At 47.8% G+C, this 55,249-nt stretch carries 50 protein-coding genes (2 of these 50 running past the window's edge); 22 read left to right on the top strand and 28 right to left on the bottom strand.

Going from position 1 to position 55,249, the window contains the following annotated elements:
* The 3 genes from msrP to ilvY form a co-directional block, all read right to left on the bottom strand.
* Positions 1 to 865 carry the 5' portion of a protein-methionine-sulfoxide reductase catalytic subunit MsrP gene (gene msrP / locus KFF03_RS02030; RefSeq protein WP_255858613.1) on the bottom strand. Its footprint begins 140 nt before the window's first position, so only the first 865 of its 1,005 coding nucleotides appear in the window; its start codon is at positions 863 to 865; its stop codon lies beyond the left edge, outside the window.
* 90 nt (positions 866 to 955) lie between these two features.
* On the bottom strand, positions 956 to 1,747 hold the full coding sequence (gene pssA / locus KFF03_RS02025; protein ID WP_255858612.1) for a CDP-diacylglycerol--serine O-phosphatidyltransferase: 792 nt from the start codon (positions 1,745 to 1,747) through the stop codon (positions 956 to 958).
* 46 nt (positions 1,748 to 1,793) lie between these two features.
* Entirely contained in the window at positions 1,794 to 2,669 is an 876-nt protein-coding gene (gene ilvY, locus KFF03_RS02020; protein ID WP_255858611.1) for an HTH-type transcriptional activator IlvY, read from the bottom strand.
* Positions 2,670 to 2,789: 120 nt separating this feature from the next.
* Between ilvY and KFF03_RS02015 the strand changes: the two genes are divergently transcribed.
* Positions 2,790 to 3,779, top strand: coding sequence for a hypothetical protein (locus KFF03_RS02015; protein WP_255858610.1), 990 nt, complete (start codon positions 2,790 to 2,792; stop codon positions 3,777 to 3,779).
* Positions 3,780 to 3,850: 71 nt separating this feature from the next.
* Here KFF03_RS02015 and KFF03_RS02010 read toward each other — a convergent pair whose 3' ends face one another.
* Positions 3,851 to 5,158: a hypothetical protein gene (locus KFF03_RS02010; RefSeq protein WP_255858609.1), complete on the bottom strand. Its 1,308-nt coding sequence runs from the start codon at positions 5,156 to 5,158 to the stop codon at positions 3,851 to 3,853.
* Positions 5,159 to 5,375: 217 nt separating this feature from the next.
* On the opposite strand from KFF03_RS02010, the gene ilvC reads away from it, so the two are divergent.
* Positions 5,376 to 6,866, top strand: a complete 1,491-nt coding sequence (gene ilvC, locus KFF03_RS02005; protein WP_255858608.1) for a ketol-acid reductoisomerase — start codon at positions 5,376 to 5,378, stop codon at positions 6,864 to 6,866.
* A 236-nt stretch (positions 6,867 to 7,102) separates the two neighbouring features.
* Here the strand turns inward: ilvC and zigA are convergent, their stop codons facing one another.
* Positions 7,103 to 8,308, bottom strand: a complete 1,206-nt coding sequence (gene zigA / locus KFF03_RS02000) for a zinc metallochaperone GTPase ZigA (protein WP_255858607.1) — start codon at positions 8,306 to 8,308, stop codon at positions 7,103 to 7,105.
* 174 nt (positions 8,309 to 8,482) lie between these two features.
* Between zigA and KFF03_RS01995 the strand changes: the two genes are divergently transcribed.
* Complete coding sequence (locus KFF03_RS01995; protein ID WP_255858606.1) at positions 8,483 to 10,486, top strand: TonB-dependent copper receptor; 2,004 nt, start codon at positions 8,483 to 8,485, stop codon at positions 10,484 to 10,486.
* A 106-nt stretch (positions 10,487 to 10,592) separates the two neighbouring features.
* Here KFF03_RS01995 and KFF03_RS01990 read toward each other — a convergent pair whose 3' ends face one another.
* Entirely contained in the window at positions 10,593 to 11,969 is a 1,377-nt protein-coding gene (locus KFF03_RS01990) for a hypothetical protein (RefSeq protein WP_255858605.1), read from the bottom strand.
* Between the two features lie 15 nt (positions 11,970 to 11,984).
* On the bottom strand, positions 11,985 to 14,069 hold the full coding sequence (locus KFF03_RS01985; protein ID WP_255858604.1) for a TonB-dependent receptor: 2,085 nt from the start codon (positions 14,067 to 14,069) through the stop codon (positions 11,985 to 11,987).
* Positions 14,070 to 14,647: 578 nt separating this feature from the next.
* Here KFF03_RS01985 and KFF03_RS01980 point away from each other — a divergent pair.
* Positions 14,648 to 15,577: a peptidoglycan DD-metalloendopeptidase family protein gene (locus KFF03_RS01980; protein WP_255858603.1), complete on the top strand. Its 930-nt coding sequence runs from the start codon at positions 14,648 to 14,650 to the stop codon at positions 15,575 to 15,577.
* On the opposite strand, the gene KFF03_RS01975 is transcribed toward KFF03_RS01980, so the two are convergent.
* Both KFF03_RS01975 and KFF03_RS01970 read right to left on the bottom strand, forming a co-directional pair.
* A complete protein-coding gene (locus KFF03_RS01975; RefSeq protein ID WP_255858602.1) occupies positions 15,558 to 17,270 on the bottom strand; it encodes an alkaline phosphatase in 1,713 nt (570 codons plus the stop codon). The genes KFF03_RS01980 and KFF03_RS01975 overlap by 20 nt on opposite strands.
* A 30-nt stretch (positions 17,271 to 17,300) precedes the next feature.
* Positions 17,301 to 17,555, bottom strand: a complete 255-nt coding sequence (locus KFF03_RS01970; RefSeq protein ID WP_255858601.1) for a hypothetical protein — start codon at positions 17,553 to 17,555, stop codon at positions 17,301 to 17,303.
* Between KFF03_RS01970 and KFF03_RS01965 the strand changes: the two genes are divergently transcribed.
* The 6 genes from KFF03_RS01965 (at position 17,554) to KFF03_RS01940 (ending at position 23,776) form a co-directional block, all read left to right on the top strand.
* On the top strand, positions 17,554 to 18,435 hold the full coding sequence (locus KFF03_RS01965; protein WP_255858600.1) for an MbnP family copper-binding protein: 882 nt from the start codon (positions 17,554 to 17,556) through the stop codon (positions 18,433 to 18,435). The genes KFF03_RS01970 and KFF03_RS01965 overlap by 2 nt on opposite strands.
* Positions 18,436 to 18,519: 84 nt before the next feature.
* A complete protein-coding gene (locus KFF03_RS01960; RefSeq protein WP_255858599.1) occupies positions 18,520 to 19,764 on the top strand; it encodes an MbnH family di-heme enzyme in 1,245 nt (414 codons plus the stop codon).
* A gap of 15 nt (positions 19,765 to 19,779) precedes the next feature.
* Positions 19,780 to 21,042, top strand: coding sequence for a hypothetical protein (locus KFF03_RS01955; protein WP_255858598.1), 1,263 nt, complete (start codon positions 19,780 to 19,782; stop codon positions 21,040 to 21,042).
* A gap of 68 nt (positions 21,043 to 21,110) precedes the next feature.
* Entirely contained in the window at positions 21,111 to 22,496 is a 1,386-nt protein-coding gene (locus tag KFF03_RS01950) for a M17 family metallopeptidase (protein ID WP_255858597.1), read from the top strand.
* 6 nt (positions 22,497 to 22,502) lie between these two features.
* The gene (locus KFF03_RS01945) at positions 22,503 to 23,159 is read left to right on the top strand and encodes a trimeric intracellular cation channel family protein (RefSeq protein WP_255858596.1); all 657 of its coding nucleotides are present in this window, start codon (positions 22,503 to 22,505) and stop codon (positions 23,157 to 23,159) included.
* Positions 23,160 to 23,251: 92 nt separating this feature from the next.
* Positions 23,252 to 23,776: a hypothetical protein gene (locus tag KFF03_RS01940; RefSeq protein WP_255858595.1), complete on the top strand. Its 525-nt coding sequence runs from the start codon at positions 23,252 to 23,254 to the stop codon at positions 23,774 to 23,776.
* Between the two features lie 54 nt (positions 23,777 to 23,830).
* Here KFF03_RS01940 and KFF03_RS01935 read toward each other — a convergent pair whose 3' ends face one another.
* Positions 23,831 to 24,508: a carbonic anhydrase gene (locus KFF03_RS01935; protein ID WP_255858594.1), complete on the bottom strand. Its 678-nt coding sequence runs from the start codon at positions 24,506 to 24,508 to the stop codon at positions 23,831 to 23,833.
* Positions 24,509 to 24,762: 254 nt separating this feature from the next.
* Positions 24,763 to 25,698 carry a sodium-dependent bicarbonate transport family permease gene (locus tag KFF03_RS01930; RefSeq protein ID WP_255858593.1) on the bottom strand — a complete coding sequence of 312 codons (936 nt, stop codon included), beginning with the start codon at positions 25,696 to 25,698 and terminating at the stop codon, positions 24,763 to 24,765.
* Positions 25,699 to 25,867: 169 nt separating this feature from the next.
* Here KFF03_RS01930 and KFF03_RS01925 point away from each other — a divergent pair, with 169 nt between their 5' ends.
* Both KFF03_RS01925 and KFF03_RS01920 read left to right on the top strand, forming a co-directional pair.
* A complete protein-coding gene (locus tag KFF03_RS01925) occupies positions 25,868 to 26,839 on the top strand; it encodes a LysR family transcriptional regulator (RefSeq protein ID WP_255858592.1) in 972 nt (323 codons plus the stop codon).
* A gap of 5 nt (positions 26,840 to 26,844) precedes the next feature.
* Entirely contained in the window at positions 26,845 to 27,099 is a 255-nt protein-coding gene (locus tag KFF03_RS01920; RefSeq protein ID WP_255858591.1) for a TIGR03643 family protein, read from the top strand.
* A gap of 47 nt (positions 27,100 to 27,146) precedes the next feature.
* Here KFF03_RS01920 and KFF03_RS01915 read toward each other — a convergent pair whose 3' ends face one another.
* The 3 genes from KFF03_RS01915 to KFF03_RS01905 are packed head-to-tail and all read right to left on the bottom strand — an operon-like array spanning position 27,147 to position 29,271.
* Positions 27,147 to 27,434, bottom strand: coding sequence for a DUF3325 family protein (locus KFF03_RS01915; RefSeq protein ID WP_255858590.1), 288 nt, complete (start codon positions 27,432 to 27,434; stop codon positions 27,147 to 27,149).
* Positions 27,431 to 28,972, bottom strand: coding sequence for a PepSY domain-containing protein (locus tag KFF03_RS01910; RefSeq protein ID WP_255858589.1), 1,542 nt, complete (start codon positions 28,970 to 28,972; stop codon positions 27,431 to 27,433). The genes KFF03_RS01915 and KFF03_RS01910 overlap by 4 nt, the downstream gene beginning before the upstream one ends.
* Entirely contained in the window at positions 28,969 to 29,271 is a 303-nt protein-coding gene (locus tag KFF03_RS01905; RefSeq protein WP_255858588.1) for a hypothetical protein, read from the bottom strand. The genes KFF03_RS01910 and KFF03_RS01905 overlap by 4 nt, the downstream gene beginning before the upstream one ends.
* A gap of 285 nt (positions 29,272 to 29,556) precedes the next feature.
* On the opposite strand from KFF03_RS01905, the gene KFF03_RS01900 reads away from it, so the two are divergent.
* From KFF03_RS01900 to KFF03_RS01885, 4 genes are all read left to right on the top strand, one after another.
* Positions 29,557 to 30,165, top strand: coding sequence for a glutathione S-transferase family protein (locus KFF03_RS01900; protein WP_255858587.1), 609 nt, complete (start codon positions 29,557 to 29,559; stop codon positions 30,163 to 30,165).
* A 394-nt stretch (positions 30,166 to 30,559) separates the two neighbouring features.
* Positions 30,560 to 30,880 carry a hypothetical protein gene (locus KFF03_RS01895; RefSeq protein ID WP_255858586.1) on the top strand — a complete coding sequence of 107 codons (321 nt, stop codon included), beginning with the start codon at positions 30,560 to 30,562 and terminating at the stop codon, positions 30,878 to 30,880.
* A 94-nt stretch (positions 30,881 to 30,974) separates the two neighbouring features.
* Entirely contained in the window at positions 30,975 to 31,439 is a 465-nt protein-coding gene (locus tag KFF03_RS01890; RefSeq protein ID WP_255858585.1) for a hypothetical protein, read from the top strand.
* Positions 31,440 to 31,533: 94 nt separating this feature from the next.
* A complete protein-coding gene (locus tag KFF03_RS01885; RefSeq protein WP_255858584.1) occupies positions 31,534 to 31,812 on the top strand; it encodes a hypothetical protein in 279 nt (92 codons plus the stop codon).
* Between the two features lie 306 nt (positions 31,813 to 32,118).
* Here KFF03_RS01885 and ahpF read toward each other — a convergent pair whose 3' ends face one another.
* The 4 genes from ahpF to KFF03_RS01865 all read right to left on the bottom strand — a co-directional run bounded on the left by ahpF (position 32,119) and on the right by KFF03_RS01865 (position 36,203).
* Entirely contained in the window at positions 32,119 to 33,672 is a 1,554-nt protein-coding gene (ahpF, locus tag KFF03_RS01880) for an alkyl hydroperoxide reductase subunit F (protein ID WP_255858583.1), read from the bottom strand.
* Between the two features lie 313 nt (positions 33,673 to 33,985).
* Positions 33,986 to 34,543, bottom strand: coding sequence for an alkyl hydroperoxide reductase subunit C (gene ahpC / locus KFF03_RS01875; protein ID WP_255858582.1), 558 nt, complete (start codon positions 34,541 to 34,543; stop codon positions 33,986 to 33,988).
* Between the two features lie 169 nt (positions 34,544 to 34,712).
* Positions 34,713 to 35,720, bottom strand: coding sequence for an MBL fold metallo-hydrolase (locus KFF03_RS01870; RefSeq protein WP_255858581.1), 1,008 nt, complete (start codon positions 35,718 to 35,720; stop codon positions 34,713 to 34,715).
* A 27-nt stretch (positions 35,721 to 35,747) separates the two neighbouring features.
* On the bottom strand, positions 35,748 to 36,203 hold the full coding sequence (locus tag KFF03_RS01865; RefSeq protein WP_255858580.1) for a nuclear transport factor 2 family protein: 456 nt from the start codon (positions 36,201 to 36,203) through the stop codon (positions 35,748 to 35,750).
* A gap of 180 nt (positions 36,204 to 36,383) precedes the next feature.
* On the opposite strand from KFF03_RS01865, the gene KFF03_RS01860 reads away from it, so the two are divergent.
* Complete coding sequence (locus KFF03_RS01860; protein ID WP_255858579.1) at positions 36,384 to 37,223, top strand: SDR family NAD(P)-dependent oxidoreductase; 840 nt, start codon at positions 36,384 to 36,386, stop codon at positions 37,221 to 37,223.
* A 36-nt stretch (positions 37,224 to 37,259) separates the two neighbouring features.
* Here the strand turns inward: KFF03_RS01860 and KFF03_RS01855 are convergent, their stop codons facing one another.
* The 4 genes from KFF03_RS01855 to KFF03_RS01840 form a co-directional block, all read right to left on the bottom strand.
* Positions 37,260 to 38,747 carry a carboxypeptidase M32 gene (locus KFF03_RS01855; RefSeq protein ID WP_255858578.1) on the bottom strand — a complete coding sequence of 496 codons (1,488 nt, stop codon included), beginning with the start codon at positions 38,745 to 38,747 and terminating at the stop codon, positions 37,260 to 37,262.
* Between the two features lie 12 nt (positions 38,748 to 38,759).
* On the bottom strand, positions 38,760 to 39,833 hold the full coding sequence (locus KFF03_RS01850) for a mechanosensitive ion channel family protein (protein ID WP_255858577.1): 1,074 nt from the start codon (positions 39,831 to 39,833) through the stop codon (positions 38,760 to 38,762).
* Between the two features lie 151 nt (positions 39,834 to 39,984).
* Positions 39,985 to 41,331: a DUF1329 domain-containing protein gene (locus tag KFF03_RS01845; RefSeq protein ID WP_255858576.1), complete on the bottom strand. Its 1,347-nt coding sequence runs from the start codon at positions 41,329 to 41,331 to the stop codon at positions 39,985 to 39,987.
* A 10-nt stretch (positions 41,332 to 41,341) separates the two neighbouring features.
* Positions 41,342 to 43,243, bottom strand: a complete 1,902-nt coding sequence (locus tag KFF03_RS01840; RefSeq protein ID WP_255858575.1) for a DUF1302 domain-containing protein — start codon at positions 43,241 to 43,243, stop codon at positions 41,342 to 41,344.
* 240 nt (positions 43,244 to 43,483) lie between these two features.
* Between KFF03_RS01840 and KFF03_RS01835 the strand changes: the two genes are divergently transcribed.
* A complete protein-coding gene (locus tag KFF03_RS01835) occupies positions 43,484 to 44,224 on the top strand; it encodes a Crp/Fnr family transcriptional regulator (protein WP_255858574.1) in 741 nt (246 codons plus the stop codon).
* On the opposite strand, the gene KFF03_RS01830 is transcribed toward KFF03_RS01835, so the two are convergent.
* Complete coding sequence (locus tag KFF03_RS01830; RefSeq protein WP_255858573.1) at positions 44,210 to 45,115, bottom strand: LysR family transcriptional regulator ArgP; 906 nt, start codon at positions 45,113 to 45,115, stop codon at positions 44,210 to 44,212. The genes KFF03_RS01835 and KFF03_RS01830 overlap by 15 nt on opposite strands.
* A 110-nt stretch (positions 45,116 to 45,225) precedes the next feature.
* Between KFF03_RS01830 and KFF03_RS01825 the strand changes: the two genes are divergently transcribed.
* From KFF03_RS01825 to KFF03_RS01815, 3 genes are all read left to right on the top strand, one after another.
* Complete coding sequence (locus KFF03_RS01825; protein ID WP_255858572.1) at positions 45,226 to 45,852, top strand: LysE/ArgO family amino acid transporter; 627 nt, start codon at positions 45,226 to 45,228, stop codon at positions 45,850 to 45,852.
* A 193-nt stretch (positions 45,853 to 46,045) separates the two neighbouring features.
* A complete protein-coding gene (locus KFF03_RS01820; RefSeq protein ID WP_255858571.1) occupies positions 46,046 to 47,359 on the top strand; it encodes an acetyl-CoA hydrolase/transferase family protein in 1,314 nt (437 codons plus the stop codon).
* A 114-nt stretch (positions 47,360 to 47,473) separates the two neighbouring features.
* A complete protein-coding gene (locus tag KFF03_RS01815) occupies positions 47,474 to 48,445 on the top strand; it encodes a DUF6268 family outer membrane beta-barrel protein (RefSeq protein WP_255858570.1) in 972 nt (323 codons plus the stop codon).
* A 19-nt stretch (positions 48,446 to 48,464) separates the two neighbouring features.
* Here the strand turns inward: KFF03_RS01815 and KFF03_RS01810 are convergent, their stop codons facing one another.
* The 5 genes from KFF03_RS01810 to KFF03_RS01790 all read right to left on the bottom strand — a co-directional run bounded on the left by KFF03_RS01810 (position 48,465) and on the right by KFF03_RS01790 (position 54,520).
* Positions 48,465 to 49,502 (bottom strand): hypothetical protein, encoded by a 1,038-nt coding sequence (locus tag KFF03_RS01810; protein ID WP_255858569.1) that lies wholly within the window; start codon positions 49,500 to 49,502, stop codon positions 48,465 to 48,467.
* A gap of 80 nt (positions 49,503 to 49,582) precedes the next feature.
* Entirely contained in the window at positions 49,583 to 50,299 is a 717-nt protein-coding gene (locus KFF03_RS01805; protein WP_255858568.1) for a hypothetical protein, read from the bottom strand.
* Between the two features lie 123 nt (positions 50,300 to 50,422).
* Positions 50,423 to 51,163: a 23S rRNA (guanosine(2251)-2'-O)-methyltransferase RlmB gene (gene rlmB, locus KFF03_RS01800; RefSeq protein ID WP_255858567.1), complete on the bottom strand. Its 741-nt coding sequence runs from the start codon at positions 51,161 to 51,163 to the stop codon at positions 50,423 to 50,425.
* A 201-nt stretch (positions 51,164 to 51,364) separates the two neighbouring features.
* Positions 51,365 to 54,028 carry a ribonuclease R gene (gene rnr / locus KFF03_RS01795; protein WP_255858566.1) on the bottom strand — a complete coding sequence of 888 codons (2,664 nt, stop codon included), beginning with the start codon at positions 54,026 to 54,028 and terminating at the stop codon, positions 51,365 to 51,367.
* Positions 54,029 to 54,130: 102 nt separating this feature from the next.
* The gene (locus tag KFF03_RS01790; RefSeq protein WP_255858565.1) at positions 54,131 to 54,520 is read right to left on the bottom strand and encodes a gamma-butyrobetaine hydroxylase-like domain-containing protein; all 390 of its coding nucleotides are present in this window, start codon (positions 54,518 to 54,520) and stop codon (positions 54,131 to 54,133) included.
* Between the two features lie 139 nt (positions 54,521 to 54,659).
* Here KFF03_RS01790 and KFF03_RS01785 point away from each other — a divergent pair, with 139 nt between their 5' ends.
* Positions 54,660 to 55,249 carry the start of a methyl-accepting chemotaxis protein gene (locus tag KFF03_RS01785; protein ID WP_255858564.1) on the top strand. It continues 1,045 nt past the right edge of the window, so the window shows 590 of its 1,635 coding nt (coding positions 1-590); the start codon lies at positions 54,660 to 54,662; its stop codon lies off the right edge, out of view.

Below are 55,249 nucleotides of genomic sequence, written 5' to 3'. Positions count from 1 at the left end.
GGTGATCCACTTGAGGATTCACATTGGCATAAAAGCCATATTCATTCGGAGCCAGTTCTGCCCAAGTGGTTTTTGGCATCTCTTCAACGAAGCGGATTTTCACGATCGATTTGATGCTTTTGAAACCGTATTTCCAGGGCACAACCAAACGGAAAGGCGCACCGTTCTGATTCGGCAACACTTCACCATACAAGCCGACGGCCATCAGAGTCAGCGGATTCATCGCCTCATCCATGCGCAGACCTTCTACATACGGCCAGTCTATGGTTGAGAACACAGAACGCTGACCCGGCATTTGTTTCGGGTCGTGCAAAGTGGTGAATTCGACGTATTTAGCAGAAGACAGGGGTTTAAAGCGCTTCAGTAAAGATGACAGTTCAAAGCCAATCCATGGAATGACCATAGACCACGCTTCCACACAGCGCAGGCGATAAATACGTTCTTCCAGATCTACCTGACTGAGAATATCTTCCAGTGTGAATGTGCCTTTAACCTCACACTCACCATCAATTTCAACACTCCAGGGGTCCGCTTTAAACTTGGATGCGTAACGATATGGGTCTTCTTTGCCGGTGCCAAACTCGTAGAAGTTGTTGTACTGCGTTACGTTGGAATACGGCGTCAGGGTTTCGTCCCGCCCCCAGGCCGTCTCCTTCGCAGCAGCGACCTGCCCTGTCAGCCACTCAGGGCCACGATTTTTATTGCGGGAAGCGTCGTGTGTTTGAATTGCCTGAGTTGGCAATGACACAGCGGCCAGACCAACAGCGGCACTCTGACCAAGAAACTGTCGGCGATTCAGATAACTACTATGAGAAGTGATTTCCGAAGATAAAGCGTCGGATTTTTTTGTGCGCTTGATGATCATGCAATAACCCTGTCTAACAGCAATGCGGCCAGATCAGCCACTAACATACCAAGGTTAGACAGGTTATCGCTAAAAGATTCAGTGCGCCTGTTATTTATTTTTCAGGCGGGTCCAGCCTTCATAAACAGGACCTGAAAGAGCATAAGCCATAAAAGCACCCAGCAGAATCTTAGCCGGGTCAATTGAGACCACAACAAACACCATCACCACGGCCAACATGGCCACAAACGGTACCTTGCCTTTCAGATCCAGCCCTTTGAAGCTGTGGTAACGGAAGTTGCTGACCATCAATAAACCCGCCCCCGGCACAATCAGGGCCATCAGCCAAGCCATATCCGATCCGGCAACTCCGGTTTCACTGAATGCCCAAACTGTGCCTGCAACAATCGCCGCGGCAGCTGGGCTGGCCAAGCCAGTAAAGAAGTTCTTATCGGCAACCGCCAGCTGGGTATTAAAACGCGCCAAACGTAATGCAGCGCCAGCTACATATATAAAAGCGGCCACCCAGCCAATTTTGCCCAGACTTTGCATTGACCAACTGAAGGCGACCAACGCAGGGGCAACACCAAAGGAGACCATATCTGCCAAACTATCGTATTCAGCACCAAAGTCGCTCTGGGTATTGGTTAAACGCGCTACGCGACCATCCAGACCATCGAGAATCATGGCAATAAAAATGGCGATTGCCGCATTCTCAAAGTGACCGTTCATACTGGCAACAACCGCATAAAAGCCAGAGAACAATGCGCCTGTGGTAAACAGGTTCGGCAACAAATAAATGCCTTTTCGGCCTGGCCACTTAGCAGGCTTATCAACACCTTCCGGCTGATTGTCTTGGGAAGTCTCAGTCAAAGGAACAACCTTATTATCTTCTTGGTTCATTCTTAACTCATTACAAAATATCGCATTAACACTTCATTATGAGGTATTACAGTGCGGCTGTCTTCCACAATGCTTGCAACAGAGGTTCCTGCATGCGCTGAGTTTTAGCACATAGCCCCACAGCAAATGGCTCGAGTTCTGGCTGTATCGCTAAAACCCTCACCCGCGCCGCCATCGGGCTGTTCTTTAATACCAGCTCGGGCACCACGCCAACTCCGGCACCTAACGCCACCATACTAACAATCGCTTCATGGCCGGAAACCTGAGCATAGATGTTGGGCGTAATATCGCGCGCAGCAAACCAGTGGTTCACACGGGTTCGGGCCAAACCGGTTTCGGATAGCACCATAGGAACCGCCGACCAATCGACTTCGGCCTGGTTTAATTGAGATATCGTGGTAGCGTTTTTCGGCGCAATAAACAGAAGCGGTGAAGGCATAATGGTTTTAAACGTCAATTCCTCACTGAGTTGCTCGGGCCGTGCAGCGACCACGATATCAGCCTCTCCGTTTTCAACCTTCAGAATCGACTCCGCCGCGTCACCCGTGTGAATATGCAGGTCAACCAGCGGGTAACGCTCACGGAAACGCGCCAGCAAATCAGCCAGGAAGCTATAGCTGGCGGTTACCGAACAGAATAATGTCAGTGATCCTTGCAGGTCGCTCACCTCTCCCGATACCGAGTTCCGCAACTGCTGCCAATCAGAGAGCGTGCTTTCAGCATGACGCTTAAACAACTCACCAGCATTGGTTAACGACAGCGGTGAAGTTTCACGCACTAATAAAGTGGCGCCCACTTCTTCTTCCATACGTGCCAAGCGACGACTCAGCGTTGACGGGCTCATATGTAGTTCTTCGCTGGCTTTGCCTAAATGAAGGTGGGAGCACAGGCTAAGAAAGGATTGAAGGTCTTTGTAGTTCATCTGAAGAATGAAGTGGAAGTGATAACAGTTTCTCCTATGTTGGCATATAAAAGCTTACTTTTATATGATCTATAAGAGAGAAAATATTCATACTCTATTTGGTTAGGGAGAACCATCGACATGTTAAAAATTTTTACACACCACCCTTCACGTGATGACAGTAAACTTCAAGGCATCGTCCAATTTAGTCGGCTATCAGGGCTTAAGTCAGGCCTGGAAAAACTTGGAGTACCATTTCTATATCAACCACCGTTAGATTTTATGCCTGAAGGAAATGTCTTGGTAATTTCAGATCACATGGTACTTAGAGAGATATATAAAAGGAAAAAGCAAAATAACACTTTTAACCTTCTCGCTGGCCCCATTCTTGAAATTGAAGACACTCATAGCATGGGAGCTAAAGACTTGATCACAGGACCAGATATAGAAAATCCGTTATCAACCTTAGACAAACTGGACACTCTATTCAGCAGAAAAGAAGTTGATGGCGTGCTTACGGCAGGATCATGGGCCAGAGAAGGATGGCGCTTTGCAGCACCAGAGATTGGAATGAAAACATTTGAATGGTTTGCTGGCGTTGATACAGACTTCTGGGACGGCAAAACAGCCCCAAAGCCTAAACGCGCTTTGCTATACGCCAAAACCAATCCAGGCATTGTTAAAAATGCACATCAGGCTTTGCGCTCCTTAGGAATTGACGTCACCCTGGTAGAATATGGACACTACAATAAGGAAACGTACAAAAAAGTACTTGCTTCCGTTGATTTTGCAGTATTCGTTTCAGAAAAAGAAACCCAAGGTATTGCCCTGGCTGAAGCATGGGCAATGAACGTACCAACATTTTGCTGGGACCCATTCCACTCATTTATGAATGGTGCCGCGTTACTTCCAACCTCATCATGTCCTTATATCACGAAGCAAACCGGCAACAGATGGAGGAATATTGAAGACCTTAAAAATCTACTCTACATCTATAAGCGAGATTATTATTCACCAAGGAGTTGGGTTCTAGAAAACATGAGCGACACTGTCAGTGCACAAAGACTATTGGATATATTCAATATCGTTAATGCTAAGAAAAGTGGATTAATAAAAAACTATGTAAGATAGTCTAAAATGCCCATATTAAAAATAACGTATGGGCATTCAATTAGCCAAACTCTAATCTTAGAAGATCAAACTTAGCCTATCAAACGCATCCTCATTTCATCATATTTCTTCTTGATATAGGGGCCTTCTGGCCTTCTTTCATGAGCACACTTCATTAACTGATAAGCACTCTTCAAATCTTCGCTTTCAATTTCAACAGAAACATCTCTCATATAATTGGTAAGTTCTTCAGACTTCAGCCTCACAGATATTTGAATTGCCTGATCATACTCTCCGATTTCGATAAGTGACCTGATGGAGTCGAGCGTAACAGGAGAATAAAAGCTGTTAGTAAAATTTTCACAAATAAAATTAAATATATTTTCACCTGAAAAATCAGCTATTTCATTCTTACAGCTGACATCAATTTTACGAAGAAGCACACCAGCTAAGTTTGTATCCGATAAGGACGCAAACTCTCGCGGAACATTTAATGAAGACTCTGTCACCCCCTCTAAATCATTACAGCAGTCAATATAAGTATTACCATCAATAAAAAAGCTTTCCCTTAATTCATTGAATGAATTAAATTCATTAAAACCTTTGATAATCCTTTTAGACTGATTTGACATGGACATTTTTGATAAAGAATCAGACCAAGTAGCAACCCCTAACAGCTCCCAACCAATAAATTCATCACTGATTTTAGTCTTGGAAGATACCTTCAAAAGACTTTCCTTAAATTTAGAGTTATTTTTAACGAATAGCCCCTCACCTCCAATCAGTAAATGTTCTACTGGAACATATTGATATCTCCAATCAGAAGGTTGTTTTTTTAATATACTGGGGAAGTCAATTCGGTTAAGTTGAATGATATTTCCCCAAAGGTTTAACATGAGCTGTCTATTCGGATGAAGATCATCATGCTGAACAGGAAAGTCATCTCGATATTTGGTCACCAGGCTCTGCATGTCAAAATGCTTAAAACCATACTTTTGACAATTATCAATATGACGCTGGTTGATTTGCTCCACATTTCTAAACGTAGGAGCGGGCTCGGTTGCTAATATTAAAACCAAGACCCTTGATGCATACTGGGACAACACTTCATAATAAGCATCGATCTGCAATAATGTATGCTCCAATGACAGACCACCGTGATTGTGTGCATGAATATCATTGGCATTCGACTCCGAAACAACGAAGTCATAGTCTTCAAATACCTCTCCATACTTCACAACCTGACATAAATTTTGTAATGACGTAGTGGCACCGAGTGCCAATTCCAATACATTATTTGATTTCTGTAAGGACTCAAATCCTTCTTTAAGAGCCTGAGTTTGTAAGTCTTCATCTTTTAAAACAGAATTACTTCCGCCGAGAAGTACGATATCAGCCATAAATGATTCCCTTTAGCAGCACCTGACATAACTATACATAACCCGCCTAGAAGTAACGAGCAAACATCCTTTCCAGCAGTCAATGCAAAATATGCAACACCTTCTAGCAAATATAGCATTTTACGCAACACCCTTCTTCTTCTATTATTCGCACCGATTTGATTTTGTTCATCGGAAAGCATCCGGTGGATTCACTCTACTAATTGGAGAACCTGTCATGGGTGAGAACTATTTCAACACGCTGAACCTGCGTGAACAGCTGGACCAACTGGGTCGTTGTCGTTTCATGGACCGTGAAGAATTCGCAAACGGTTGTGAAGCTTTAAAAGGTAAAAAAGTAGTTATCGTTGGTTGTGGTGCTCAGGGCCTGAACCAGGGTATGAACATGCGCGATTCTGGTCTGGACGTTTCTTACGCTCTGCGCCAGGCAGCGATCGATGAAAAGCGTCAGTCTTTCCTGAACGCTTCTGAAAACGGTTTCACCGTTGGTACTTACGAAGAGCTGATCCCAACTGCAGATCTGGTTTGTAACCTGACGCCAGACAAGCAGCACACCAGCGTTGTAGAAGCAGTAATGCCTCTGATGAAGCAAGGTGCCACTCTGGGTTACTCCCACGGTTTCAACATTGTTGAAGAAGGCATGCAGATCCGTGAAGACTTAACCGTAATCATGGTTGCTCCTAAGTGCCCAGGTTCTGAAGTACGTGAAGAATACAAGCGTGGCTTCGGTGTACCAACGTTGATGGCTGTTCACCCAGAGAACGATCCTGAAGGTAAAGGTCACGACCAAGCGAAAGCATGGGCTTCTGCCACTGGCGGCGACCGCGCTGGCGTTCTGGAATCTTCTTTCGTTGCTGAAGTTAAGTCTGACCTGATGGGTGAGCAAACGATCCTGTGTGGCATGCTGCAAACCGGCGCCATCCTGGGCTTCGAAAAAATGGTTGAAGACGGTATCGACGAAGGCTACGCAGCCAAGCTGATCCAATACGGTTGGGAAACTGTTACTGAAGCACTGAAGTACGGCGGCATCACCAACATGATGGATCGTCTGTCTAACCCAGCTAAGCTGGTTGCTTTCGACATGGCTGAAGAGCTGAAAGAGCTGATGCGTCCATTGTTCCGTAAGCACCAGGACGACATCATGACGGGTCACTTCTCCAAGACCATGATGGAAGACTGGGCAGCTGGCGATGCTAACCTGCTGAAATGGCGTGAAGAAACTGCAGAAACCGGCTTCGAAAAAGCACCGGCTTCTGACGTTGAAATCGATGAGCAAGAATACTTCGATCACGGCGTAATGCTGGTAGCTATGGTGAAAGCGGGCGTAGAGCTGGCATTCGAAACCATGGTTGAGTCTGGCATCGTTGAAGAGTCTGCTTACTACGAGTCTCTGCACGAAACTCCACTGATTGCTAACACCATCGCTCGTAAGAAACTGTACGAGATGAACGTTGTTATCTCTGACACTGCAGAATACGGCTGCTACCTGTTCGCTCACGCGGCAGTGCCTCTGCTGCGCGAGAAGTTCATGCCACACATCTCGACTGATGTCATCGGTAAAGGCCTGGACCTGAAGTCTAACTCTGTCGACAACGCTCGCCTGATCGAAGTTAACGATCTGGTTCGTAACCACCCGGTTGAGTGGGTTGGTCAGGAGCTGCGTGGCTACATGACTGATATGAAGCGTATCGTAGAAGCTTCTAAGTAAGCTGTCTACATCGCCTTGTCTCAGCTTTTTCAATAACGCTGATTGAGCGTTTTCAGTAAGAAGTTGAGACAAATAAAAATCCCCGCCAGATCTTATCTGGCGGGGATTTTTTGTCCGAGATAATGAATTATCCCGACCAACACTTCCTCTCTGTTACGGTCGTGGTCGTAAGTCAGAAGAAGTGATTCCCACTCAGTCACGCAGTGATATAAGTGTGAATACGATACCAATGGTCATCAGCCTTCCGCCCAAACCGGGAATGGATCTTCCAGTGTTTGCCAAAATTCCGCGCCTTTTAATAACTCGTCTTCAGTCAGCAAGCAGGCATCCAATTGCGCGCACGTGGTTTCAGCGTTAAGGTTTTGGCCAATAAACACCAGCTCCTGGCGCATATCACCAAATGGCTCGACCCATTTTTCCCGAATAAATTGCAGATACTCTTCGTCATCTGGCCAGCGTTCTTCTGGTACCGCTTTCCAGAACATGCCACCAAAGCCATGATGAGCAATGCCGCCGGCCTGATTCCATTGGCCAGCAAACTGTGGCCGGGTTGCTAACCAGAAAAAACCCTTGGAACGAATGAGCTTGCCATCTGGCCAATCCTGATGGAGGAATTCAAAAAACTTTTTAGGATGAAACGGTCGGCGTGCTTCATAGGTAAAACTGCCAATACCATACTCCTCAGTTTCGGGAACGTGTTCGCCACGCATTTCTTTTAACCAGCCCGGCGCTTGTTGCGCTTTTTCAAAACTGAAGGAATGGGTTGCCAGAATTTTTTTAGTATCGATACGGCTGAATTCTGCGGTAATCTGCTCGGCCTCAGGATTCAGCGATGCCAGGATGCTCTGCAACTCTTCCAGATCTTGTGCCGAAATCCGATCGGTTTTATTGATGATCAGCTTGTCGCAAAACTCGACCTGATCCACCAGCAAATCGGCCACACTGCGTTCATCCTCTTCACCCAGCGACTCACCCGTGTCTTGCAGCATCTTCGCTTCACGAAAGTCTCGTAAAAAATTAAACGCATCCACCACAGTCACTAAGGTATCTAAACGGGCAATATCCGCCAGGCTGGTGCCGTGTTCATCGGCAAAGGTAAAGGTTTCGGCCACGGGTAAGGGTTCTGAAATACCGGTGGATTCAATCACCAGATAATCAAAACACTGGTCTTTGGCCAAACGGCTGACCTCTTCTAACAGGTCTTCACGCAGGGTGCAGCAAATACAGCCATTGCTCATTTCAACCAGTTTTTCTTCGGTACGGCTAAAGGAAATTTCATTTTTAACCTGTGCCGCATCGATATTAATTTCACTCATATCATTCACAATCACGGCGACTTTCAGATCATCGCGGTTATGAAGAATATGATTCAGTAACGTGGTTTTTCCAGCGCCCAGAAAGCCAGACAACAATGTGACCGGCAGGCGTTCATCTGATGACATATTATTCTCTTCAAGCTGAGTTATCTCATTATTATTGTTATATTATAACATCCACTTGAAAATCATGAAATGTGTTGATCTGCATCAGCGAAAGTCCCTCCGGTGCGACATCCTGTCACATCCTTTCCAGCAACAAGTTTTTTAACCTGCCGGGCAATATAAATTCTTAGGAATATGATGATGTTGCGCTTTTCTGTTCTGGGTACCGCCGTGTTTTCTGCCAGCCTGATTCAGGCTCAAAACGCTACCGAGCTCACACCCGAACTCACTCCTGTCGTCGTGACGGCACCACAAACTGAGCAAGTGCTGACCGTAACAACCGACCCCAAAGCGCCGCGCCAACCCATTCCCGCTCACGATGGGGCTGACCTGCTGAAAAACATCCCTGGCTTTAGTGTCATCCGTAAAGGCGGAACCGATGGTGATCCGGTCTTCCGGGGTATGGCGGCATCCCGCCTGGGTATCCTGTTAGATGGGGATCAGGTATTAGGGGGATGCGGCATGCGCATGGACCCACCCACAGCGTATGTTTATCCGGAAACCTATGATGAAGTGGTTGTATTAAAAGGCCCTCAATCGGTTCAGCATGCTGGCGCAGGCTCGGCCGGAACTGTGTTATTTAAGCGCGAGCGCCCTGAATTTCATCAGCCTGATACCAGAGGCTATGCCAGTCTCTTATTGGGTAACGCCGACCGTAACGATCAGGTTGGCAGTATTATCAGTGGTAACCAGAGTGGCTACCTGCGCCTCAATGGCAGTCGCTCAGATGCTAACAATTATCGGGATGGCAACGGTGATGAAGTCCACTCAGCTTATAACCGCTGGAATGTTGATGCCACACTCGGCTGGACACCAACCATGGATACTGACCTTGAATTATCAACCTCACGCAGTGATGGCGAGGCACGCTATGGTGATCGTGGAATGGACGGCGTTAAGTTCGAACGCGAGCAGCACAGCCTGAACTATCGGGTGCGAGATATTTCGTCATTAGTCAGTGAAATTGAAGCCAGGGTTTACCAGGGCTACGTTGATCATGTGATGGATAACTTTTCATTACGACCAAACAACGGCATGAAAATGCTGAACAATCCGGATCGAGAAGTAACCGGTGCCAAGCTGCAATCAACCTTAACGCCCACAGCCGACATCGAGCTCAACATCGGGGCAGACTGGCAAAGTGATGAGCATTCGATTCGCCGCGGTGTCGATTATAAAAATCAGCCACGCAATAAAGACCTGAGCGCCCGTAATTATGGCCTGTATGCAGAATGGCATCAGAAATTCGAGCAAGACGCTTTTCATGCAGGCTTACGAATGAATAAAGACCAGGCAAAAGATGAGCGCGCTGGCCGGACCACATCCGGCGATACAGAATACAACACCCTGACTAATGCATTTGTTCGTTACGAACAAGCCATCAACAACAACCCAAACACTAATCACCGCTGGTATATCGGTGTTGGTCATGCGGAACGTGCTCCGGACTACTGGGAGCGTATGAAAAACCCGGCGGCAACCTCCATGATGATGCGTGGCAGCGACAGTACCTTTGACATTAAACCAGAGCGCACGACCCAACTGGATGTTGGCTCAATTTATCAATCCGAACATATTCAGGCATCGGTATCAGCATTCTACGCGCAGCACGACGACTATATTCTGATTGAAACCCTGAACCGTTTTGCCAGCAACGCCAGAAATATCCAAGCCACAACCTGGGGAACCGAAGCTGACCTGAGTTATTCATTCCTCCAAAACTGGAGCAGCAATACCACCCTGGCCTGGGTACATGGAGAAAATGACAGCGATAAACAAGCACTGGGGCAAATGCCGCCATTAGAAGGCCGCTTGGGGCTAACTTATGAAGGCAGCCACTGGAGCACGGGAGGCATCTTGCGCTTAGTGCAGGATCAAAACCGGGTTGCACCGGGTCAGGGCAATATCGTAGGGCAGGATTTAGGGAAAACGCCCGGGTTTGCAGTATTTTCGGTTAATGCCGCTTACCAGCCGTGGCCAGATCTGACGCTGAGCAGTGGTATTGATAACCTGTTCGACCGCACCTATGCCGAACATATTTCCCGCAATGGCGCCAACATCAGTGGTTACGAAACCACGACCCGAATTAATGAACCCGGCCGTACTTTTTGGTTAAAAGCGCAGTGGCGATTTAATTAAACACCCGTCAATCAACACTAAAAATGCCGCCTTTCTGCTAAGAAAGACGGCATTCCGATTAGCCCAAACAGCGGGCTTAGCTGCTAAAGATAAACCCACTCATGATTTACTCATGATCGTGACCGTCTTCATCATGGTCGTGTTCCGCAGCAGCGATACCCACCCAGGCAGCCTGGGCTGGTTTAAAGTTCAGCTCGATACGTTGTTCCACTTCACCATCTTCCAGGTGAACAACAACCATTTCATTCGCTTCACTATTCACGATATAAGCAAAGTCAGACGATGGCGACGAAGTAATGCTGACACGCGGTTGACGCAAACCACCATGCCCCTGAACCGGCGCAGGCATGGTATCAATCACCTTAACACTCGCCATGGTTTCAAACGCGTGTTCTTCTTCCTCTTCATGAGCGGCTTCGTCTTCACCCTCGTGCTCATGTTCATGCTCTCCGGCACCAGATAAGATATGCAGCGTACCGGTACGATCCAGCACTAATAAGAATTCACCTGTGGCAGCCATATGCGCATTATTCTTTTCCGCATCGCTGTCACCATTCCAGTCCACCAGCTCCATGCTCATATCTTCCAGGTCAATCGCGAACAGGTTATCGCCTGCCCAGCCAGCTATAAAGTGTGACTCACCATAACCAGAGAAAGAACCAATACGGCTGTCACCTACTTCGGCAACGTTATCGATTTTGGTCGCCGTGAAAGCGTGGTTCTCACCTTCAGCAACCACCAGTATGCCATCGCTACAGCCAAACACCGTACCTTCTTCCGTGGTGAAGCTGCCGTGCAAACTCGGACATTCCGCATCAAACACTTCGTCCGATTCAAAACCGTCACCCTCGTGGAAATGGAACAATTCCACTTTTTCTGGCAATGACGATGTCGAATCCCCTTTGTTCGAAACTAAAATATGTTCACCCAGTGGCTCTGCCGTACCATGATGAGACGTTGCCAGCTCAAACGCATTCACATTACCTGCCGCCAGCATCTCATCACTGAATTCAACGACCTTCGATACCACGCCTGCGGTACCATCGAAGAAAATAGCACCGTGACCATCGTGGGTTTCATAATGCGTTGGGTTAGCACCGGCAACAGAAAACGACATCAGGCTTGGGTCTTGTTCATAAGGGTGTAAATGATCACCGTGATCTTCCTGGTACTGACCACCGTCAATCACCTGAACCAAACCATCATCCTGACGCTGAATCGCAAGACCATAGCGGTAGCCGGGAGAAGCATAAACCGCACTGGCTTTATTGGTCAGCGAGAAGGTATCCATCACAGAATTATTCTCTAAATTAATCACGCTGGCAGCGGCGTTATCAGCATCCGAAATCACCAGACGACCAGAATCACTGACATCAAAACAGCTTTCATCATGACATTCCGAGTTGTTATTACTGCTGCTATCGCTGCCACAACCGGTTAAAACCAGCGACGTTAACAGTGCTGGTAAGGCGTAATATTTCATATTCATCATCTTTCCTTAAAAATTAAGCGACGTTGTTAAACTGATGTTTCGCCCGGGTAATGGCGCAAATTCTTTTAAATAAGAAACGTGATTCTGCCCCGGTGCATCAAACAAATTGTTCACCTGCAATCCCAACAGCAATTCATAGCGGGAATTCAGCAGCGTGTTGTAATTCATGCGGACATTAAAATGTTGATAAGCAGCCGCCGGTGTTTCCTGAGACGCGACTTTGTTTTGTGCCATCACCCAGCGGTTTTCCACTTCGGCCTGCCACTGATTGTGCTGCCAGGCCAACTGTAATAACGCCGTTGCCGGCGGGGTGCGTGGCAGGTTTTTATTGCCATCAACCGCTTCAGTTAACTGTGCAGAGACATAATCGCTTTGTACCAGTACCTGAAAGCTGTCAGTAAGGGCGTATTCAACACTGGCCTCACCACCATAAAACTCAGCATCAGCCTGCTCATAGCGATACACCGCATCATCCGGGTGGTAAGGATTTTCCAGCGCTTTTAAATCGTTATAGATGTAGTCTTCAAACGCGTAACGATAAACCGCAACCCGGGTTAACCAACGTTGCGTGGTAAGAATCCAGTTCAGGTCAAGGGTGTAAGCGGTTTCTTCAACCAGGTCAGGGTTATCGAGTTGATAAGAAAACGTCGCGTGATGGTCACCATTCCAGAACATTTCCTGTGCATCCGGCGCTCGCTGAGCACGCGCGACACTGATTGCCCAACGTTGTGAGGAAGAAATATTCCAGGTTGCTGCTGCCGATAACGTCAGCGGCGCAAAGTTCACGTCATCGTAATAACCTTCATGCTGGCGCCAGCTGGGATCGACCGTTTTTTCATCCAGAGAGATGGTGCGAAAATCCATCCGTGCGCCCAGTTCGATATTACCGTTACCCCATTGTTCATGTTGCCAATGGGTCTTTTCGATAAAGTAATAACCGAGATCCAGCGTTTCCGCTTCGGGCATGGGCGTATTGTGGGCAAACGGAAAGTCATTTCTTAATAAACTGCCACGGCCACCATTCCAGGGACGATCACTGTAATCGGGTATCTCAGAGCAGCCATCGTGATCATGACAAAGCTTCATGGTTTGCCAGCGCACATTAACGCCCAGCTGGCCTTGCCAACCGAACAGCTCCTGATGACGCAGACGGCTGTTGTACTCCCAGGTTTCCTGATCAAACAGGCCTTCAACGGTGGGTCGGGTCAGCTCGTCGTGTTCATAATCATTAAACGACAGTTCGTTATCCCAGCTGGCAACACCGGAAAACGGCGATAGCCAGGAGGACTTAAGGTCATAACGGATTTGCTCTGGACGAACGCGGGTTTGTTCATCCTCTTCATTCGGAACGGCGTAGTCATATTCACTGTGAAAAATGCTGAAACCGATAAACCCTTTGGTTTCATCCGTACGACTCAGACCTAAGCTGAGCCCTTTGCCATCCGTGTCACTGTTGTTCACCGTTTCTGAGTCAGCGGCCTGGTAATCGTCAGAGGATTTATCAAAACCACCGATGTGCCAGGCGTAACGGCCATTACCACCGTTCAGTTCGGCACTGAGTTCTCGCCCTGAGTCATTGCTGCTGGCTCTGGCGGTCACATGGCCTTCGAGCTCGGTGCGGGGCTGACGGGCAATTTTGTTATCCAGCACATTCACCACACCACCAATGGCGCCGCCACCAAACATCAAAGTCGCAGGCCCCTGAATCACCTCAACCTGATGCGCATTGGCGGCTTCCGCCATCGGGGCATGATCCGAACTCATCGCCGACAAGTCGGCGGTATCGTGACCATTCACCATCATTTTCACCCGGCTGCCGCTCATACCTCGTAACACCGGACGACCAACCCCAGGGCCAAATGAGGCATTACTGATGCCGGGTTGCTGTTCCAACAACGTGCCCAGAGAAGCACCCGGATTTTGCGCTAAGTCCTGTTCATCAAGAACCAAAACCGGCTGTGCCACATCCGCCAGCGATGAATCATCTCCAGAGCTGACAACAACAGTATCAAGTTCGATTGAATACGCAGGAAGCGCCACAGAGGCGACCAGTGATATCACAGACAGACCAGCAATACGACGATATAACATAACAACCCTTATTGGAAAAATAACCCGAGGGTGAGAAATCGGGGGATCGGTATTCTAAAGGAATACGTTATATTATAACAATACACTTCCTGACAAGTTGTTATCGATAAAAAACTCAAATTGCTCAGCCTGTCTGACTGAAAATTTTTCTCCGCACTGTTGCGAAATAGTTATCTACAACTTAAATCACGGCTTACCAGCAAGATAATCACATTTTTATCCACAGCTGAATTTGCCTTTTGCTCATCTTTCACCATTTTTAATGAGTGATTTCAGGTGATTGATTTTGTTGAAAAAAATAACGCAAAGCAGTTGTAAAACCAGAGCGGGTATGAGTTGCTGGCGAATATGACAGAACGGTTAAATTTTCATCAATTTAACAAAAGGAGCCAAGTAATGCGGGCTAGCGACAACTACCCCAAAGTTATCCAAACTTTTATCCACAGAAAGCGTGGAAAACTATCGATTTCAACAGGTGTCGCTTTTGCTGTATCTCCAGCCACTCCGATTAAAGCAGTTGGATAGCGATGTTCTGGCAGATAAAATCATCAGCAAACCGGGGTATCAGGGTCAATCGCTTGAAATTATCTTCCATTATTATCTTTCTTATATGGCTATCCCCCTTCTACATCACAGAACAGGCTGACGCCCAAAAGGTATACAAATACAAAGATAAAACAGGTAACTGGGTTTTTGGGGACAAACCACCCGAAGACAATCAGATCACTGCCAAATCATTCGAGCTGCAAAGTAGTAATACCAAAAAGCCATCTGTCACTGTGAAACAGTCAAAACATAATGGGGGATATTCCGTCGTAGTAAACAATCCGCTACACACCGAAATCCATATTCAACTTGTGAGCAGAAGTAAGCCAAGGCGAATTTTGTATAGTGAAGTAGTTGCCAAAACCTCCGAAAAGACCCTCTACCGCGGTAAAGATAAGCTTAAATACCGCTACAGATGGTCTGTTGGTGAAATGAACTCCCCACATGACCCTTGTTGTTGGTCATTACCTTTCAGCCACTACAAGCAACTCGTCATATCCCAGGGCTTTAATGGCAAGTACTCACACCAATCTCCCCGTTCAAAATACGCAGTGGATATTGCCATGCCTATGGGAACCAATATTTTAGCCGCAAAAGGCGGTACTGTATTTCAGGTACGGGATGGCTTCGCTTTATCAGGTCGAAGCAAATATTTTCTTGATAAATCCAACAGCATAAAAATCGCACACGAAGATGGATCATATAGTCTTTATGTACATCTACTGGAAGGTAGCCTGAGAGTTAAAGAGGGAGATCAGGTTGTGCAGGGCCAGATAATCGCACAATCAGGAAATAGTGGTTATTCAACAGGACCTCATCTGCACTTTGCAGTCATGCGAAATCGGAATATGAATGTGATTTCAGTGCCTTTTAAATTTCTTAATTCAGACACAAATCAAATATTTACTCCTGAAAAAGGCATGTCTCTGCAAAATGTGGGTACTAAAGAACCCCGGCGTTAGTTGCCAGCACGCCCTCTAACCGATAACGGCCATGATCGCGCCGCCATTGCCGTAAGTAGGCAAATTCTTCTGAGAAAGCCGGTGCTGCAGCTGCGCTGGGTTTTGCCTGAGTTAAAGAGTGTGCAGGCGACAACTGTGCCTGTCCGGCCGGAATTACCAACGCCCGTAAACATTCACTGGCGTACCGCGGACGCTCGACGTTATCAACCACCCACCACTCTGCTTGTATGCGCTGAGGATTAATATCCAGTAATACATAACCGCGGAAATAAAAATCGACAAAGTTCAGGTGAGGCAATAACGATTCAAGTGACGTAGCGGCCACGGCAGCACGGGCCTCACTCTCGATACCCGGAGAGCTGACCGCGGGTGTGACCAGTTCCACCCCCAGGTTGTCGTCGGGTTGATCGGCAAACGGATCCTCGTTCAGTGCTAACGCCCAACTGGAGTGAATATCTCCGGTGAGCACCACAAAATTATCCACTTGTGCTTGTTTCACTGCATTAAAAAGCCGCTGACGGGCCGCCGGATAACCATCCCACTGATCGTGATTCAGCGGTGACTGATTAATACTGAACTGCGCCATCATCACCTGTTGCCCTAACAACTTCCAGATCACGCCCTCTTGCTGGGCCTGCGCTAAGTTATCTTCCAGCCATTGCTCTTGTTCATAACCCAACAAAGTGCGTGACTCCGCATCCCGAATTTGTGGATCGTCCGACTGCTGATCACGCCCTGCCAAACGGGTATCCAGCATATTCAGGTCTAACAAGTCACCAAAACGAAACTGGCGATAAATCTGGTATTGGCCCAGCGTATCCACCTGCTCTCGAATGGGCATCCATTCCATATAGGCACGCACAGCACCCGATAACCGCTGACGCCATTCACCATCATCCAGCGTATGGTTATCAGCGCCTCCTTTGCCATCAGAAACCGAACCCCAGGCATTATTTGCCACTTCATGGTCATCCCAGATCACAATAAACGGGTGCTGGCGATGCACTTCCTGCAGATCGCGATCGGTTTTATAACAAGCATGACGCTGCCGATAATCAGCCAGCGTGCGGGTGACATGCGGCGGCTGGTGCACACGCCCGGTAACCAGGCTCTGTTCGCGATTGCTGTATTCGTAAATGTAATCCCCAAGGTGCAACACCACATCCAGATCCGCCCGCCGAGCGATTTCTTTGTAAACGTTGAAGTAGCCATGGGCGTAGTTAGAGCAGGAAGTAAAGGCGATGCGTAAATGATCGACATCGCCTTCTGGCAGAGTTTTGGTGCGGCCAATGTCCGAACGTTGGCCCAACGCTTCAAACACATAATAATAACTTTGCCCCGGCACTAAGAGATCTGCATCTACCTTCACCGTAAAGTCACGCTCGGCATTGGTATACCCCTGCCCCTGATTCACTACCTGATGGAATTCCGGATCGCTTGCAATGCGCCAGCGGTAATGAATAGCCAGCTCATCAGACGGTGGCGTAATCCGGGTCCAGAGAATGACCTTATTCTGCAGCGGATCACCGCTGGCGACTCCATGCTGAAACGGAAAACCATCGGCGGCATGATCCGTTTGTTCAGCATAAGTGGGCTGTCGGTCAGAACGACTGTACGCGGTATACGACAACGCCGAAGCGGCACCGGTAAGCATAAATTGTCGACGGCTGACGGAAACAGAAGAGAGCGGCATAAACAGGCCTGAATAAGCGGAACTCAGCCGTTATTTAGCGCGGCGCTGATGACAGTTAGATGCCAGCTTTCTGAACCGTTTATTGCTGTTTTTTTGCACAATGATGACAACCATGACAAATCCGGTATGGCTATAACCTTGAGGAATATCAAGAACATTAGAGGTTTTGCCCAAAAGTTCCCTGGTGCGACAACCTGTCGCACGCATTTTATCGTGCTCGCCGCTATGATCCGGCCAACTATTAAAACGGTAATTAGCCGATATTATTCTGGTAAGGACGATCATGAAACTTTCAGCCATTTCCCATCTATCATTCGCAGCACTGCTGGCCGCTGGCTTAAGCGCTTGTGGTGGCAGTAGCAGCAGTGATTCAGATACAGAACAAGGCACAACCGATATCAACCTGAGCTTTGCGGCACAATTAAACAGCGCTGAATTGCAATGTGGTTTAAACAGCGAAACGGTTGGCAGTGCACAAACCCCAGCTGATATTAAATATTTTGGTGCGTATATTTCTGAGCTGGAAGTGGCGACCGCTACCGGTGAATTCCAGAAAGTGACTCTTAACAGTGCTGAAAATAGCGATGTCGAACGTGGTATCAGCCTGATTACCTTCTGTGGAAATCAGGACGCCGTGTCTGAAGAAACCAAAGTGTATAACCAGATTCAGGGCACTGTGACGGAGTCTGCTGATTACACCCGTGTTCGTTTTACTCTGGGTGTCCCTGAGCAATATAACCATCTGGATGCAACACAAACCGAAGGCATCCTGGCAAAAAGTATTTTTATGCACTGGAACTGGACAGCGGGTTATAAACATATCCGTATGGATGTTGCTGGCTGGAATATCCATCTGGGTTCAACCAACTGCAGCGGTGAAGGCAAAGAGGATCCTGATTCCATTTGTAGCAATGACAACCGCCCAACCTACACCCTGGACAATATGGACCTGAGCGCCGATAAGATTGTGTTTGATTACGCTACTCTGGTAAATAACTCGGACGTCAGCATGAATACAGAAATGACGCCACCGGGTTGTATGTCTGGTGGTACTGATCCTGAGTGTGGTGAAATTTTTAAAGCTCTGGGGCTGGATTTAGCCACCGGTCAATGCTTAAACAATAATTGTGACACTCAGGAATGGGTGCGCGTAGAAAAGAAATAGCCTGTCTATCTAGCCTCCCGGTCAAAACCGACAGCATTAACGTTGTCGGTTCGCCTTGTTTTTTATTTGTTGTAGATGGTTTTTATGCCCCGTTTCATTCAGTTGATGCTGCCATTATTGGCCACGTTCTTAGGCGCCTGTCAGGAGTCTGAGTACCAACGCTTGCAAGACACTCCGGCAGAAGGCATTACCCTGTTACAGTTAAACCCAACAGCTGGTTTTGCAATGCCGGTGGTGCCCGAAACAAATCCATTAACAGATGCAAAAGTTGAACTGGGGCGTCACTTATTTTACGACAAACAATTATCGTCCAATCAGCAACAGAGCTGTGAGTCTTGCCACGAACAAGATAAAGCCTTTAGTGATGGTGTTGCCCTGCCCCACGGCACCACCGGGGATTTATTAGCCCGTAATTCACAAACACTGACCAATGTGGCCTACAACATTAATTACACCTGGGCCAACCCCCGCTTAACCACATTGGAACAACAAATCTTAATTCCACTGACGGCAGAAGACCCGATTGAAATTGGCATTAACGATGCCAATTTAAATGAAATTCTGCAGCGCTTCCGTGATCAGCTGCTGTATCAGGATTTATTCAGTGCCGCCTTTCCAGAAGAAGCCGACCCGTTTTCATTGGCGAATGTGATCAAAGCATTAGCGTCGTTTAACCGGATTTTAATTTCAGACCGTTCGCCATTTGATCGTGGTGACCTCAGCCAATCAGCCCAACGTGGCCGTGATTTATTTTTTAGCGAAAAAGCCGATTGTTTCCACTGCCATGACAGCTTTAATTTTTCACAATCGAGTAAAAATGTTAATTCGCTGACCATTCCCAGCCAGCGATTTTTTAACAACGGTTTATATAATCTGAGCCAGGACGGCGACTACCCACAAAATAATCAGGGTGCTTTTGGTGTGACGGGTAATGTGAATGATAAAGGCAGCTTCCGCCCACCTACTTTGCGCAATGTCGAATTAACCGCGCCCTACATGCACGATGGCAGCATTGCCACGCTGGAAGGTGTGGTGGAGTTTTACGCTAACGGTGGTCGTCATATTCAATCCAGTGACGACATCGATAATTTAGCCATTATTAATGAATCACTGGGGCTGCCTGCCGATGCCATCAGCCATTTACAGGGCGATGGTCGGGATAATCCGAACAAACAAGCCAATGGCTTTGTCTCTGGTTTTGTTGCCAGCGAACAGGAAAAAGCCGACTTAGTCGCATTTCTGAAAAGTTTAACGGATCGGGAATTTATTACCGACCCACGTTTTGCCAAACCTCAAGCGCTGATTGAGCGTGATGCCCGCCTGAATTAAACCGTTGCTGTTATTATGATGAAATTATCGCTATCCAATTTATCCTTGTTATTGATCACTCCATCTCTGCTACTCATGAGTCAGGCTGCGCAGGCCAGTTCAGGACACGGCACCAGCGACATCTCCAGCGACAGCGCTTCTTCCGGTTGGCAAGCCGATATCAACCTTAGTTATCGTGAAGAAAACGGCCCAAATATGCTGGGCTTTCTACCCACCAACAGCCACCAGCAGCAGGCAGGATTATCACTCAATCATGCGGATTTAAGTTATCAGGCCAATTTACCCACCGAGTTTTCCGGAACCCAAATCAGTGACCAACAAATTGGCCGCATCGCCTTGTCGTATCACAGTGATGACGTGGAATTATCCGAAGCCTGGATTGAGAATCGCTGGAATACCAACAACCTGCGTTTAACCACCGGCAAATATCTGCCCCGTATTGGTTTTCTAAATCACGTACACCAGCACGCCCAAACCCTGATCCAATCACCATTAATGAACAAAGTGTATTGGGGAGATGAGTTAAGCGAAGCGGGTGTGCGCCTTGAGTGGTTGCCTAAATTGGGTAAACGGCTAATGGGCATACAATTACGCCACTCACTGAATATATTGGGTGGCGATCACCTGAACAGCAACGATAATACCTTAGCTGCGTTATATCAGTTGGAAGCCAGCCAGCAGTTGGGGGCGCTGCAAGTCGCCGCATTAATTAACGGTTATTACACCAACGTATCTGATCGCGGCCTATTTTTATTTGATTTAAGTAATAACACTCACGTTCATACCAACAGTGGTTACACCGAATTTTTTGATGGTGATATTCTGCATTTAGGAGCCGGTTTAAAACTGAGTTATGCGAGTGAATTCGGTGACTTTAATTATCAAGGGGAATATGCCCAGCGCGATGAAAAGGGCCTCTTGTACAGCGCCAGCTCAGATCTGGCCGACCTGTCCATGACCAGTAACGGCCAATATCATCAACTGTGGTGGACCAGTCCACAACAGCAGTGGCAGTTGGCGATGCGTTATGATTATTTATATTCGGATGTGGAAGTGGCGAACACCAGCGACAATTCGCTGGATGACTCGCGTCTGAATAATAACGATGCGACCCCAAAACGCATCAGCTGGATGGCCAGCTGGTTATTTGGGGCTCACAACACCAATCAAAACAGCAGCAGCCAGCAGAGATTACAAATGATTTATAGCGACGGGCCTGATTGGGATGCTTACCCGGCCCAACTGGAAATTCACTTGCTGCAGTCGTTCCGCTTTTAAGCGTCGCCCGCCATCCTCTATACTGTGTTGATCGATATTCAAAGCACCCGCTTTAAGGATCACACAGTATGTCTGCCGTTTTATTAAGTGCCGCTCAAGCCAGCTCAGTTATTCCAAACTCTGTTATTGCATTAACCGTTCTGGAAAAACAGGATTACAGCCACTGGCTGGAAAACCAACCAGCCACCATTCAGTCGTGGTTGAGCGCGATGAACTTCAGCTCAGGAGCGCAATTATTACCGGCCGCCGATGGCAGTGCCGCCAGCGCCGTGTTTGTGTGTGAATCTTTAGATGATTTTTTTGCCGCCGGTGATTTATCCGCACAGCTGCCTGCCGGCCAATATCAAATTCACAACATCACCGATGCGGATGCATTGCTCGCCATTGCCTTTGCCTGGGGCGTCGGTGCCTATCGCTTTGAAAAATACAAAAGCAACGACAAGCCACAAGCGCAATTGGTGCTGGCCGATGATGATGTATTAAAAGCCGCCAACGATATGGTACAAGCGGTGCGCTGGACTCGTGACCTGATTAATACCCCGGCGGGCGATATGATGCCGCAACATCTGGCTGCCGCAACTGAAGAAATTGCTGAGCAGTTTGGCGCTTCCGTCACTCAGGTCATCGGTGACGATTTATTATCTCAGAACTACCCCACCATTCATGCCGTTGGCCGTGCCAGCGAACATGCGCCGCGGTTAATTGATTTACGCTGGGGCAATCCACAGGCACCTAAAATCACCTTGGTGGGTAAAGGTGTTTGTTTTGACAGCGGCGGGCTGGATTTAAAACCCTCAGCCGCGATGCGTTTAATGAAAAAAGACATGGGTGGTGCTGCTCAGGTATTGGGGCTGGCGTATTTAATTATGTCACAACAGCTGCCGGTTCATTTACGGGTATTAATTCCGGCGGTTGAAAACGCGGTGAGTTCCAATGCTTTCCGCCCCGGCGATGTGATTACCACCCGTAAAGGCACCACGGTCGAAATTGATAACACCGATGCCGAAGGCCGACTGGTGTTGTGTGACGCTTTAACCGAAGCCGTAACCGACCAGCCGGAGATTATTTTTGATTTTGCCACCCTTACTGGCGCTTGTCGTGTGGCACTGGGCACCGAACTGCCCGGCTTTTTTACCAACCAGTTGCAACTGGCCGGTGATTTAATGCAACAAGGCAACAAGGTAACCGATCCGGTCTGGCAATTGCCGCTGCATAAACCTTACAAAGACATGTTAAAAAGTGACGTCGCTGATATGACCAACTCAGTTCCGGGGCCATTTGGCGGCGCCATTACCGCGGCGTTGTATCTGGAGCACTTTGTTGATGAAACCCCATGGGTTCACTTTGATGTCATGGCATGGAATAACCGCAAATTACCGGGCCGCCCAACCGGCGGTGAAGCCATGGGCATTCGCGCGGTGTTCGCTTATTTGCAGAACCGTTACGGCAGTTAATTGTTCATGAATGAGTTCTGGCAGTTGTTAGATCAGCAACACCTGACAACCGATCAGGTGTTGTATTGGTCAACCTTATTTGCCTCAGTCTTTTCGGCTGCCGCTGGTGTGCTGGATGCCCGCGGTAAACAGTTCGATTTATTTGGTGTGATGATTATTGCGTTTTGTGCCGCGTTAGGCGGCGGCACATTACGCGATGTGGTGCTCGATCGGGATGTATTCTGGGTCTATGACGACAGTTATTTAATCATCACCTGGATGGCCGCCATTTTTACGTTTTATCTGGCACGCTGGATTCACTTATCCAGTCGCTGGTTTATGGTGCCGGATGCCGCCGCATTAGGTTTATACACAGTGGCCGGTACACAAGCGGCATTATCGCTGGAAGTCAGCTGGCTGGTCGCCAGTTTTATGGGAGTTGTGACGGGGGTTGCCGGAGGCATTTTGCGCGATATTCTGTTGAACGAAATTCCCGTGGTGTTTCATCGTGAACACACACTGTACGCCACCGTTGCCTGGCTCGGGTCGCTGATATTAATTGGCTTACATCAGGCGGGCATCAGCCATACCCTTTCAGCAGGGGTAACCATTGGTTTTATTTTCTTCTCCCGATTGGCGGCGATTCGCTGGAATCTGGTATTGCCGGAATATCGGGAGAAATAAAAATCTAAGACTGTAATTATTGATAATGAGATTGATATAAGTTAATTTCGCGCACCAATAAATTGAACATTCGATCACAAGGATAGATTTCAGTGTCATACCAACGCTTAATTATCGTATTTATCGCAACCCTCTTAATCCATTCGTCCTGGGCTGAAGATTCTAACAACGGCTCGCTGGGTATTGGTTTAGGCATTCCCTATGGTGGTATCGGTATTAACTACAACCACACCATATCGGAGCAGGTCGACCTTACAGCAGGTGTTGGTGCAGCATTCGGCCTTGGCTGGGCATTGGGAGCGCGATTTTACCCCCAAAACGATGGTTCAGATTCTGGCCCGCGACTTTCCGCTATCTATGGAACTAACGCGGCCATTCAAGAGCTAAAATGTGAAGGTTTCTTTAGAAACTGTGAAGAAGAGATTACAAATTTTCATGGCTTAAACTTAGGCCTTGGCTGGGGTTCTCGTGGTCGCGCATCAGGTTGGGATATTGATGTTCTGTTCATTATTACCAGTGGCGTCTATGACGAGATAGATAAGCTGGAAGATGAGGGATACGATTACAGCGAAGAGAGTACTGGCCGAGTTAGATTATCATTTGGCTATCACTGGTAATTGGCACCAGCATTGAAAATCATGCCCCGATTTTTTAATTCGGGGCATGATAATTTATTCCGTAAAAAACCGCTTTTCATTCACCGCTTCAATTTCTTCAGCATACTGATCACGGAAATCAACAAACGCCCCGCCGTCACTGCAACGGATTTCACCTTTTTCGATATCGTACACCCAGCCGTGTAACCGCACTTTGCCGGTTGCCAACTTGGCAGCCACCGCAGGATGAGTCCGTAAGTGCTGAAGCTGTTGCAGCACATTTTCTTCGATGGCTTCATCCAGGTGCTCGTGGCCGATACAGGCTTCCGAATCAATGCCATTACGCTCGCGCACAATTTCCATCGCGCTGCGGCAGTGACTTAACCACTCTTTTACGTGTGGCAGACCTTTGAGCTGGTCGACATTTAACGCGCCTTTGACTGCACCACAATCGGTATGGCCACAAATCACAATATCGTCGACGCCTAATACCGCCACAGCGTACTCCACAGAGGCCGTCATGCCACCGGTTTCATTGCTGTGAGGCGGGATAATATTGCCGGCATTGCGACAGATAAACAGGTCGCCCGGGTCGGCACAGGTCACCAGGTTCGGGTCGATACGGGAATCAGAGCAGGTAATAAATAACACATGTGGACTTTGTCCGGTGGCCAGAGTACCAAATAAATCTTTGCGTTCCGGGTAGACGTTCTCACGGAAATTCAGCACGCCTTCAATAATCTTAAGATCCAAAGCACTCTCCTCTTATTCTGCCCCTCTCCTCAGGAGAAGGATTCTTTATCGCTGCTAGCTCTACAATCCAGCTCTGCAACCAAGCTCTACAACAAAGGATACGTGATTTATATCATTGAACCCAGCGACATAAGTCGGACAAGGCTTTCAAAAACAGAGGAGAAGCGGGCAATCCCTTGCCCACTGGCGTTGATATTTACTGAGTCACTCCAGACTTCAGCCCCCTGACAACACCAGAGCGGAGAGCAGCTGCGTTACAGCAATGCTTCAATCGTAGCGTGATAGAGCGGAATCCCCACCATCACATTAAACGGGAAGGTAATACCCAGCGATAGCAACATCGCCAGGCCAATATCAGCGGACGGAATCGCCGTTCTCACCGCGGCTGGTGCGGCGATATAAGACGCACTGGCCACCAGCGTTGCCAGAATCAGTAAGGACCCACTTTCCAGCCCCATCTGCAGACCCACGACGATACCAAATAGCGATAAAATAACGGGAGCAACAATAGCGAACACTAACAAACGCCACTGTTTCCACGGGATTGGACGTAAGGTTTCAGCCGCTGTTAATCCCATTTCTAACAGGAATAAGGCCAATACCGCTTTAAAAGCACCGGTGAATAACTCGGTCACCCCCGCACCTTCCACCGGGCCATACATCCAGCCAATTAATACACCGCCAGTTAACAGCACAACGCCTCGATTCGTCAGAGTTTCATGCCAGAGCTCGATACGGCTGGCGCTGACCGTGTCTTCGCTGAAACGACGGTACAATGCCAACGCAACAATGATGGCGGGCAATTCCAGCATCACCAGATACAGGGTGGTTTGTGGGCCAAAATCCAACCCGTTACTCTCAGCATAAGCCAGCACCACCGCAAAGGTACCAGCGCTCACCGAACCATAGTGCGCCGCCAGGCTGGCACTGTCAGACAGGTTCACACCCAATAAACGCAGCAGTGGCAAAATAATCAGAGGAATCACCGCACCCACGGCGGCGACGGCCAATAATTCGAGCACCAGTGAAGTATTAATCGCGCCATGCAGCGCCATACCGCCCTTGAGGCCAATGGTCAGCATCAGCAGCAGGCTAAGGGTATCGTAGGCGGCTTTAGGAATGGTCAGATCAGAACGTAATACCCCGGCTACCAGGCCCAGCAGGAAAAACATTACAACAATATCCGGCATTTTTGCTCCTCCCAGGCAACTTTCAGCAGCAATTACAGACTAACAGGCCTTAAGTCGCGCGCAGGCCTGGCAGACAAACGGCGTTAATGTAACTCAGGTTGATATATCAGTTGTAATAAATACAGCTTCTAAATACCATAAACCAAAACTTATACATGAGATATTCACTATGCCACTGACGGTTCAACGACTGGTCAACCGCCTCAGCCTGCGTCAGCTGCAGCTGTTTCAGGCCGTGAATGATCAAGGTGGTTATGGCAAAGCAGCCGAATTATTAGGCCTCACTCAGCCTGCCGTCAGTGCTCAGGTCAAACAGCTGGAAGAAGCCCTGGGGCAAAAATTATTCGAATACGTTGGCCGCAAGCTGTACCGCACCGAAGCGGGTGATATCGTGGCGCACAGTGTCAGCGAAGTATTTGAAGAACTGCGAAATATGCAGGCCAATCTGCACGCGTTGGAAGGCAATATCTCCGGTGATCTGCGCATCGCTGCGGTTAATACCGCTCAGTTTGTGGTGCCCTATCTGCTGCAGCCGTTTTTGGCGCAACACACCAACGTTGCCACCCAGGTGCATGTGGTGAACCGGCATAACGCCATCGAACGCCTGAAAGACAACCGCGATGACCTGGTGATTATGGGCATGGTGCCCAGTGAGCGACCGTTTATTTCCATGCCGTTTATGGATAACGAGCTGGTACCGGTGTGGCGTACCGATCACCCACTGGCGCAACAGATTAAAAAAACAGGCAAAGCGCTGACGGCACAGGAGTTTCTCGATCTGCCTCAGCTGGTGCGTGAGCAAGGCTCCGGCACTCGTTTGGCATTGGAAATACACTGCCAGCAAAATAAGCTCAGCTTTAAACCCTATATGGAACTGGGTTCCAGTGACGCCTTAAAACATGCCATTCTCGCTGGGCTGGGGGTATCGGTCGTTCCCAAACTGGGAATGCAGGCTGAACTCGAACTCGGCCAGCTTGAAGTCGTGCCGGTTGACGGGTTTCCGCTGATTCGCTCCTGGTGTCTGGTGTACCCTTCTGCCAAACAACCGAGCCCGGCGACTCAGGCATTTATTAATTATGTTCAGGAAAATGAAAAAAGCCTGGCCGAGTTATTATCGGTAAAATCACAGAACGGGCAATAATGCTTATGACCACATTCACTGCCGAAGAACAATCCCGCATCATCGAAATGGCCTGGGAAGACAGAACTCCTTTTGAAGCCATTGAGCTACAGTTTGGCCTGAATGAATCTCAGGTGATCAAACTGATGCGCAACGAAATGAAAAACAGCAGTTTTAAAATGTGGCGCAAACGAGTGTCTGGCCGTTCAACCAAACATCTTCAGCTGCGTAGCCCGGATGTCAGTCGTGCTTATTGCGCTACACAATATAAACACCGTTAAGGAAACTCTTGATAGTTAGGGCCTGGGATAGTCCAGACTAGGGATAGTCAGGGCCTGCTCGTTTTTTGTTTGTGATAAGCCATAAAAAATGACCAGACTAAAATACACACCGTAAAAACAGCAAAAAACGTCGTCAACGCGATACTAAAGCGGCTATCCAGAGCAAAGCAGCATAAACCAGCCACTAACAAGCTGTACCCAACCAGATTAAAAGCGATCTTTTTTTTCTGGGTCAGTTTTTTATCCGCAAAAAACTGACGATGATGTTTTGGCAGTACCAGAGATAAACACACACAGCCCAGCTGAAGCAGGACGTAACCCAACACTGTCATCATGACGCAACGTCCTTCGCGCGAATTGTTTTTGCGGCATACATCATGAATATCCCCACCGTCAGCACCACCAACTCGAAGCCGAACAATGCGCGATTATTATCCTGAAAATAATGCAGAATGCTTTGCCCTGTGGTCAGGTAATTCACCAATGGTAACGGCAAATAAACCGCAGCGGCGAGCCAACATTGTTCCGCCCAGGCACGCATCTTATTACGCCGTATAAATGGGTGAATCAGGCACACTAACCAGACCAGAAACATACAATGCACTTCCCAGTCAGCGCGATGACTGACATCCAGTGGCAACAAACGGTTGGCCCAGAAGTAAGCGCCAATGGCTGTCATCAGCCCAACGATAGTGCCAATATTGAGGTTCTCCACCAGCTTAAAACCCGATGGAACAACCCGCTTTTGATACTTCTTACGACGTTTTTCCAACCAATAAATCGCACCCGTAGCAATCATTAAGGCACCTAAAATACCGGACAAAAAATACAACCAGCGTAACAGCGGCCCGGCAAACAACCCTTCATGCAACCCGGTTAATACAGCGTAAAAAACAATGGCAGTATTGCTGGCCCTTGATTCCCGTTTAATCCATTCTCCGGTGACACCATCAAAATGAATCACATCAGCACTGCGGGTACTGATTGAATCCGCAAGTGTCACCACGACCAATGCATTGCGGTCGCCCGGTGCATACACATTGATATTACGAACGTGGTTTGGGTCAATGTCTTCCAGCTGTTCAACGATACACGTCATCGGAATTAATGGTGCATCGATGCCAGAACGGGGGATTTCAATACGATTGAATATTTTCGGTACTTCTTCACGAATAACGTCCTCATTAAACCCAAGCCCGCCAATTGCAATCAGTGGCAAGAAGGTGGTTACCGCAAATAGTAATCCGCTGTAACTGATCATTAACTGAAACGGCAGCGTCGAGACGCTCGCCAGGTTGTGCAAATCCAGCCATTTGCTTCCGGCCTTTTGTGGGCGAAAGGTGAAAAAGTCTTTGAATATTTTCCGGTGAATAACGATACCGCTGAGCACACCAATAAACATCATCACGGTAATGACGCCAATGATTTTAAAAGCAATATCACCATCGAGATAATGCAGAATATAGTGCATGCGATACAGGGTTTGGCCACCGCCGGTGTCACGTATATGCGTATCCACCAGCTCTCCGGTTGCCGCATCGATATCCGCATGGTCTCTGCCATCTGGCCCGCGCCAGGAGACATACAGCAGTGTGTTATTGCGTTCTCGTACCGGCCAGATTTGCCACGAATCAGCCCCCTGAGCGTGTTCGATTAAATAGTTTTCACCGGCCTGAACACTGTCGATTAATGGGATGTTCTGATTAACCGGTACTTCCGGTTTCATCCACTGATCAATCTCATGATCAAAATACCCCAACGTGCCGGTGACAAACATAAAATACATCACCCAACACAACACCAAACCAAACCAGGTGTGCACCCAACTCATCGACTGTCGGATACTGTTTGCAGGATGAAAGGCCGGTCTCATAACCCACCTCCGGACAGAATCAAAACCACGCTGATACCGGAAGTCAGTAGAATCGCCAGCATTAACCGCCCCCAGATGCGCTTCAGCGAGCTAACATGAAATATCCACATTACTAATACACTGTAAAACAGGAAGCCCAATACCGAGGCCCAGGAAATAACCGCCAGGCGATCAAATGGCAGTATCAGCACCAGCAAGATACCGAGAGAATTGGTCAGAACAAACGCGGGCAACAGGGCAGCCAGCACGCGGAATATCACGGCGTTTCGTTCGGGGGTAAACACGGTTTTCAACATCATTATCGAGTGTTAACAGGCCTAGTGAAGAATTGGTTATGAACGGCTGGTGCATAATACTCAATTTTCATCACTGGTTAAATGATAAGCATCCTCACTTATACAAACGGATAGATTACACGGCAGAGCACTCTTGCAGTACAGGGATAGTCTTTTGCGTTGTAACGCTCACTCCTGCTGTTGAGTTCAACTAAAATAGCTTGAACTACAATACCTCAACGACAATATCTCAACGACACAAACTTAACGACGATAGTTAATGACATTAAGCCTCTTCAGGAAACACTTATGATCACCGTACATCATCTTAACCAGTCCCGCTCCAAGCGTATTTTATGGTTACTGGAAGAGCTGGATATGCCTTACCAGCTGGTTCAACATCAGCGCGATCCACAAACCCATTTAGCGCCACAAAGCCTGAAGGATATTCACCCTCTGTCAAAAGCGCCGATTATTGATACCGGCGAGTTTCTGTTATCGGAGTCGGGTGCCATTGTGGAATACATTCTTGATCAGGATACGCAAAACCGTTTGCGTCCTGCTCGTGGTACTCAAGCCTACTACCGCTTTCAGGAGTGGATGCACTTTGCTGAAGGCTCACTGAGCCTGCCCGTGATTACCAACCTGTTTATGGGCATGGAAGAACGCTCTGGTCAGCAGCCGATGGATCATTACATTAGTAAAGAAATTGAACTGGATTTCAGCTTTATTGAAGACACGCTGAGCAAGCAGGCTTATTTTGCTGGCGAGGAATTCAGCGCGGCGGATATTATGATGACCTTTATGCTCGAGGCCGTTGCCGCCAACGGTATTCTGGATAATCGCCCAAATACGCAGAAATATCTGCAAACCGTGCAGCAGCGGGAGGCTTATCAAAAAGCGGCTGCGCACGGCTGATTTTAGAAAACCTCTATACAAGCCGCTGGTAGCGTTGGTTATCAGCGGCTTTGATGGCTCTCATCATTATTACTCTCTGTTAAGACACACTGTCTTTGTAACCCGTATGATTTACGCCAATACCTTAGTAGCAGGCACGCTTTACTTTCGGGCTTGCCCGTATTCTCTACTGGTGATACTTTAAACATTAATAGAATCAATAGGTTGCGAATATGGTTTACAAGATAGTAGGCATAACGTGACCGAAATAGTGTGCACGCACGCTTTTCTGGAAGGGAATTATCTTGCTAAGGAAGGTTTCAAAGTGAAATCAGTTAGTTGCAGTTACAAGCTCGAAACATTCTCGCCAAGATATCAGGCACGCACACGAATAAGCTGTTATGGTGCAAAGGAAGTGAGTAATAAATTTTATACAAGCCTAGCTTTTCTTAGTCCTGTAGTGATTATTCTACTTGCCGTTTCGTATCTTGCTTTTTCAAACTCTACTTTTTGGGCTACTGATTCGAATAGCACAGCAGGTGCAATGATGGGATTTGCTGAGGTCATATTGCTTGCTATCGCGGTAGCTATTGGCTGTATCAGCGGTATTATCTTTGCAATAAAAAGCATTTATGTCTCCAAATCAAAATTATCTATTACAGCTTTAATATCAAATGCAATACCATTGCTACTGATGTCAATATTTTTAACAAAGGGGTTAATTTTTGAAATCTAATAAGCCCCATAACAAGGCCAGCCAATTCGCCAGCAAGCTGGCTGGACTCGTTTCACTCGCCATTGCTGGCAGGCGTTATGAGTAAGGAGTATTGATGTATTTCTGGAATATCGAAGCATTAAAAGAAGATATTAAAAACGATCAATTTACCGAAAAGGATCGATTCGTATACGGTCTGATTTATATAGTACTATGTGCTGCCGGCATGGAGGCAATGATGAGGCTTCCTATTGAAAACCCAAATATATGGGATGCGATTGGTTCACTAGGTAATATACTCATTCCATTAATAGGTACCATTTTTGTGTACCGCTCCAACGGAGGAGCTACTGGAACGGATTTTCTCGGTCGTTACTTCAGTATTGGTTTTGTTGTAAGCATTAGGTTTTTGGTGCTTCTGATTCCAATTTTTGCGGCTTTAGTTGCTTACTACATTTATGCATTTCCAGGTGAAGAGCCAGTTGTAAGTACACCGGCAGATATCCTTCCATTCACTATATGGTACGGGCTTCTTTTCTGGCGCATAAGTAAGCATGTATCTGACATTAAAAACTCATAACAAGCCAATTAATGTCGCCCCTTTGGGGCTTGACCTACGCACTGCGTGCTTCTGCCCATTATTGAGGCGTTATGTGAACTAGGAGAGATAAAATATGAAAAAATTATTTTTAGTAACAACTACAATATTAATTTCAGGTTGTGCTTCCAAACAAATCAACTCATTCGATGGAGTCAGGGAAGCAAATCATACAATGGTAAAAGCATGTGAATTTTTGGGTAATGTAAACGGCTCAAGCATGATTCCTGGACCAGACTATGTTTACCGTTGTAAAAAAGATGCTTTTACAAAAGCTAGCAAAATAGGGGCTACTCATATACTTTGGCTATCAACTGATAACCAAGCCTCAGGTCAAGCTTATAAATGCCTGTGAAATCTCACGTAACAAGCAAAGGCAGCATTGCCCTTTGGGCTGGACTCGCTAGCGCTCGCCGCTTAGCAAGGCGTTTATAAATAGTCCTAAGAAATAATAAAAACACCATAAAAAAAGCCCGGGATCTTCATGATCGCCGGGCTTTTTAGTCCCACTAATATCAGAAGCCGAAACTTCTGTTTAACAGCCTGTGGGCCGGGTCAGTGAAACCCTAGGGTGCTGCTGTTAATTTGTTTTAATTAAGGAACCTCTGAATTATTCAGAAGTTCCTTCGGGCCTCTCATCAGGCTCTTATCAAACTCTGACTCAGTTACGAATCAGGTAATCAAATGCTCCCAGTGCGGCGGTAGCACCTGCACCCATGGAGATAATAATTTGTTTGTACGGCACGGTAGTACAGTCACCGGCGGCGAATACACCCGGTACATTGGTTTGGCCATGCTCATCAATTACGACTTCACCACGTTCGGATAAGTTCACTGAGTCTTTCAGGAATTCAGTATTCGGTACTAAACCGATCTGAACAAAAATACCCGCCAGATCCAGCGTCTTTTCTTCGCCAGTTGCACGATCCTGGTATTTCAGGCCAGTTACACGCTCACCATCGCCAATCACTTCGGTGGTCATGGCTTCTTTAATGATGGTGACGTTTGGCAGCGATTCCGCTTTTTTCACCAGCACGGCATCAGCACGTAAGGTGTCAGCAAATTCCAATACGGTTACATGCTCCACGATACCCGCCAAGTCAATCGCGGCTTCAATACCGGAGTTACCACCACCAATGACGGCGGTCTTTTTGCCTTTAAACAGCGGGCCGTCACAGTGTGGGCAGTACGCCACACCTTTGGCTTTGTATTCCTGCTCGCCCGGTACGTTCATTTCTCTCCAGCGTGCGCCGGTGGCCATAATCACGGTTTTACCACTGACCACTGCGCCGTTGGCTAATTCGACTTCGGTCAAACCAGAGTCAGTCTTACGCACACCCACCGCTTGCTGTGCCTTCATCACATCCACGTCGTATTCTTTAACGTGTTCTTCCAGATGGGCCACCAGCTTCGGACCTTCGGTGTACGGTACCGAAATAAAGTTTTCGATACCGACGGTGTCAGACACCTGGCCACCAAAACGATCCGCCACAATACCTGTACGAATGCCTTTACGCGCCGCGTAAATTGCCGCTGATGCGCCCGCCGGGCCACCGCCTACAACCAATACATCAAACGGATCTTTATCAGCCACGGCCGCAGCGGCTTTGGCATCGGCGTCGTCATCCACTTTATTGAGGATTTCCGCCAGCGTTTGTTTGCCGTTTGCCAATGGCTCACCGTTTAAGTACAGCGCCGGTACCGCCATGATGGTTTTGTCGGTCACTTCCTGCTGGAACACACCACCGTCGATCATGGTTGCGGTGACGTTTGGATTCAGCGCTGCGATTAAGTTCACTGCCTGAACCACGTCCGGGCAGTTATGGCACGACAGCGATACGTACACTTCAAAGTTCAGCTCACGAGTCAGGCTTTTCGCCTGATCCTGTAATGCCTGATCTTCTTTTGATGGGTGGCTGCCCGCTTGTAACAGTGCCAGTACCAGAGAGGTAAATTCGTGACCCAGCGGCACACCGGCAAAAGTAACGCGTGCTGGTTGGCCTGCTTTGGCAACCGTCATTACTGGAGAGCGACCGTTAATGGCCTCTTCGGTAACGGTTAACGCAATATCGTTATGTAATTCCGCAATCTCACGACCCAGCTCTTCTAATTCACGAGCCTTGTCAGAACCATCGACCGATACCTGAAGCTCAATCGGATTACGCAGATTGGCCAGGTAAGCGCCCAGTTGTTGTTTCATCGTAGCGTCAAGCATATCGAGCTCCTTATCAGATTTGTTTCAGCGCGGCTGAGTTCGTTGATGTAAGTTCGACTCAGTGATGTGCACTGCTTAATTCAAAGTACGAAGTTATAGTAGCCAGCGAGGGGAAATATATGAAATCAATGTTTTTAAAGATGGTGATAGTTATTTGCTAACAATGGGTTATTAAGAAAGTTAATCACTGCAATTGAGCTGTAAACCACTATTGCCATACGACAGAAACAAAAAAGCTCCGCTATAGAGCGGAGCTTTTCGGTTTAGCGACCACGCGGAGCGTGGGAGCTAGCAGGATTCAATTCTTTCAGAATTAAATCTTGCCTACTAAGTCCAGAGAAGGAGCCAGAGTCTCTTCACCTTCTTTCCACTTAGCTGGGCAAACTTCACCTGGGTTGTTGCGAACGTACTGAGCCGCTTTTACTTTGCGCATCAGGTCGTCTGCGTCACGGCCGATACCTTCAGCAGTGATTTCCATTGCCTGAATGATGCCATCTGGGTCGATCAGGAAAGTAGCACGGTCTGCCAGGCCTTGGCCTTCACGCATTACACCGAAGTTGTTGGTGATGCTACCGTTCTGGTCGCCCAGCATGTAGTAGTTGATTTTGCCGATGGTTTCAGAAGCATCGTGCCATGCTTTGTGAGTGAAGTGAGTATCGGTAGATACGGAGTACACTTCAACGCCCAGCTTTTGCAGTTCTTCGTACTTGTCAGCTACGTCGCCCAGTTCAGTAGGACATACAAACGTGAAGTCAGCTGGGTAGAAGAAGAATACTGCCCACTTACCTTTCACGTCTGCTTCAGTTACGTCTACAAATTCGCCTTGTTTGAAAGCGGTTGCGCTGAACGGCTTAATTTCTGTGTTGATCATGGTTTAACTCCATTAAGTGAATCATTTGCCCGAAGGCCAGATTAAGTAAAAACATAAGTAATTAAGAACAGGAACTATAGTAGAGATCTGAGAGTTATCCGTTAAATTGATCTTTTTAAAGGTGGTGATTAGTTTTCTTAATCGCCACCCCAATGCCGACTCACAGGCCCTAGAACAAAGGTGTGATCTTACCCGGCTTAATTACAATAAACGCGTCATCGGCCACACCATGCTGTTGCTTCGCCTGCTGAAGGTCTTCCGGCGGCTGCAACATAGGTTCATTAGTGAGCATAAAGCTGCCCCAGTGCATCGCCAGCGACAGGCGCGAGCCAACGTCTTTATGAATATGCACCGCCTCTTCCGGGTTCACATGAATCTCTTTCATAAACCAGCGCGGTTCGTAAGCACCAATCGGCACCATCGCCATGTCCATATAACCAAAGTGCTCACCAATGGCTTTAAAGTCGGAGCTATAACCCGTATCTCCGGCAAAATAAAAGCGCTTGCCCGGCTCGTTCGATATACCAGAGTCGTTCGGTGCACCCGGCTCGTTATCGGCTTCAAATACCCAACCACACCACAAAGTGCGATCCGGGAAAACAGAGCGACCACTGAAGTGCTGACACGGCACGGCGGTATAGGTCCAGCCTCGATGGCTGTGCGATTCCCACCAGTCCAGTTCAACCCAGTTGTCGATGCCTCGCTTACTGAACCACCGCCCTAACCCCAGCGGCAACATAAACAGTGGTGGATTATCTTGCTGCTTTTTCTGAATGGCTAATACCGAATGACGATCCAGATGGTCGTAATGGTCGTGAGAAATCACCACCACATCCACATGGGGTAATTCATCAATGCTGATGGCTGCGGGTGAATACCGTTTTGGCCCTACCCATTGCACGGGTGAGGCACGCTCGGAAAAATGCGGGTCGGTGATAATATTTAAGCCTTGATGGCGAATTAAAAACGTCGCATGGCCAATCCAGCTGGTCAGCGATTGCTCAGAATCGTTAAAGGCGGAATAGTCATCATCCACCACCGGGATAGAAATTTTATCCGGCAGTTTCTCGAATAATTTCCACTTCAATATTTTCCATAACGACCTATGGTGCATTTTCATATTGTCGTTATTGCGAAAACCACCGTTTGGCAGGTGATGTTTTTTAACGCGATTCACAGGCATATTCACTCAATATTTAACACATTAACGGGGTGCAGAACCACGAATAAATTTAGGAATGGCAGCACGGCCATAACTCTGCTTGCTGACAATTTTTAAGTCGTCGTTAAATACAAAATAATCCATGCCTTCCCAATGGAACGACTTGCCAAACCGCAGTTTAATGAATGCCGCAATGCATTTTTGGGCAAATGTCATACCTTCAACCGGCAGCATGTCATGTTGGCAATACCAAGCAAAACTTGCGGTGTTATTTTGCTCATCAACCAGCATGGCTTTTTCGGTAAAGGTTAATTTGCCATACGTTCCACTGAACACAGTTTTAATGGCTTTACGTACCTTGTCTTTACCACGAGCCGTGTGACCATTCATTTCACGGAATTCACTATTATCGGCAAAATATTCCATCACTTCATCCAGGCGCTGGTTCGAAAACGCCTCGTTAAACGTATGCAGCACACTGCGTATATCATTGGCCATGGTTGATTGCCTTATACATTATGAGTAAACCGACAGGGTTTATCATATAGCCCTTATCCGGTAAAGGTGCTTAACCGCCGGGGGCAAAATAGGGGCTGAAAAACTTCTGTGCTAGCCTGCTACTCAAATATTCAACCCAATATTCAACGTTTAAAACAATCATAAAAAACGGGGGCAAGCATGAAAAATGTGATTATCACCGGTGGCAGCAGCGGTATTGGTTTGGCGGCGGCTCAGCACTTCTGCAATAAAGGTTATCGCGTTCTGGTTATTGCCCGGAATCCGGAAAAGCTGCAACAGGCCGTCGATTCGCTGAACCAAACCGGCAGCGGTGAAGCCCTCGCCCTGGCGCTGGATCTCAGTGACTTTGCCAGTGTCCGTGCTGCAGCTCCGGAAATTCAGCAGCTGATGCCAACCATTGATATTCTTGCGTTAAATGCTGGCCTATTCAGTGGCCGGTATTACCGCATGACCCACGGTGGTTACGAATCCATGATTGCCACCACTCATCTGGGGCATTTTCAGCTAACCCATTTATTACTGGAAAACCTCAAACAATCGGCAGACCCACGCATTGTGGTTACCGCGTCCGATGCGCACTGGGCAGGTGGTATGAAGCCCGACTCATTTACTCATCCCAAATACGCCAAATTGCCTTATTTCGGCACTATTTGGGGGTATGGGCAGTCCAAACTCGCCAATATTTTGTTCGCCCGAGAGTTTGCCAAGCGTTATGCCAACACGGGCATTACTATCACCAGCTTCCATCCCGGCGTGGTGAACACTGGTTTAGGCCGTGATTTAAACCAGCGGGTTGCTGATTTTATCTCACAATATTTATTGTCTCCCGCAAAAGCGGCTGAAACCATTGTGTATCTGGCAGAAGACCCAGCGGTGAAAGCATTAAACGGCAAATACTTTTATAAAAAGAAAGTGCATCGCTGCAGTAAAAAAGCGCGTAGTCGTAAGTTGGCTAAAGAGCTTTGGGAAGAGACCGAAAAATACCTGGCCAGCGCTTAGCGCTGGCTCAGATTTCTTTAATAATTTTTTCGTCGGTTATTTATTTAAATATCTTTGCTGCAAATGCGCTTTAAAGTGCTTGGCATTCAACACATCACCTGTTGCTTGTTTTACCAACTCGTCGGTGGTTAATAAGCTGCCTTTGCTCCACAACTTATCCTGCAGCCAACTAAAGATTGGCATCAGATCACCAGAACGAATCGCTGCTTCCACATCAACGGTTTCACGCATACTGGCCATAAACTGAGCTGCGTACATCGCACCTAAGGTGTAACTCGGGAAATAACCAAAGGCACCATCAGTCCAGTGGATATCCTGCATACAGCCGTCACGGAAATTACCCGTCGTGCTTAAGCCTAAATAATGCTGCATTTTTGTATCCCATAATTCCGGGACGTCTTTATGAGAGATCACACCATTCATCAGGTCACGCTCGATTTCGTAGCGCAGAATCACATGCGTCGGATAGGTTAATTCATCGGCATCAACACGAATAAAGTCCTTTTTCACCCGGGTATAAATCTTTTGAAGATTATCGACTGCGAATACAGAACTATCTTTGCCTATGAAATGCTGGCCACATAACTTCGCCAAATGTTCGATAAACACCGGGCTACGACCTAACTGCATTTCAAAAAATAACGACTGGGATTCGTGAATACCCATCGAACGCGCTTCACCGGCGGCAGTGCCCGCCAGATGTTTTGGCAACCCCTGCTCATAACGGGCATGGCCGGTTTCATGCACAATGCCCATTAATGATTGAACAAACTCATCTTCGCTGTAACGCGTGGTAATACGCACATCGCTCGGTACACCACCACAAAACGGATGCACACTTTCATCCAGCCGACCGTGATTAAAATCGAACTGCAGCAGCTTCATCACATCCAGCCCCAGCGCTTTTTGCTGTTCCGTTGGATAGTTACCACTCGGTGCTACAAAGGATTCTGACGCTTGCTTTTCAATCGCCTGATCAATCATCTCAGGCAGCCAGCTTTTCACATCGTCGAATACGATATCTAATGATGCACTGCTGGTGCCCGGTTCGTAGATTTCCAACATGGCGTCATATCGAGAGAGGCCTGTCGCATCAGAGCGAATCTGCGCTTCCTCCTGGGATAACTTAACGACCTCAGCCCAGTTCTTTTCAAAACCAACCCAGTCATTTTCTTTACGCTGAGTACGCCAGGCGTGTTCACACTTAGAACCCGCTAATGATTGTGCTTCAACCAAAGCTTCCGGCAGAACATTAGCCTGCTGCCAGCTGCGTTTCATTTCCCACAGCGTGGCTTGTTGCTCGGTAGTTAACGCTTCATTTTCAGCGTCGTTAAACCACTCTTCTAACTGAGGCTGAGTTTGTAAACCGTGAATATGTACCGACAATTCCGCCATGGCTTCAGAGCGGGCTTGTGCGCCACCAGCAGGCATCATGGATGCCTGATCCCAACCACAAATCGAAGACAAGTGGCTGAAGTTAGAAACTTTTTTCGAGTGTTTAATCAATTTTTCGAAAGCAGACATTAAATCAATTCCTTATTTCGCCAACAGTTCAGGTGGTAATGTTTCCACCTGCAGGGTTCTTGTTGGGAAAGCACAATCAGCTTCGTGCTGATGAATAATATCGAGGATTTCCAATAACACTTTTTGTTTCACTTCATGATACTCAATCCAGTCAGTGGTTTTAGTAAAGGTATAAACAAAGAAGTCGAGACTGGAAGCACCAAAGCTGTTGAAGTTCACAATCAGCGTTTGCTCAGCATCAATATCCGGATGCTGACGCAAGTGCTGCTGAACATCCTTAATAATGGCTGGCAGCTTTTTCGAATCCTGATAACGCACGCCAATGGTTTCATAGATGCGACGATTTAACATGCGTGATGGGTTTTCTACCGAAATATTAGTGAACACCGAGTTCGGCACATACAAAGGGCGTTTATCGAACGTACGAATTAACGTCACCCGAAAGCCAATACTCTCAACAGTACCTTCAATCGAGCGATCCGGAGAGCGAATCCAGTCACCAACTTTAAACGGACGATCCAGATAAACAATGATGGAACCAAAAAAGTTAGCCAGCAGATCTTTTGCGGCCATGCCCACAATCAAACCGCCAACACCACCAAAAGCGAGAATGCCGGATATAGAAATGCCCAGCAGTTGAAAAACCGGCAGCACAATCAGCACGGTGACCGTTAATTTAGCGACCTTACCCACCAACTGCACCGTGGTTGGATCCGCGCCTTTATCAATCTGACGATGTTCGACCCGGTTAATTAACCGCCAGATGGCCCAGGCCACCAGAATAATCAGCGATAATTGGCGCACCACCGGAATACTGGTGACAATTTCTGAAGAGAAGTGACGAGCTGAAATATCCGCCACCCAGGTCATACCAATGGCAAAAATAATCCAGTTAATGGGAATGCCAATGGCATCAATCACCACGTCATCCCAGCGGTTTCGGGTTTTTTCCGCCAGCAATAAAATGCGCTTTCGGGCAATTCGCCACGCCAAACCGGCAGCCAGCGTAATGGTCAGCGCAATGCTGACATCCCAGAACCAATCGTAATTCTGTGCTAATAAATCGTTCCACCAGGCAAATTCCACTGTGTTCTCCTGTTTGCCATGTCATACCCGTATTTTGAACCTGCTTGCAGGCATTGCCATCATAAGTTTATGACGAAGCCTGAGTAAACGGCAGGCAAAAAAAAGCCGCCCATAAGGGCGGCCAAAAGATCGTCAAATCTTTTCATCCAGCTTAGCGACGGCCAGAGCGACGCAGAGCCGATGGTGTGTATTGCTTGTGGCTACGCTTCACACCGAAGTCATAAGCGTTTTCTTCTTCGTTGGTCAGACCCAATACCAGATAACGGCCAGAGTTCAGGTCATACAGAGCTTCAAACGCAAAGTAAGGAACCACATAATCGTAGAACATCATGTTGTGTGCTTCAGCAACACGCCACAGCTCGCCGCGACCATCGAAGTGATCCACTGCGGCAATTTGCCAGGTATCTTCGTCGATATAGAAGGTACGCTTGGCGTAGATGTGACGCTTGCCCTCTTTCAGCGTGGCTTCTACTTTCCACACACGGTGCAGTTCATAACGTGCCAGATCCTGATTCACGTGACCGGCTTTCACCACGTCGTCATAGCTGTGTTCACTGCTGTTGATATTGTAAGAGTTGTACGGAATGTACATTTCCTGCTTGCCGACTAACTTCCAGTCATAACGGTCAGGAGCACCGTTAAACATATCGAAGTTATCGGTGGTACGCATACCATCAGACGCCGTACCCGGACCGTCGTAAGAAACCTGTGGCGCACGACGCACACGACGCTGACCGGCGTTGTATACCCAGGCACGACGAGGCTCTTCTACCTGATCCAGTGTTTCGTGTACCAGCAATACATTACCGGCTAAACGCGCTGGCGATAAAATATCCTGCTTAAAGTAGAACAGTACGTTTTTATCTTTGGTTGGGTCCAGACCTTCCAGATTCTGACGGAAAGTATATTCATCACGGAAACGAACCGGGGTGTAAGTACCATCTGACTGTGGCGTTACCTGTACCGAAGTACGCACCAGGCTGCCACCACGATAACGTACGATGTGGTTCCAGATCGCTTCTAAACCATTTTCCGGGAACGGGAATGGCACGCCACCTTCAACCATGTTTTCAACGCCATTACCGCCTTCGGTTAAACGGGCATTGGTCGCATTGGTTTTGGTCGCATCATAAACCGCTTGTGGGTAAGCGGCAGTACGGTGAGTTGGGTATACCGGAATGCGGTAAGAATCAGGGTAGCGCTTAAACATCGCCAGCTGACCTTCGCTTAATTTCTCTTGGTATTGCTCAGCCGTTTCTGCGGTGATGACAAACAGAGGTTTTTCATCAGCAAACGGATTCGGCAGGTTAGCACCCAGTTTATGACCTGCTGGCGCTGTGGTTAAACCACCGTCCCAGGCAGGAATATCACCCTGAGCGGCTTTGGGAGCACCAATGGGAGTCAGTTCGTTACCCAGTTGCTCTGGTGTTGCTGCCAATACGCTCTGGCTGACCAAAGCGGCGGCAATCAGTTTTGTAAATGTGCTTAATTTAGCCATTGATACTGCCTCAGAAAGAATATTTAGCGGATAAGTTAATGTTGTCGTGGTTTTTCAGCACGTTGTACTTACCACCGCTGAAGTTGGTGTAGGCAATTTCTGCCGACAGAGTGTTCTGGTAAACAAACTCAACCGCCAGTCCTGTTGTTAAACGATCGTCGATAAACTGAGAACCTGGTTCAGGGCCATTACCCTGATCGTAAGCGACCGACAAACGAGGCAAAACATTCAGGCCAGCAAAGGCATTGTTATAGCTCAGAGTTGAACGCATACGAATACCACCAGACCACTTATCGGTATAGCCTTCGTCGTTACAGTTCTTAGGCGTCACATTGCCACCCGGTCCCTCAACACAGTTATCTAAACCGGTATCCGGATTACCTTGCTCTGCAGTCCAGATACCCTGGTTATCACCTAAGCCATAGGCACCGTTACGGCCATAACGCGCCTCATCCAGACTTGGCAGATCGGGAATGTAGTTAACACCCACTTCGGCAACAATTGCCAGACGATCGGCCGCCATAATACGGTCAATGGTCTGGATATAAGTCATTTGAGCCTGCCAGATATCCAGCGGGTCATAAGACTCAAATTCGGTACCAAAGAAGTTGCTTTTATCGCCGCCGTTAGCAACATGATCAGCAAGACGCTGCTGGTACAAACGTGACGTTGGAACACCCAGGCCTGCTACCAGAGTTTCCAGCGAGTTCCACTGCACTGGCGTATCCGGCTTATAACTCACTTCACCAGAGATCGATGCGCCACTTTCCACCGAGGTCGCAAAGCTGGCACCCATGATTTTCTGATCTTCCGGGAACTCCATACGATACGATGGGAAGTTGCCATTAATGACAGGATTTGGATTAGGGTATAAGTCACTTTGCTGGTAGATCGCACCAATTAAATCTCGGTTAGCCAGCACACCACCAATGACCGGTAAACGGCTATGGAGATTCATATAATAAAAACCAAACTCGGTATCGGTCACTTCTGCTTCGTACCAACGAATGGCTACACCGTACTGGCCTGAGTCTTTTGGCTCTTCGTCACTTAAGCGCTGAGCGATCGGAATCTGCCAGGTATTCTCAGGTGTACCCACCTGAGTAGCTTCGTGAGCGGCCAGCGCATCACGCTCATCACCGGTAATATTCAATACAACCGGGCCACAACCATCCGCGGCAAAATCGGCGGTCGAGAAGAAAGTACCACATGGATCGGCTTTGGTTTTTTCCCAGCGCAGCTGATAGAAAGCTTCCAAGCTCACGTCAGCGCTTAAACCAATCGAGGTATACAGCATCTCAACCGGCAATAAACCTTCTTTAATTTCAGCGCCTGGCTTACGGAATGCCGACGCATCCACCGGGTTAATGCTGTTAATGCCACCCTGAATAAAGGTGCTTTCACCCCAGCTGATCACCTGACGACCCACACGAACATTCACCGGAGTATCGCCCAGATAAAAATCGCCCCAGACGTAAGCATCTAATAACTCAAAGTCTTTACCGGCTTTTTCTTTGGTTTCGTCGATATAGTCTTTGAATTCCGGAGTTTCATCCATGATGGCGGTGTCGTAATACGCACGACCACGGAATAACGCACCGAAGTTGTCGTATTGCAGTTCCAGCTCGGTGGTCCACTTAGCGACGTGAGTGTAGACGTCACCTTTTTTGTAGTTCAGCGTACCGTCATCAAAGTTGTATGATGAGGCTTCACCACGAAGACCCAGTGCTTCGCCATTTCCCTCGGTTACCTGCTCGTCCAACGGCTTTTCTGTACGCCAGCCGATACCGTAACTCACGGTGTTATCCCATTGAGCCTGGACACCGCCGAAATTGAACTCAACAGCCTGCACCGAAGCGGCGCTGCTGATGGCCAGAACCAGCGGCAATTTTGCAAAAGCTTTAACAGCCATTTTTTCACCCTGCTTTGTTATGTTTATGCCGGTGCGGGTGCACCAAATGATCTATGGCTGGCGGCCAGACAACACGGCCACCAAATTTGGTCGCGATCATGGCAAACAACAAAGCACACCGTCTGTCACATTTGTGACTGACAAATGGTGTATCAATTCGGGCCATGTTATGATTCGAATATCAATAGTCGACAGAGCAGCATAAGCGCCGCTCCAGTCACTGACCCGCGAGCCCAAATCATGAAACCACTTCTGCACGTGAACGATCCGATTTCAGGAATGAATGACGAACATCAGGCAAGGCTTTGGCATCTCTCTTCTTCCCGTCATTACAAAGCCGGGGATATCGTGATTTTTCAGGGAAGAACCGTCAGTGAGGTGTACCGGATTACTCAGGGCAAAGCTAAAATCTCGTCATACACCGAAGATGGCCGGGAGATTATTTTATCGAATCTCACACCTGGCGATATTTTTGGCGATACAGCGATGCTCGACGGCATGCCCAGTGCCTACAATGTGGAGTGCCTGACCGATTGTGTGGTTCGGGTGTTACCCGGCGATGAATTTACCAACCTGTTTGATGAGTACCCGGCTTACGCTTACGAGTTGTGCCATAAATTTAATCGGCAGGTGCGAATCCTCTACGAATTATTAGTCGAAGCGCGCGCCATGCCGTTGTCTAAGCGCCTGATCAGTATTTTGTGTCGTGGCTACCACACCCACACCGGCCAGGATCAGACAGGACGTTATGTGGATTTATCGCAAGATGAACTGGCTCGCATGCTGGGTACCGCGCGCCAAAGCCTGAACCGCGAGTTAAAAAAGTTAGAAGCGGCGGGTTATCTGGATATTATCCACGGCCGGGTATACCTGACACACATGGATAAAATGCGTGCCGACCATAAAGATATTATCCACGATAATTTTGTGACTCCGTATAAAGAATTAACCGATAACGGCTCACCATTACAGCGGCAATAGCAGCTGAGCCGCCCGCTGAACAATGGCATGGCGCAACTGCGCCATGTAATCGCTTTCAGTTTGCCAATAATGCCAGTACAGCGGTATATCGAGCACGGTTTCCGGTGCAACATCCACCAGCTCTCCACTGGCCAGATACTCTCTGACCTGAATCTCAGGAATCATCCCGAACCCTAATCCGGCCAGCGCCATTTGCACAAAACCACCGCTGGATGGCACCCGTTGCATCCGCCGCGGCGCCTGCAAGTTCAGGGTATTCAAAAACTGATGCTGCAATTGGTCATCACCACTGAAGCGTAAACACGGTGCCTGCTGTAACCATTGATAAGGCTGATCAGAGTATTGGCGCTTGCTGGGTGTCACAGCATCGCGATAATGCGCAACAAATTCCGGGCTGGCCAGAGCACGATAGCGCAAGGTGCCTAACGCCTGAGCCAGGCCGCCATTAACGGGCTGAGCGCTCTCACAGATACACGCCATCACCTCGCCGTTTTTCATACGTTTCAGGCCCACTCGCTGATCTTCAATCACCAGATCAAAATTCATCCTCTGACTGTCAGCACACGCGGCTAATGCCGGCGCCAGCCAGGTATCAATCGAATCGGCATTCACTGCTAAGCGAATATTCAGCTCCGTTGCAGGCTCATCACTGGCCTGCAAACCCTGCTCTAATTGTTTCACCTGCTGCAGATGGTTACTGAGTTTACGACCCAGCTCAGTTAACCGTGGTGGCGATGTACGTAACAGCACCGGCTGCCCCAGCTTAAACTCCAGCTGACGAATACGCTGGCTGACCGCCGATTGTGAAATGTTGAGCACCTGAGCGGCTTTTTCAAAACCGGCATGTTCAATCACCGCCGACAGTGCCTCAAGGGCGCGATAGTCCATCATAAGATTAACTAATATCCCATTAAATTTATGAGTTGGATTAATGATAGCGCTCACCCTATTGTTCACGCAATTCAGCACTAACCCTTCAAAACTAACCCTAAGGCATCGTCGTGGAATCTCAGTTCAGCCAAATCATCACTGTTCTCAGCACCGGCTTTTTAGTCACCCTCGGCTTGATTGTGGCGATTGGTGCCCAGAACGCCTGGGTGCTGAATAAAAGCCTGCGGGGTGAACATCCCTGGGTAATTACCAGCGTGTGTGTGTCGCTGGATATTTCGTTGATTGCCATTGGCGTTTACAGCATCAGCACCATTCAGCAATGGATGCCTGATCTGATTCCGGCGATCACCCTGATGGGCGTGGTGTTTTTATTGTGGCTCAGCAGCCAGTCGTTTTACCGTGCCTGGCAAGGCGGCGGCAGCCTGACCACCAACGAAGGGGTCGAATTAGGCAGCCCGTGGCGCAGCGTCGGCCAGGTGCTGGCGATCAGCCTGCTCAACCCGCACGTATACCTGGACACCGTGGTATTAATTGGCAGTGTTGGCGCACAACAAACCTTACCCGGCTGGTTTATTGTGGGTGCCGGTTGTGCATCCGCTTTATGGTTTTTTTCCATTGCCGCCGGGGCCAAATTATTACGCCCGAAACTCAGTGAACCGAAACACTGGCAGATGCTCGATAGCTTTACCGGTATTTGCTTATTGGTGGTTGCTTTGCTGATGGCACAAAAACTGTAATAGCACTGAGGGGTATTAACACTGAGCAATAACTCAGGCCTATGGCTGACAACAATGTTGAATTTGTCAGCCATCTGAACCGCCCTTGATGCACCTCATGAAACTGTCACACAGTGTTCATGGACAGTACATGAGGTACTGCTAAAGTGACTGGAGTTAATTAATTTCTCTCTCAGTTACCGGGAATCCGCAGATGGATATTGCCAGCCTCTACGATCAAAAGCTCACCTCAGCCGAACAGGCGGCCAGTTTTCTTAACAGCCACGACAACCTGATTCTGGGTATGAGTGTCGCCATGCCCCCAGCACTGATGCAGGGGGTTGCTACCGCGTTAACACAACGCAAGCTGGAACATATCAATCTTTATTATATGCATGGCACTCAGGCGCTGTGCGACACCTTACTAGTGCCGGAGCTGGCTGATCAGGTGACACCACGTCCGCTGTTTATGAGTGGCCATGACCGCGCCGCACTAAAAAAGTTACCGCAGCGCAATATGCTCGAATTTGTCCCCGCCACCTTTCATCAGGTCGGCCGGTTATTAACCGAAACCATTGAGCCGCATTGTTTTATGGTGACGGTGTCGCCAATGGATAAACACGGTTATTTCAGCCTGGGCACCAATGCCGATTATGGCGCCAGCGTCATCCGTAAAGCCAAACGTGTGATTGTTGAGGTGAACGAAAATATGCCGCGCACTTTTGGCGAGTGTTCGGTACATATTTCCGAAGTAGACGCCATTGTTGAAAATCATACACCTCTCATCGAAATTGCGGCTAAGCCGCCAAGCCGTACCGATGCGTTAATTGCCGAACAAATTGTCGGTCGTATTCACGACGGCGACACCTTACAAATGGGCGTGGGTGGTGTGCCGAATGCGGTGCTCAGTTTTTTAACCCAGCACAAAAACCTAGGATTACATTCTGAGTTGTTCAGTCCGGCGATGGTAGATTTAATTAAAGCGGGCGTAATGAATGGCAAATTAAAAAACTGGATGCAACACAAACATGTTTTCACTCTGGCACTGGGTGATAAAGCCATGTATGACTTTATGGACGATAACCCGTCGATTGTCGGTTACCCGGCTTCCTGGGTGAATAACCCGAATATCATTCAGAAAAACCGTAATATGGTGTCGGTGAATGCGGCGATTGAAGTCGATTTAACCGGCCAGATTAACGCCGAGCAATTAGCCGGGCATCCCTTCTCCGGCACTGGCGGTCAACTGGATTTTGTTCGTGGCGCTTATTCATCAAACGGCGGCCGCTCGTTTATTGCCCTGCATTCCACCGCGAAAAAAGGAACACTCAGCCGAATTGTGCCGCAGTTACAAGGGGGTGCAGTAACGGACCCACGTATGGACACTCAGTTTGTGGTTACCGAATACGGTTGTGTTGATATGAAAGGGCTGTCTTTGCCGCAACGCGCCAAAGCCTTAATTGGCATAGCACATCCACAATTCCGCGATGAGTTAAGCGCTAAAGCTCAGGCGCTGGGGTTGCTCTGAACTGAACTCCTGCCTTCAACTTCTGACCTAAGCCTCAGACACGAAGCCCAGACCTTAACTTATCCGCCGACAGTGGTTATCCTGACGGCGGAGCGACTCATTGCAGGAAGAATCATGAAAGCCATTACCACCGCCTCACTGTGCTTAACGCTGATCACTCAGGCTGCTTATGTCACGGCTGACACGCCAGCAACAAAGGCAACTAGCACCAAGGGAACGACCCAGACAATTACATCCGAAGATGAAAATTTTGTACCTAAGCCATCGTCAGGTCATTTAATTTTCACCTATTTTGATAAATCCGAAATAACCAATATTCCATCCGTCGAGGCACCAGAGTCAGTTCAACTGGATACCAGCTTAAAGCTGCCACTGGGAACCTCTGGTGAAATCGATAGCGGCTTATGGGTGTATAACTTTGTATTAAAGGAACGGGAATTCCGTTTTGATGAGGCGGCAGCCGTCAGACGCAACTCAGACGATAACCACCTGAAACAGCGCTTATATGAGATTAATGTTCCGATTACTTATTTAATCCAGAACGATAATAACTCCCGCTGGGTGTTTAATGTCTCACCCGGCGTAAAGTCATCTCTGGAATATATCGGTAATGACGACCTGGCAGCGAACGCAGCCATTCAATATACCAGCAGCGTTGAAGGCCATGGCTACAACCTGGGTGCAGCTTACACACACCGTTTTGGTGAAGGAAAGCTGGTCCCTCTGGTTAATTACAGCTACAAAAGCGGTAAATATTTAAGCGTGATATTAGGTTTTCCTTATTCACGTCTGAGTTTTGCGCCCACAGCACGCCAGCATTATTTTGCCAAACTCACCCCGGAGGGTGGTAGCTGGCACGTCTACAATCAGGGGGATAAAGACGAAACCTTCGACTTTGAGCAGCAAGCTTTCCGGTTTGGCTTTGGTGCTGAATTTAATGCTTTCCGAGCACTGTGGCTTGGTGCCGAAGCGGGTATGCAATTTGGTCAGGAGCTGGAATTGGACAACGAAAGCGGAGAACGGGGAACGCTCGAATTGGAAGACAGCGGTTACCTGCAGTTAACCGCCAAGCTACGCTTCCGGTAAACAGAACATCGCCCGGATATTAGTCCGGGCTGCCTTCCCGCCAGATTTCTAAATCTAACCGTATCTCATGAATGGTTTCAGCTACCCAGCCAGGCAAGTTCCACTCATGCACATAAGAGCGCCTCGAGACAATAATCTCAGGCTGAAGGTCATACGGCAGCACTTTAAAATCATCACGATTAATAATACGACGCGAATAATCGCCGTATCGACGCGGTACCTTGCCGCCATCACACTGTGGCTGGTATTGCTTGAATTGTTGTAATAATTTTTCTGTGCGCATTGCTGAGCAGTTAATGCTCTCATCCCAGCCATAATCGACGTAATCATCAAAACTGAAGCGTTCGTTAAACACCCAACGTTTATTGCTGCATGCAATATAAGGTGCCTGATACTCACCTTTAAGTGGATCCGCATGGGTGGCTAAAATACGATTCCAGAAACGCAAGCCGTTAAAGTTTGCCACCAGATCTGCGTATGAATACACGCCGGTGGTTTGCGCACCAAAATATAACGATTCCGACCACTCGCCATACAATAACCCAGCTTCGACACCTCGACTCATGCGATCTGTGATTTCAAAGTAGGTATTGCCTTCGGTAAAAAAGTGCCCGAGCTTGTCGGTACCCAGGTACACATGATTAACACGAATGACCGCTGCCACCCGTTCACTCATCACCAGGCTGGGGGCATCCAGGCGTTCAAAATCCCGATAAACCGACTGCTGAAATGTCACCCGGCGCTTATCAACCTGCGGTGATTCTTCGGCAAAAATTTCGACCTGTCCGACCAATGACTGGGCCAGTTGTGCCTGGAGCTGGCCATATAATCGTTCAACGTCACATTGGGGGCGAATGCGGTGATGCAGTTTTTTCTTTTGTTGTGGCTGAGGGTAATGTGAGTTGGCTTTATCTATCGCCAGCTGTATGCGGCGATTCACTTCGGCTTCGATCACCGCCGAGCTGTCTTTCAGATGATTGATACCGGTAAACTGGTCAACTTCAGCGGCTTGTACGCCCGAGAATAAAAAGCACAGTAGCAATAGCCAGATTTTCATAGCGCCCCCTTGAATGAAGCGGGGAGTATAACCGTTGGGGCTTGAGGTGTAAGCTACTGGGTTGAACAACCTCATACTTATTAAACCTTGGACTTAAAGTACTCAATTTTATTCTTAATCTCCATAGCAGCTATAGAGCAAGAACCACTTAGTATCATTTGCAGAAGAAAGTCTAAATCTTCAATAAATTCGAAGGTTGCAGAATGATCTTGTTCATACAAATCTTTAAGAGCTTCTTTAAACTTTCTATCTTTTATAGATAAATCCCACTCATGGGCCAATTTATTTCTAACAACCCTTATATTATCGAATCTTCGCTTCATAGAGCTTGGAAATATACCAAGATTTAAATCACCACAAGCATCAACCTTATCATTCAAAGTTTTATAACTTTTCTTTTTGGAAGGATTAATATTGAAATAGGCATCTAGCAACTCTGACATTAGATAATCCAGCTTAGATGCCCACAAAATCCCCATACTTAGAAATGATTTCTTTGAGTTTTCTTCATTAACCTTATCAAGAAATCTAGCAAATTCATTGTACTCTTCAGGCAGCTGAAATATCGAATCATCTACTGACAAACTAGCTTCAGCCTCATAGGGCTTTACGGGGCCGAACTCTTCAGAATTGCATCGATGCCAAATTTCTCTCCCATGATCCTCGCAATCATACCGGTAGGCTGTAAATGGATACTCACCTTTAATATGGCTTGAACGCACAAGACAATTTATAAGATCTCCATCCTCAGATACGTATTCAGGGCATCGAACTGAAATTATAGATATTTTAACCATGGCATCCTTTAAATTAATAATAATCAATTTATAGAGAAAGCATATTGATATTAATTGATCGCCAACCCGAAATATAAAAAATAGCGCCAGAAAGGCGCTATTTAGGAATAGATAATTCGAAGCTTACAGCGAGCCACGCTGCCTTACCGCTTCAAACAAACAAATCCCCGTAGCCACGGAAACATTCACCGAGCTGACTTCACCCGCCATTGGAATATTCACTAAAAAGTCACAATGCTCGCGTGTTAAACGTCGCATGCCTGGGCCTTCCGCGCCCATTACCAGTGCCAATGGGCCAGTCATATTTTGCTGGTAGATATTTTGCTCGGCTTCACCGGCGGTGCCACCAATCCAGATGCCACGCCCCTGAAGTTCTTTCATGGTACGCGCCAGATTGGTTACCTGAATATAAGGAACGGTTTCTGCCGCACCACAAGCGACTTTAGCCGCTGTAGCATTAAGCGGTGCGGATTTATCTTTTGGTGCAATTACAAGATGCACACCGGCGGCATCAGCCGTACGAATACAGGCACCCAGATTATGTGGGTCGGTCACGCCATCAAGAATCAGAATAAATGGATGACCTTCGATTTTATCCAGCACGTCCGGCAGTTGTTTTTCACTCATGCCTTGTACCGGCTTACGCAGGGCAATAATACCCTGATGATTGCCATCGACCTTCTGGTTCATTAAGCCTTTATCGGCTTCACGAATTAATAAACCCTGTTCTTCGGCCAATTCCAGTACACGTTGCATACGTTTGTCCTGGCGGCCTTTTAATACCCACACCTCAACAACCTGATCGGCGCTGCGTTGTAATAACGTGGTGACGGCGTGTAAGCCATAAACGGCTTCTAATTTCATTTTAATTCTCCGGCTATCAAACAATAGCCCAACTTGATTCTGTTCTTAGCGAGAAAAAGCCAGTATTTTTCAGCCGCCGCGCCGAAGGACCATCCCTGGCCCTGCCGCGCTACCGCAACATCCTGTTGCTGCTATTGAAAAACACTGACTTCTTCTCTACGACTTGATCCCTGCTATTTTGAATTCGTTAATTAAAACGAACTACTTTTTCTTGAGGGGCTTACGAGCCGTCTTTTTGCCACTTTTTGGCTTTGATTTAGCCGTTTTAGCTTTGGTGCTGGCACCGGCTTTTTTAGCATTCAGCTTCTGACGCTTGCTTGGCTTTTTGCTGGCGCTTTTTTTCGCCGCCGGCTTTTTCGCAGAACGCTTGCCATCGTCATCCGAGTCATTCGCCGCACGACGACCTGAAGTTTTATCCGCCTGTGCTTTTTTAAAGCTGTCACGCTGTGAGCGGCGTGGTTTTGAACCTGATTTATTACCCGAATCTTTCTTACCAGGCTCTTTTTTACCAGGCAATAGCTCCTCAGTTTCTCCCTCAGCACCACGTCTACGCGGTAACCGTGTCGGGGTCGGCAGGTCAGCCGCACTCCGGCGGTTTTTATTCATAGGTGCAGTGGTTAATTCAAAGTCGATTTTACGATCATCCAGATCAACATCCACCACGCGAACCCAAAGCTTATCGCCTAAGCGGAAACTACGACGGGTGCGTTCACCCACTAACCGATGTTTTACCGCATCAAACTGGTAATAATCGTTTTGCAGCGTGGAAATATGCACCAGACCTTCCACATAAATATCTTTTAATTCGACGAATAATCCAAAACCGGTGACGGCAGAAATGACACCTTCGTATTCACCACCAATATGATCGCGAATATATTCACACTTGAGGAAATCCATCACATCGCGGGTGGCATCGTCAGCACGACGCTCGGTGATGGAGCAATGCTCACCCAGGCTGATCATACGCGCCGTGTCGTATGGATAAATCCGCCATTTCTGCATCGGTTTGGCGTCTTCCACACGGCGCACATGGCGACATTCAATCTCGCTGCGAATCACATGACGAATACCACGATGTACCAATAAATCCGGGTAACGACGAATCGGCGATGTGAAATGCGTATAGGCTTTATAGGCTAAACCAAAGTGGCCTTCGTTTTCCGGATCATAAACCGCTTGAGATAATGAGCGTAATAATACCGTTTGAATTAAATGTGAATCCGGACGGTCTTCAATTTGTTTCAACAACGCCTGATAATCTTTTGGCGAAACTTCTTTGCCTTTATGCAGCGACAAACCTAACTCGCCGAGGAAGCTGTATAAATTTTCCAGCTTCTCCTGACTCGGGCCTTTGTGCACCCGAAATAATGCCGGGATATCGTAACGCTGGAAGAAATCGGCCGCACACACGTTGGCCGCCAACATACACTCTTCAATCAGCATGTGAGCGTCGTTACGCTCGGTTGGCACAATTTCCTGAATCTTACGCTCGGCGTCGAATACGATGCGGGTTTCGACCGAATCGAAATCCATTGCACCGCGTTGTTCACGGGTTTTGCGCAGCAGCTTAAACAGCTTATAAAGATTTTCTAAATGCGGAACAATCGGACGATAATGCTTGCGCCAGGCTTTGCCATCTTCGGTTAATGGCTTCTGCAACATGCCCCACACTTTGTTATAAGTTAACCGTGCATGGGAATGAATCAGGCCTTCCATAAATTTGTAGCCGGATAATTTACCGGCCGCCGAAATAGTGATTTCACACACCATCACCAGACGATCCACTTCCGGATTTAATGAACATAAACCGTTGGATAATTTTTCCGGCAACATGGGCACAACAAAGCCCGGGAAATACACCGAATTACCACGCTCATAAGCGTGATCATCTAAGGCTGATTTCACTTTGACGTAGTGTGATACGTCTGCGATGGCCACGAATAAACGCCAACCACCGGTGTTTTTATTCGGCTCGCAATAAACCGCGTCATCGAAGTCGCGCGCGTCTTCACCATCAATAGTGACAAACGGCAGATGACGTAAATCGATGCGATTTTTCTTATCCGCAGCTTTGACTTGCTCCGGTAATTTTTCCGCCTCGGTCACCACTTCTTCTGGCCATTCCGCCGGAATATTATGGCTGCGAATGGCTACGTCGATTTCCATGCCCGGCGCTAAATGTTCGCCTAACACTTCAATCACCTCACCCATGGGTAAGGCACCCGGACGTGGTTGTTGGGTGATCTGAACCACCACAAACTGACCGTGTTCAGCTTTGTTTCTACCTGCCGGAGGCACTAAAATTTCATGGCTGACGCGCTTGTTATCTGGCTGTACGACACCAACACCGGCCTGGTCAAAATAACGACCAACAATCTGCTGGGTATTACGCTCCAGCACTTCAACAACTTTGCCTTCCGGGCGACCACGACGATCTAAGCCAAGAATCTGCACCGCCACTTTGTCACCGTGAAACACCTTGCCCATCTGACGATTCGACAGATACACATCGTCGCCACCGTCACGCAGCACAAAGCCAAAACCATCACGGTGGCCCATCACCATACCCGTCACTAAATCCGCTTTGCTCATTGGCATAAACTGATTACGACGGTTGGAGATCAGCTGGCCGTCACGCGACATCGCAATCAAACGACGACGCAGGGCTTCAACCCGCTCTTCATCGGTTTCGCCTAATGCGGCACACACATCGGAATGTGTCATTGGATGACCCTGCTGTTCCAGCAGCATCAGCAGTGCATCACGGCTGGCAACCGGGTTGTCGTAGCGTTGCGCTTCGACGGCGGCATTTGGGTCTTTAAAGCCCTGGGAGGCTTGAGAAGGCTTTGACTTTTTTGTCATGGAATCCTGATTTCGGAGATGTCCGTAGGCCGGAACAGACGTTTAACAACAAGTACGTACAGCCGACCGGTGAATGATGGCTACAGTATAACCAGAAAGGATTTATAGTGCTCTAAAGTTAATGGCGGTCGACTCCCGGCTTTGCCCGGCCTCTTTCAGGCGCTGCAGGTAATCCGCCCACAGCTCTTCCTGATTCAGGCATAAATGATGGAGGTATTTCCAATCATATAACCCTGAGTCGTGCCCATCGTCAAAAACCAACTTCAGGGCATAGTTGCCAGCAGGTTCCATACTCAGCAATACCACGTCTTTTTTGCCAAACTGCAGCACTTCATTACCAACTCCATGGCCACGCACTTCTGCCGACGGGGAATAAACGCGAAGCAATTCGAAGCTAAGCTGATACGTATTATCTTGGTGCTCTTTTGCGTCGTGATAACTCAGCTCGATGCAACGACTGCTTTTACGCACCTTGATTGACGATGGAATCATGATTTCAGCTCCAAAAAATGAATTGCATATTCTAATGAATTCTAACTATTTAGTCTCAGGCAGCAATTCGTCCAAAAAATATACACTACACTGAAATGATTACTTTTTAACCACACACAGTTTGTGGAGGAATTTTAAGATGAATTGGCTGCGCTCTTTTAGCATCCGCGTACGACTGGGGCTATCACTGGCAACATCCGTTCTGTGCATCTTAGCGGTACAGATGATCGATATCAGCAATAACAATGATCGCTTATTGGAAGCCCGACAACACACAGTTCAGCAGCAGGTCGAAAGCAGTTATAGCCTGATACAACATTTCTACAAGCTGGAACAGCAAGGTATGCCGCGGCTGGAAGCACAACGCCTGGCAAAAGACGCTATTCGTGAGCTGCGTTACGGCAACAACGATTATTTCTGGATTAACGACTCCACCCCGGTTGTCGTGGTTCATGGCGTAAAGCCATCCCTGGAGGGCAAAAACGTTAACAACATTCAGGACCCGAACGGCCTGTATCTGTTTCAGGAAATTGTTAAGGCATCAAAACGTAATAAAGGCGGTGATTTTGTCAGTTATTTCTGGCCTAAAGCCGGATCTGATATTCCGGTTGAAAAGCTCAGCTTCGTAATGCATTTTCCACAGTGGGACTGGATCATTGGCAGCGGCATTTATATCGATGACGTCGCCGTAGCATTTCAAGAAAATCTAACCTCCATGGTGATCACCAG

The organism is Bacterioplanoides sp. SCSIO 12839 (assembly GCF_024397975.1).
Lineage (GTDB): Bacteria > Pseudomonadota > Gammaproteobacteria > Pseudomonadales > Oceanobacteraceae > Bacterioplanoides.
This window is presented reverse-complemented; position numbering and strand designations above follow the sequence as displayed.

Coding starts and splice junctions, on each gene's coding strand:
- pssA (WP_255858612.1), bottom strand. CDS start 1,747: ATGAACCAAGAAGATAATAAGGTTGTTCCTTTGACTGAGACTTCCCAA.
- ilvY (WP_255858611.1), bottom strand. CDS start 2,669: ATGAACTACAAAGACCTTCAATCCTTTCTTAGCCTGTGCTCCCACCTT.
- KFF03_RS02015 (WP_255858610.1), top strand. CDS start 2,790: ATGTTAAAAATTTTTACACACCACCCTTCACGTGATGACAGTAAACTT.
- KFF03_RS02010 (WP_255858609.1), bottom strand. CDS start 5,158: ATGGCTGATATCGTACTTCTCGGCGGAAGTAATTCTGTTTTAAAAGAT.
- ilvC (WP_255858608.1), top strand. CDS start 5,376: ATGGGTGAGAACTATTTCAACACGCTGAACCTGCGTGAACAGCTGGAC.
- zigA (WP_255858607.1), bottom strand. CDS start 8,308: ATGTCATCAGATGAACGCCTGCCGGTCACATTGTTGTCTGGCTTTCTG.
- KFF03_RS01995 (WP_255858606.1), top strand. CDS start 8,483: ATGATGATGTTGCGCTTTTCTGTTCTGGGTACCGCCGTGTTTTCTGCC.
- KFF03_RS01990 (WP_255858605.1), bottom strand. CDS start 11,969: ATGAAATATTACGCCTTACCAGCACTGTTAACGTCGCTGGTTTTAACC.
- KFF03_RS01985 (WP_255858604.1), bottom strand. CDS start 14,069: ATGTTATATCGTCGTATTGCTGGTCTGTCTGTGATATCACTGGTCGCC.
- KFF03_RS01975 (WP_255858602.1), bottom strand. CDS start 17,270: ATGCCGCTCTCTTCTGTTTCCGTCAGCCGTCGACAATTTATGCTTACC.
- KFF03_RS01965 (WP_255858600.1), top strand. CDS start 17,554: ATGAAACTTTCAGCCATTTCCCATCTATCATTCGCAGCACTGCTGGCC.
- KFF03_RS01970 (WP_255858601.1), bottom strand. CDS start 17,555: ATGATCGTCCTTACCAGAATAATATCGGCTAATTACCGTTTTAATAGT.
- KFF03_RS01960 (WP_255858599.1), top strand. CDS start 18,520: ATGCCCCGTTTCATTCAGTTGATGCTGCCATTATTGGCCACGTTCTTA.
- KFF03_RS01955 (WP_255858598.1), top strand. CDS start 19,780: ATGATGAAATTATCGCTATCCAATTTATCCTTGTTATTGATCACTCCA.
- KFF03_RS01950 (WP_255858597.1), top strand. CDS start 21,111: ATGTCTGCCGTTTTATTAAGTGCCGCTCAAGCCAGCTCAGTTATTCCA.
- KFF03_RS01945 (WP_255858596.1), top strand. CDS start 22,503: ATGAATGAGTTCTGGCAGTTGTTAGATCAGCAACACCTGACAACCGAT.
- KFF03_RS01930 (WP_255858593.1), bottom strand. CDS start 25,698: ATGCCGGATATTGTTGTAATGTTTTTCCTGCTGGGCCTGGTAGCCGGG.
- KFF03_RS01925 (WP_255858592.1), top strand. CDS start 25,868: ATGCCACTGACGGTTCAACGACTGGTCAACCGCCTCAGCCTGCGTCAG.
- KFF03_RS01920 (WP_255858591.1), top strand. CDS start 26,845: ATGACCACATTCACTGCCGAAGAACAATCCCGCATCATCGAAATGGCC.
- KFF03_RS01915 (WP_255858590.1), bottom strand. CDS start 27,434: ATGATGACAGTGTTGGGTTACGTCCTGCTTCAGCTGGGCTGTGTGTGT.
- KFF03_RS01910 (WP_255858589.1), bottom strand. CDS start 28,972: ATGAGACCGGCCTTTCATCCTGCAAACAGTATCCGACAGTCGATGAGT.
- KFF03_RS01905 (WP_255858588.1), bottom strand. CDS start 29,271: ATGATGTTGAAAACCGTGTTTACCCCCGAACGAAACGCCGTGATATTC.
- KFF03_RS01900 (WP_255858587.1), top strand. CDS start 29,557: ATGATCACCGTACATCATCTTAACCAGTCCCGCTCCAAGCGTATTTTA.
- KFF03_RS01890 (WP_255858585.1), top strand. CDS start 30,975: ATGTATTTCTGGAATATCGAAGCATTAAAAGAAGATATTAAAAACGAT.
- KFF03_RS01885 (WP_255858584.1), top strand. CDS start 31,534: ATGAAAAAATTATTTTTAGTAACAACTACAATATTAATTTCAGGTTGT.
- ahpF (WP_255858583.1), bottom strand. CDS start 33,672: ATGCTTGACGCTACGATGAAACAACAACTGGGCGCTTACCTGGCCAAT.
- ahpC (WP_255858582.1), bottom strand. CDS start 34,543: ATGATCAACACAGAAATTAAGCCGTTCAGCGCAACCGCTTTCAAACAA.
- KFF03_RS01865 (WP_255858580.1), bottom strand. CDS start 36,203: ATGGCCAATGATATACGCAGTGTGCTGCATACGTTTAACGAGGCGTTT.
- KFF03_RS01860 (WP_255858579.1), top strand. CDS start 36,384: ATGAAAAATGTGATTATCACCGGTGGCAGCAGCGGTATTGGTTTGGCG.
- KFF03_RS01855 (WP_255858578.1), bottom strand. CDS start 38,747: ATGTCTGCTTTCGAAAAATTGATTAAACACTCGAAAAAAGTTTCTAAC.
- KFF03_RS01845 (WP_255858576.1), bottom strand. CDS start 41,331: ATGGCTAAATTAAGCACATTTACAAAACTGATTGCCGCCGCTTTGGTC.
- KFF03_RS01840 (WP_255858575.1), bottom strand. CDS start 43,243: ATGGCTGTTAAAGCTTTTGCAAAATTGCCGCTGGTTCTGGCCATCAGC.
- KFF03_RS01835 (WP_255858574.1), top strand. CDS start 43,484: ATGAAACCACTTCTGCACGTGAACGATCCGATTTCAGGAATGAATGAC.
- KFF03_RS01830 (WP_255858573.1), bottom strand. CDS start 45,115: ATGATGGACTATCGCGCCCTTGAGGCACTGTCGGCGGTGATTGAACAT.
- KFF03_RS01820 (WP_255858571.1), top strand. CDS start 46,046: ATGGATATTGCCAGCCTCTACGATCAAAAGCTCACCTCAGCCGAACAG.
- KFF03_RS01815 (WP_255858570.1), top strand. CDS start 47,474: ATGAAAGCCATTACCACCGCCTCACTGTGCTTAACGCTGATCACTCAG.
- KFF03_RS01810 (WP_255858569.1), bottom strand. CDS start 49,502: ATGAAAATCTGGCTATTGCTACTGTGCTTTTTATTCTCGGGCGTACAA.
- KFF03_RS01805 (WP_255858568.1), bottom strand. CDS start 50,299: ATGGTTAAAATATCTATAATTTCAGTTCGATGCCCTGAATACGTATCT.
- rlmB (WP_255858567.1), bottom strand. CDS start 51,163: ATGAAATTAGAAGCCGTTTATGGCTTACACGCCGTCACCACGTTATTA.
- rnr (WP_255858566.1), bottom strand. CDS start 54,028: ATGACAAAAAAGTCAAAGCCTTCTCAAGCCTCCCAGGGCTTTAAAGAC.
- KFF03_RS01790 (WP_255858565.1), bottom strand. CDS start 54,520: ATGATTCCATCGTCAATCAAGGTGCGTAAAAGCAGTCGTTGCATCGAG.